The 44999-nt window shown below is 66.7% G+C and carries 40 protein-coding genes and 1 pseudogene; 17 read left to right on the top strand and 24 right to left on the bottom strand.

Annotated features, from left to right (window positions below):
* A partial coding sequence (locus tag BGP17_RS06585) for an Ig-like domain-containing protein (RefSeq protein ID WP_286711431.1) occupies window positions 1-2761 on the top strand: 2761 nt, incomplete at its 5' end.
* Window positions 2762-2837: 76 nt separating this feature from the next.
* On the opposite strand, the gene BGP17_RS06580 is transcribed toward BGP17_RS06585, so the two are convergent.
* From BGP17_RS06580 to BGP17_RS06570, 3 genes are all read right to left on the bottom strand, one after another.
* Window positions 2838-3194: a response regulator gene (locus tag BGP17_RS06580; protein ID WP_167298086.1), complete on the bottom strand. Its 357-nt coding sequence runs from the start codon at window positions 3192-3194 to the stop codon at window positions 2838-2840.
* Window positions 3191-5332, bottom strand: a complete 2142-nt coding sequence (locus tag BGP17_RS06575) for a PAS domain-containing sensor histidine kinase (protein WP_286711430.1) — start codon at window positions 5330-5332, stop codon at window positions 3191-3193. Before BGP17_RS06575 ends, BGP17_RS06580 begins: the two co-directional genes overlap by 4 nt.
* A gap of 61 nt (window positions 5333-5393) precedes the next feature.
* Window positions 5394-6263 carry an HpcH/HpaI aldolase/citrate lyase family protein gene (locus tag BGP17_RS06570; RefSeq protein ID WP_286711429.1) on the bottom strand — a complete coding sequence of 290 codons (870 nt, stop codon included), beginning with the start codon at window positions 6261-6263 and terminating at the stop codon, window positions 5394-5396.
* Window positions 6264-6430: 167 nt separating this feature from the next.
* Here BGP17_RS06570 and BGP17_RS06565 point away from each other — a divergent pair, with 167 nt between their 5' ends.
* Both BGP17_RS06565 and BGP17_RS06560 read left to right on the top strand, forming a co-directional pair.
* Window positions 6431-8302, top strand: coding sequence for an EAL domain-containing protein (locus BGP17_RS06565; RefSeq protein WP_380926169.1), 1872 nt, complete (start codon window positions 6431-6433; stop codon window positions 8300-8302).
* Window positions 8302-10152: a sensor histidine kinase gene (locus BGP17_RS06560; RefSeq protein ID WP_286711427.1), complete on the top strand. Its 1851-nt coding sequence runs from the start codon at window positions 8302-8304 to the stop codon at window positions 10150-10152. Before BGP17_RS06565 ends, BGP17_RS06560 begins: the two co-directional genes overlap by 1 nt.
* A 69-nt stretch (window positions 10153-10221) precedes the next feature.
* On the opposite strand, the gene BGP17_RS06555 is transcribed toward BGP17_RS06560, so the two are convergent.
* The 4 genes from BGP17_RS06555 to cysD form a co-directional block, all read right to left on the bottom strand.
* Window positions 10222-11373, bottom strand: a complete 1152-nt coding sequence (locus BGP17_RS06555) for an SET domain-containing protein (RefSeq protein WP_286711426.1) — start codon at window positions 11371-11373, stop codon at window positions 10222-10224.
* 155 nt (window positions 11374-11528) lie between these two features.
* The gene (locus BGP17_RS06550) at window positions 11529-12248 is read right to left on the bottom strand and encodes a 3'(2'),5'-bisphosphate nucleotidase CysQ (protein ID WP_286711425.1); all 720 of its coding nucleotides are present in this window, start codon (window positions 12246-12248) and stop codon (window positions 11529-11531) included.
* On the bottom strand, window positions 12245-14158 hold the full coding sequence (gene cysN, locus BGP17_RS06545; protein WP_286711424.1) for a sulfate adenylyltransferase subunit CysN: 1914 nt from the start codon (window positions 14156-14158) through the stop codon (window positions 12245-12247). Before cysN ends, BGP17_RS06550 begins: the two co-directional genes overlap by 4 nt.
* A 76-nt stretch (window positions 14159-14234) precedes the next feature.
* Window positions 14235-15176, bottom strand: a complete 942-nt coding sequence (gene cysD, locus BGP17_RS06540) for a sulfate adenylyltransferase subunit CysD (RefSeq protein WP_286711475.1) — start codon at window positions 15174-15176, stop codon at window positions 14235-14237.
* Between the two features lie 171 nt (window positions 15177-15347).
* Between cysD and rfbA the strand changes: the two genes are divergently transcribed.
* Both rfbA and rfbB read left to right on the top strand, forming a co-directional pair.
* Window positions 15348-16247 (top strand): glucose-1-phosphate thymidylyltransferase RfbA, encoded by a 900-nt coding sequence (gene rfbA, locus BGP17_RS06535; RefSeq protein WP_286711423.1) that lies wholly within the window; start codon window positions 15348-15350, stop codon window positions 16245-16247.
* Window positions 16244-17329 (top strand): dTDP-glucose 4,6-dehydratase, encoded by a 1086-nt coding sequence (gene rfbB, locus BGP17_RS06530; RefSeq protein ID WP_167298096.1) that lies wholly within the window; start codon window positions 16244-16246, stop codon window positions 17327-17329. The genes rfbA and rfbB overlap by 4 nt, the downstream gene beginning before the upstream one ends.
* An 8-nt stretch (window positions 17330-17337) precedes the next feature.
* Here rfbB and nagA read toward each other — a convergent pair whose 3' ends face one another.
* From nagA to BGP17_RS06510, 4 genes are all read right to left on the bottom strand, one after another.
* Entirely contained in the window at window positions 17338-18465 is a 1128-nt protein-coding gene (nagA, locus tag BGP17_RS06525) for an N-acetylglucosamine-6-phosphate deacetylase (protein ID WP_286711422.1), read from the bottom strand.
* The gene (locus BGP17_RS06520) at window positions 18462-19343 is read right to left on the bottom strand and encodes an N-acetylmuramic acid 6-phosphate etherase (RefSeq protein ID WP_286711421.1); all 882 of its coding nucleotides are present in this window, start codon (window positions 19341-19343) and stop codon (window positions 18462-18464) included. Before BGP17_RS06520 ends, nagA begins: the two co-directional genes overlap by 4 nt.
* On the bottom strand, window positions 19333-20226 hold the full coding sequence (locus BGP17_RS06515) for a glucosamine kinase nucleotide-binding domain-containing protein (RefSeq protein ID WP_286711420.1): 894 nt from the start codon (window positions 20224-20226) through the stop codon (window positions 19333-19335). Before BGP17_RS06515 ends, BGP17_RS06520 begins: the two co-directional genes overlap by 11 nt.
* Before the next feature lie 84 nt (window positions 20227-20310).
* A complete protein-coding gene (locus BGP17_RS06510) occupies window positions 20311-20991 on the bottom strand; it encodes a helix-turn-helix transcriptional regulator (RefSeq protein ID WP_286711419.1) in 681 nt (226 codons plus the stop codon).
* Window positions 20992-21190: 199 nt separating this feature from the next.
* Between BGP17_RS06510 and BGP17_RS06505 the strand changes: the two genes are divergently transcribed.
* Window positions 21191-21430: a hypothetical protein gene (locus BGP17_RS06505; protein ID WP_086128815.1), complete on the top strand. Its 240-nt coding sequence runs from the start codon at window positions 21191-21193 to the stop codon at window positions 21428-21430.
* Window positions 21431-21476: 46 nt separating this feature from the next.
* Here BGP17_RS06505 and BGP17_RS06500 read toward each other — a convergent pair whose 3' ends face one another.
* From BGP17_RS06500 to BGP17_RS06490, 3 genes are read right to left on the bottom strand one after another with little or no spacing between them, the layout of a single operon-like run.
* Window positions 21477-22850, bottom strand: a complete 1374-nt coding sequence (locus BGP17_RS06500; protein ID WP_286711418.1) for a glutamate--cysteine ligase — start codon at window positions 22848-22850, stop codon at window positions 21477-21479.
* On the bottom strand, window positions 22847-23671 hold the full coding sequence (locus tag BGP17_RS06495; RefSeq protein WP_286711417.1) for a carbon-nitrogen hydrolase family protein: 825 nt from the start codon (window positions 23669-23671) through the stop codon (window positions 22847-22849). The genes BGP17_RS06500 and BGP17_RS06495 overlap by 4 nt, the downstream gene beginning before the upstream one ends.
* Before the next feature lie 25 nt (window positions 23672-23696).
* A complete protein-coding gene (locus BGP17_RS06490; RefSeq protein ID WP_286711416.1) occupies window positions 23697-25013 on the bottom strand; it encodes a UDP-glucose dehydrogenase family protein in 1317 nt (438 codons plus the stop codon).
* Between the two features lie 69 nt (window positions 25014-25082).
* On the opposite strand from BGP17_RS06490, the gene BGP17_RS06485 reads away from it, so the two are divergent.
* The 4 genes from BGP17_RS06485 (at window position 25083) to BGP17_RS06470 (ending at window position 29795) form a co-directional block, all read left to right on the top strand.
* A complete protein-coding gene (locus BGP17_RS06485; RefSeq protein ID WP_167298103.1) occupies window positions 25083-25307 on the top strand; it encodes a hypothetical protein in 225 nt (74 codons plus the stop codon).
* Between the two features lie 263 nt (window positions 25308-25570).
* Window positions 25571-26872, top strand: a complete 1302-nt coding sequence (locus tag BGP17_RS06480; RefSeq protein WP_286711415.1) for a putative bifunctional diguanylate cyclase/phosphodiesterase — start codon at window positions 25571-25573, stop codon at window positions 26870-26872.
* A complete protein-coding gene (locus tag BGP17_RS06475) occupies window positions 26872-29331 on the top strand; it encodes an ATP-binding protein (protein ID WP_286711414.1) in 2460 nt (819 codons plus the stop codon). Before BGP17_RS06480 ends, BGP17_RS06475 begins: the two co-directional genes overlap by 1 nt.
* 74 nt (window positions 29332-29405) lie before the next feature.
* Window positions 29406-29795: a response regulator gene (locus BGP17_RS06470; protein WP_086128821.1), complete on the top strand. Its 390-nt coding sequence runs from the start codon at window positions 29406-29408 to the stop codon at window positions 29793-29795.
* 52 nt (window positions 29796-29847) lie between these two features.
* On the opposite strand, the gene BGP17_RS06465 is transcribed toward BGP17_RS06470, so the two are convergent.
* From BGP17_RS06465 to BGP17_RS06450, 4 genes are all read right to left on the bottom strand, one after another.
* Window positions 29848-30759, bottom strand: a complete 912-nt coding sequence (locus BGP17_RS06465) for a dioxygenase family protein (protein WP_286711413.1) — start codon at window positions 30757-30759, stop codon at window positions 29848-29850.
* A gap of 88 nt (window positions 30760-30847) precedes the next feature.
* The gene (locus BGP17_RS06460) at window positions 30848-32110 is read right to left on the bottom strand and encodes an ATP-binding protein (RefSeq protein ID WP_286711412.1); all 1263 of its coding nucleotides are present in this window, start codon (window positions 32108-32110) and stop codon (window positions 30848-30850) included.
* 4 nt (window positions 32111-32114) lie between these two features.
* Window positions 32115-32855 (bottom strand): response regulator, encoded by a 741-nt coding sequence (locus BGP17_RS06455; protein WP_167298106.1) that lies wholly within the window; start codon window positions 32853-32855, stop codon window positions 32115-32117.
* A gap of 179 nt (window positions 32856-33034) precedes the next feature.
* Complete coding sequence (locus tag BGP17_RS06450) at window positions 33035-34321, bottom strand: MFS transporter (protein WP_286711411.1); 1287 nt, start codon at window positions 34319-34321, stop codon at window positions 33035-33037.
* A gap of 89 nt (window positions 34322-34410) precedes the next feature.
* Between BGP17_RS06450 and BGP17_RS06445 the strand changes: the two genes are divergently transcribed.
* The 3 genes from BGP17_RS06445 to BGP17_RS06435 all read left to right on the top strand — a co-directional run bounded on the left by BGP17_RS06445 (window position 34411) and on the right by BGP17_RS06435 (window position 36020).
* Window positions 34411-34977 carry a DUF3617 domain-containing protein gene (locus BGP17_RS06445; RefSeq protein WP_286711410.1) on the top strand — a complete coding sequence of 189 codons (567 nt, stop codon included), beginning with the start codon at window positions 34411-34413 and terminating at the stop codon, window positions 34975-34977.
* A gap of 146 nt (window positions 34978-35123) precedes the next feature.
* Window positions 35124-35330, top strand: coding sequence for a 30S ribosomal protein S21 (rpsU, locus tag BGP17_RS06440; RefSeq protein ID WP_010545388.1), 207 nt, complete (start codon window positions 35124-35126; stop codon window positions 35328-35330).
* Between the two features lie 93 nt (window positions 35331-35423).
* Window positions 35424-36020, top strand: a complete 597-nt coding sequence (locus tag BGP17_RS06435; protein WP_286711409.1) for an FKBP-type peptidyl-prolyl cis-trans isomerase — start codon at window positions 35424-35426, stop codon at window positions 36018-36020.
* An 87-nt stretch (window positions 36021-36107) separates the two neighbouring features.
* Here BGP17_RS06435 and BGP17_RS06430 read toward each other — a convergent pair whose 3' ends face one another.
* Window positions 36108-36881 (bottom strand): metallophosphoesterase family protein, encoded by a 774-nt coding sequence (locus BGP17_RS06430; RefSeq protein WP_286711408.1) that lies wholly within the window; start codon window positions 36879-36881, stop codon window positions 36108-36110.
* A 110-nt stretch (window positions 36882-36991) separates the two neighbouring features.
* Window positions 36992-37186, bottom strand: a complete 195-nt coding sequence (locus BGP17_RS06425; protein ID WP_286711407.1) for a hypothetical protein — start codon at window positions 37184-37186, stop codon at window positions 36992-36994.
* A gap of 510 nt (window positions 37187-37696) precedes the next feature.
* Between BGP17_RS06425 and BGP17_RS06420 the strand changes: the two genes are divergently transcribed.
* Window positions 37697-38734 (top strand): M48 family metallopeptidase, encoded by a 1038-nt coding sequence (locus BGP17_RS06420; protein WP_286711406.1) that lies wholly within the window; start codon window positions 37697-37699, stop codon window positions 38732-38734.
* A gap of 12 nt (window positions 38735-38746) precedes the next feature.
* Here the strand turns inward: BGP17_RS06420 and wecC are convergent, their stop codons facing one another.
* From wecC to BGP17_RS06400, 4 genes and pseudogenes are all read right to left on the bottom strand, one after another.
* Entirely contained in the window at window positions 38747-40042 is a 1296-nt protein-coding gene (gene wecC / locus BGP17_RS06415; protein ID WP_286711405.1) for a UDP-N-acetyl-D-mannosamine dehydrogenase, read from the bottom strand.
* Window positions 40026-40160 (bottom strand): annotated as a pseudogene (locus BGP17_RS06410) (UDP-N-acetylglucosamine 2-epimerase (non-hydrolyzing)); the annotation flags it as partial. The gene wecC and the pseudogene BGP17_RS06410, both read right to left, overlap by 17 nt.
* Before the next feature lie 11 nt (window positions 40161-40171).
* Window positions 40172-40921 carry a glycosyltransferase family 2 protein gene (locus BGP17_RS06405; RefSeq protein WP_286711473.1) on the bottom strand — a complete coding sequence of 250 codons (750 nt, stop codon included), beginning with the start codon at window positions 40919-40921 and terminating at the stop codon, window positions 40172-40174.
* A gap of 84 nt (window positions 40922-41005) precedes the next feature.
* On the bottom strand, window positions 41006-41689 hold the full coding sequence (locus BGP17_RS06400) for a hypothetical protein (RefSeq protein WP_286711404.1): 684 nt from the start codon (window positions 41687-41689) through the stop codon (window positions 41006-41008).
* Between the two features lie 662 nt (window positions 41690-42351).
* On the opposite strand from BGP17_RS06400, the gene BGP17_RS06395 reads away from it, so the two are divergent.
* From BGP17_RS06395 to BGP17_RS06385, 3 genes are all read left to right on the top strand, one after another.
* Window positions 42352-43677, top strand: a complete 1326-nt coding sequence (locus BGP17_RS06395; RefSeq protein ID WP_286711403.1) for a sugar transferase — start codon at window positions 42352-42354, stop codon at window positions 43675-43677.
* Between the two features lie 99 nt (window positions 43678-43776).
* Entirely contained in the window at window positions 43777-44148 is a 372-nt protein-coding gene (locus BGP17_RS06390; protein ID WP_286711402.1) for an acyltransferase family protein, read from the top strand.
* A 453-nt stretch (window positions 44149-44601) separates the two neighbouring features.
* Window positions 44602-44907, top strand: a complete 306-nt coding sequence (locus BGP17_RS06385; RefSeq protein WP_286711401.1) for an acyltransferase family protein — start codon at window positions 44602-44604, stop codon at window positions 44905-44907.
* Window positions 44908-44999 lie beyond the last annotated feature (92 nt).

Below are 44999 nucleotides of genomic sequence, written 5' to 3'. Positions count from 1 at the left end.
CTATTATGGCGCGGACAGCTTCACCTTCACCGCGACCGGCCCGGGCGGCACTTCGGCGCCCGCGACGGTGAGCCTGACCGTGGCGACGCCCGCGGCACCGGTCGCAGTGAACAAGAGTGGCGTGGCGGTGCCCTATGCGAGCACCGGCACGGCGATCGACCTGTCGGGCTCGATCACCGGCGTCCATGCGAGCATCGCGATCGGCACGGCGCCGGCGCACGGCACGGTGACGATCGCGGGCGATGTCGTGACCTATACCCCGGCCGCGACCTATTATGGCGCGGACAGCTTCACCTTCACGGCGACCGGCCCTGGCGGCACCTCGGCCCCGGCGACGGTGAGCCTGACCGTGGCGACGCCGCCAGCGCCGATCGTTGCGGACAAGAGCGGCGTGGCGGTGCCCTATGCGAGCGCCGGCACCGCGATCGACCTGTCGGGATCGATCACCGGCGTGCGCGGCAGCATCGCGATCGGCACGGCGCCGGCGCACGGCACGGTGACGATCGCGGGCGAGGTCGTTACCTATACGCCGGCCGCGACCTATTATGGCGCGGACGGCTTCACCTATACCGCGACCGGCCCGGGCGGCACTTCGGCCCCCGCGACGGTGAGCCTCACCGTGGCGACGCCGGCGGCGCCGACCGCGGCCAACAAGAGCGGCGTGGCCGTCGGCTATAACAGCGGCGGCACGCCCATCGACCTGGCGCCTTCGGTCACCGGGGTGCACAGCACGCTCACGGTCGTCACGGCGCCGGCGCACGGCACCGCCACGGTCAATGGCGATGTGGTCACCTATACCCCCACCAGCGGCTATTTCGGCGCGGACAGCTTCGCCTATACCGTCACCGGCCCGGGCGGCACGTCCGCGGCGGCGACGGTGAGCCTCACCGTGGCGACGCCGCCGCCGCCGAACGCGGCGCCGGGCACCTCCACGGTCGCGGGCAGCACCACGCCGGCAGGGACGAGCGTCCAGATCAACCTCTCGGCACTGGTCACCGGCGTCTATGACTCGATCCAGATCGCCAGCCAGCCCGCGCACGGCACGGTCACGCTGAGCGGCGGCGCCGGGCCGAGCCTGACGCCGGTCGCCGTGGCGCCGGCCTCGCCGACCATCGCGACCTACACGCCGGCCGCCAATTATTCGGGCACCGACAGCTTCACTTATGTGGCGGTCGGTCCGGGCGGCACCTCGGCGCCGGGCACGGTGACGATCACCGTGGTCGGCCAGGTGCCGGTCGCCGCGCCCAAGACGGCGACGGCGGGCGACGGCCAGATGGTCTCCGTGATGCTCACCGACGGGGCGGCGCGCGGGCCGTTCACCGGTGCGAATGTCGTGAGCGTGTCGCCGGCCAGCTCGGCCACGACCGCGATCGTGGCGGCCGGCAACGGCGCCTATCGCCTAGACGTGACGCCGAACAACCGCTTCGGCGGGCAGATCGTGGTCACCTATACGCTGAGCAACGTCTTCGGCGCTTCGGCCCCGTCGACGGTCACGCTCACCGTCCAGGCGCGCCCGGATCCGCGCAACGATCCGGATATCGCCGCGATCAGCGATGCGCAGGCCGAGACGGCCCGCCGCTTCGCCCGGGCACAGGTGTCCAACTTCATGCGGCGCACCGAGCAGCTCCATAACGGCGGCGGCAGCACCGGCCTTGCGATGGGCGTGACGCTGGCCTCGCGCGACGGCTCGGCGCCGATGCAGCGGCCCGACGACAAGAACTGGGGGCTGGCCATCACCGAGCGGATGCGCGTCTCGGGCGAGGATCCGGCGATCGGCCAGTTCGCCAACAATCCGCAATCGCCGCTCTCGCGCGCCGACCAGCTCGGCTATGGCCGGACGGTCGCCGGCACGGGCGCGGCGAGCGGTGCGGCCGGCAGCCCGGGCGCACCGGGCAAGGGCGCGGTGGACGAGGACGGCAATCGCCGGGTCGGCTCGCTGGCCACCTGGGCGGGCGGCGCGATCGATATCGGCACCCGGGACAAGCGGACCGATCGCAGCAAGATCACCGCCACCACTGCGGGCCTCAGCGCCGGTGCCGACATCAAGCTCTCGGAGGGCGTGCTGGTCGGCCTGGGCGGCGGCTATGGCAATGATCTGAGCCGGATCGGCACCGCGGCGCAGGTGCGCGGCACCAGCACGATCTATGCGGCCTATGCGAGCATCCAGCCTGCCAGCGGCACCTTCATCGACGGCATGATCGGTCGCGGGCAGCTCGATTTCACCACCCGGCGCATCGCCCAGGCAGTGAACGCGACGGCGCGCGGCAGCCGTGACGGCAGCTACACCATCGCCGCGATCTCGCTGGGGATCGATCGGGCGGGCGGGCCGCTGCAATGGTCGGTCTATGGCCGCGGCGAGTATATGGACGCGGATCTCGATGCCTATGCGGAGAGCGGCGCCGGGCGCTACAATCTGCGCTTCGATGCCCGCCAGGTGCGCTCGATCACCGGCACGATCGGCGGCCGCCTGCAATATCGCCAGAAGACGGGCTTCGGTTCGATCACGCCGCGCCTGCGCGCCGAGTGGAACCATGAGTTCGCCAATGTCGATGCGCAGTGGCTCGACTATGCCGATATCCCGGGCGCGGCGATCTATGCGCTGGCGGGCAATGGCTGGAAGCGCGAGCAGTTGCAGCTGAGCTTCGGCACCCGCTTCGACATCCTGAGCAGCGGCTGGTCGTTCGACTTCGAGACCGGGTTGCGCGCGGCCCAGGGCGAGAAGGCCGGCACGCTGCAGCTCCGCCTGTCGAAGCGCTGGTAGGGGAAGGGGCCCGGACCGGTTTCGCGGGGCTTTACCGCCGCGGCGGCGGGCACCGGGGTCCGGCCCGGGGGCTCGCCTAGGGCCGCAATCGCGCGAGCGCGTCGGCCAGCTGGGCCTCGCGATAGGGTTTCTCGATCATCGGCACGTTCTTGCCGAACCCTTCCGGCGGAGCGCCATAGCCGCTGGCGAAGGCGAAGGGCAGGCCGCGCGCCCGCAACGCCTCCGCGATCGGGGTGCTGCGTTCTCCGCTCAGGTTTATGTCGAGGATCGCCACGTCGAAGCCGCCGCCTTCGGCCAGCGCCAGCCCGTCGGCCAGCCTGCTCGCCGGGCCGATCGTTTCGCAACCCAGCGCTTCGAGCAGGTCCTCGAGATACATGGCGACCACCGGCTCGTCCTCGACGACGAGCACGCGCAAGCCGCGGAGCCCGCTCACGCGGCCCCCTCGGGCAGCGGGGCGTCGACGATGCAGACCAGCCCGTCCGGGCGGAATTCGATGCGCACCGTGCCGCCCAGTTCGGCGGCGAGGCCGCGTTCGATCATGCGCGTGCCGAAGCCGCGCCGCGTCGGCGCCACGACCGGCGGGCCGCCCGCTTCCTCCCAGCGCAGCGCGAGCCTGGCGACGCCGCCGACGTGCGCGCGCCGCCAATGGACCGCGATTCGCCCCTCGGGCCGTGACAGAGCGCCATGCTTCACGGCGTTGGTCGCCAGCTCGTGGATGGCCAGCGCCAGGCTGATTGCGGTCTTGGGCTGGATCGACAGGTCCGGCCCGTCCAGCGCGAAGCGGCTCGGCTCGCCGTGCGGGCGCAGGGCATCCTCGATGATCCGGCGCATCGAGACCAGGCCCCAATGCTCGCGCGTCAGCAGATTGTGCGCCTCGGAAAGCGCGGCCAGCCGGCCTTCGAACGCGGCGCGGGCCCGGGGCGGGGGCATATCGTCCTTGAAGCTCTGCCGGGCGATGCCCTGCACGATCGCCAGCGTGTTCTTCACCCGGTGGTTCAGCTCGTCGATCAGCAGGCGGAGATGCGCTTCCGCGCGCTTCGCCTCGGTCATGTCGCGCCCGATGGCGTGCAGCGCCACCGGCCGGCCCTGCGCATCGAGGTTCAGCCGCGAATTGACTTCCCAGATCAACTCGCGGCCATCCTTGGCGCGCAGTTTCAGGGTCAGCCGGGTCGAGCCGCCATGCTGCAGCTTGCGGTTGAACGCATCCATGCCGATCGCGAACTGGTCCTCGTCCATGAAGTCGCGGATCGAGCGGCCGAGGATCTCGTCCTCGCGATAGCCTATCGCCTCCACCACTGCCGGATTCACCGAGGTGACCCGATTGTCGAGCGTCGTGGTGATCAGGAAGTCGTTGGCCTGTTCGAAGATGGTGCGGAAGCGCGCCTCGCTTTCGCGCAGTTCCTGTTCGGCGCGCTTGCGGTCGGTAACGTCGAACGAGACGCCGACGAAGCGGCTCGGCCGGCCGTCGCCATAGTCGATCCGGCTGCCATGGCTCTGCAGCCAGCGCTCGGCACCATCCTCGGCGCGCACTATGCGATAGGTGATCGCATAGGGCTCGCCCGTCGTGAAGCAGCGCATCGCCGCCTCCCGCACCATTGCCCGGTCGTCGGGATGCGCGCGCGCGATCCACTCGTCGAAGCTGCCGCGCGGATCGGGCCGGTGCGGCATGCCGAGCAGGTCGAAGCGGTTGGGCGACCAGGCGCCCTCCATCGTGTCGAGGTCCAGCTCCCAGGTGGCCATGCCGGCCGCCTCGGTGGCAAGGCGCAGCGTCTCCTCGCTCTTGCGCAGCGCATCCTCGTCCGCGCGGCGCTGGGTGACGTCCAGCGTCACCGAGAGCACGCCGAAGGGTTCGCCGGTGGGCCGGCGGATCACCGCGACCGAATTGTTCACCCAGACCACGCCGCCGTCCTTGCGGACATAGCGTTTCTCATGGGTATAGGGCGTGCCGTCCCGCACCACCTTCTCGAACAGCGGCAAGTTGCGGGCGAGATCGTCCGGATGGGTGATCTGCTGCATCGTCATGCCGCCCATCAGCGCATCGCGGCTCCAGCCGGCTATCTCGCAGAAGCGATCGTTGACCAGCGTGAAGCGGCCCTCGATGTCCACCTGGGCGAAGCCGGCCGTGGTCTGGCTGATGAACGCCGAAAGCTGCGCCTCGCGCTCGCGCAGCGCGAGTTCGGCGGTCTTGGCCTCGGTCACGTCATGGGCGACGCCGATGAAGCCGATATGATGCCCCTGCGCATCCCGGCGCGGCTGCGAGGTGGAGTGGAGCCAGCGCCACTCGCCATGGACGTTGCGATAGCGCCCCTCGAGCTCGAAGGTGCCGAGGCTCGCCTCGCCGGCCACCGATTGCGCAAGGACCTGCGCGGCATCGTCCGGATGGATGATCCGCCGCCAGTCGAAGTCGAGCGCCTCTTGATAGGAGACGCCGAGGAACGCGACATAGGCGCGATTGACGAAGCTGCGCTTGCGATCCAGCCGAGTCACCCAGACGGCGACGGGGGCGCTGTCCGCGATCATGCGGAACTCGTCCTCGCCCACCGGAAGCGGTTCGGCCGGTGCGTCGGTCATCGGGGCCCGATGGAATGCATCGTCAAGTTCCCAGCCTTGCGCCAAGGTGGATCAATGTTCGTCACCGGCGCATCGCAAGCACTGCCCGTGCGCGTTTCAGGTGCGGCATGTCGAGCATCTCGCCGTCCAGGCCGATCGTGCCGGCACCGGGTGCCGCGGCGAAGGCCGCGACGATCCGCTCGGCGCGATCGATCTCCATGGGAGAGGGAGAGAAGGCGCGGTTGATCACGGGCACCTGATCGGGATGAATGGCGAGCATCCCGCGGAAACCCGCGCGACGCGCCTTGGTTGCAACCTTCTCCAGCCCCTCGAGGTCGCGGAAGTCGCCATGGATCGTCTCGATCGGCGTCACCGCCGCGGCGGCGGCCCCGGCAAGGGCGAGGGCGCGGAAGACCTGATAGGGAAAGTCGTATTCGCCGGTCTCGTCGCGATTATGGGTGGCGCCCAGCGCGGTGGCGCTGTCCTCCGCCCCCCAGGTGAGCGCGGCGAGGCGCGGGCAGCCCGCATAATCGCCCAGGCCGAAGATGGCCGGCGCGGTTTCCGTCGCCACCACGATCGTGCGGATCCCGCCCTGGGGCAGGCCGTGCGCGGCCTCCAGCGCAGTGAGGTAATGGTGGAGCAGATCGGCCTCGGCCCGGGTCGCCTTGGGCAGCATGATGCCATCGGGCGCCCCGGGCACGATGGCGGCGAGGTCGGGCAGCGCGTGGGGCGTGTCGAGCGGGTTGATCCGCACCCATTGCGGCTGGGCGCGCGCGGCGGTCTTCAGGTGCCCGGCGACGAGCGCGCGGGCGGCGGGCTTGTTGGCCTCGGCCACGGCGTCCTCGAGGTCGAGCAGCACCAGGTCGGCTTCGCTCGCGCCTGCCTTGGCGAGCTTGCGCTCGGAATCGCCCGGCGCGAACAACAGCGATCGGGCGGCCAGCGGGTCGGTCATGCATCCTCCTATCGTGGAGGACTTGCTATCGCGCGGGGACCGGCGGGTAAACCGCGTGCCGTTCTTAACCCTGGCCGGTGGTTTTCGCTCTGTGCGGCTGCCGGATTTTACCCCTCCTTAACGCTGTCCGCTTACCTCGTTTGGGAATGAGCGAGGGGATTTCGAACGTGCGCATTCTGATCGTGGACGACGAACCGGCGATGCACGAATCATATCGCCAGGTGTTCGGGGGCCGCAGCGGAGGCAATGCCAGCGCGCTGAACGCGATGGCGGCCGAGCTGTTCGGCGACGACGACGGGGCGCCCGAGCCGGCCAATGACGCGATCGATTTCCAGTGCGCGCACTTCAATCAGGGCCTCGACGCGGTCGAGGCGATCAAGGACTCGCTCGAGACCGGTCAACGTTTCTCCGTCGCCTTTATCGACGTGCGCATGCCGCCGGGGATCGACGGCAAGGAGACCGCGCGCCGCATCCGCGCGCTCGATCCCGACATCAACCTCGTCATCGTCACCGGCTATTCGGATTTCTCGCCTCTCGACATCAGCCGCGCCGCCGGCCCGGCCGACAAGATCTTCTACATCGCCAAGCCCTTCCAGGCCGAAGAGGTGATCCAGACCGCCACGGCGCTCGCGCATCGCTGGGAGGCGGATGCCAAGCTGCGCAATGCGATCGCCCTGCTCGAGGAGCAGAAGCTCGAGCTCGCAGCCAATGAATCGCGCGCCGTGCACATGGCGAACCATGATTCGCTTACCGACGCGCCCAACCGGCTCGCCTTCCTCCACATGCTCGGCAAGGCGGTGAAGGGCGAGCAATGCTTCGCCATGGCGATGATGGACCTCGACCGGTTCAAGATCGTCAACGACACGCTGGGCCATCTCGCCGGCGACGAGCTGATCCGCATGGTCTGCGAGATCCTGCGCCAGCAGGTGCCCGACCATGGTTTCGTCGCGCGCCTGGGCGGCGACGAGTTCGCGATGCTCTATCCGGTAACCGGTGAGGATGAGGCGACGATGATCGCCGAGCGGATGCTCAAGGCCGTATCGATCAGCTTCAAGGTATTCGGGCATTCGGTCCAGGGCGGCGCCTCGGTCGGCCTGATGGTCGTCCAGCCGCGCACGATCCACGATCCGATCGACGTGATGCGCCGTGCCGATCTCGCGCTCAACGAGGCCAAGCACAATGGCCGCGGCATCGTCCGCCTGTTCGACGAAGTGATGGACGAATCGATCCGCTTCCGCCGCCAGATCGAAGGCGGGCTCTCCGAGGCGATCGCCAAGGGCGAACTCAAGCTGGTCTTCCAGCCCATCGTCGGGCGCGACGAGCTGGAGATCACCGGCTTCGAAGCGCTGATCCGCTGGTGCAGCCCGGAATATGGCATGGTCTCGCCGGGCATGTTCATCCCGATCGCCGAGGAATCGAACCTGATCCACGAACTGGGCGACTGGGTGATCGACCGGGCAGTGGAGACGCTCAAGACCTGGCCGGGCCAATATGTCTCGGTCAATTTCTCTCCGCGCCAGTTCCGCCGCCACAATTTCGTCGGCCATGTGATGGAGCGCGTGGCCAATGCCGGCGTCGAGCCCGGCCGCTTCCAGATCGAGATCACCGAGACTGCGATCTTCGACGATGTCGAGCGCGCCGCCGAGACGTTGTTCAAGCTCCGCCAGATGGGCTTCCGCATCGCGCTCGACGATTTCGGCACCGGCTATTCGAGCCTCTACAACATCCGCCGCTTCGCGCTCGACTGCCTGAAGATCGACCGCAGCTTCGTCGACGGCATGGGCCGGGAGCGCGAAAGCGCGGCGATCGTCCATTCGATCATCCACCTCGGCCGGGCGCTGGGCATGGAAGTGGTCGCCGAGGGCGTCGAGACCGAGACGCAGCTCCAGGCGCTCCGCCTCGCCGGCTGCAGCCATCTCCAGGGCTATTATCTTGCGCGCCCGATGGATGCCGAGGACGCGCTGGCGCTCGCACGGAGGGGATATATCGGCGATGCGGAGCCCGCCGAGGTCGAGCTGGGCAACGGGACGCACGGCTGATGCCTCGCGCAAGGCGCCTCAAGGCGCCGGCGTCGCTCGGCGCGAAACTGGTCCTGATCCTCACCGGCGTCGGCGTCATCGGCGCCGCCGCGCTGACGCTGATGCTCGCCACCGTCATCACGCCGAGCTTCAACCAGCTCGAACGCGACGCGGTCGACGCGCATGTCGCGCGGACCCAGGCGGTCGTCCACGACGTCTCGGCCAAGGTCGAGAATGCCGTACGCGACTATGGCGACTGGAATTCGTCCTACGACTATATGGCGCATCCGACCAAGGCGTTCGAGGACGAGAGCTTCTCGACGCTGGCCATGGTCAATCTCGACGTCAACGGCATGGCCTATGTCCGGCCCGATCGCGGGATCGTGATCGCGCGCTGGCTCGATCTCGAGAAACGGGCCGATGTGCCCGCGATGCGCGCGCGCCTCGCCGATGCCATCGCACGGTTCGATTTCGCGCGGATGCTGCACGGGCAGAGCTCGGCCGGCTTCTTCATTCGCCTGGGAGACCGGCTCGCCGCAGTCGGCATCGCGCAGGTCCGCAGGAGCGACGGCAGCGGCGAACCGCGCGGCTATGTGCTGATGGCGCGCGCCGTCACCGCCGCGCAGCTCAGCACCTTGCTCCAGCTCGAGGCGAGCCTGGCGCTCGACCATCCCGTCGCCGCGGTGACCAAGACCCCCGGCGCCACCCGTACCCGCATCGCGGTGCCGATCCCGGGCCCGGACGGCCGCCCCGTCGCCACCGCCACCTATACCGTGCCGCGCGACCTCTCGATGCTCGGCACGCGGATGCTGGTCCTCGCCGTGGTCGGATCGTCGATCCTGTTGGCGATCGTGCTGCTGGTGCTGCGCCGGATGATCGCGCGCCTGGTCCTCGCCCCCTTGAAGCGTGTCGAGCGCCACATGGGCGTGGTCCGTGCCTCGGGCACGCTCGGCCTGCTCACCGACAAGCCGCGCGACGACGAGATCGGCAGCCTTGTCACCAGCTTCAATTCGATGCTCCGGCAGCTCAAGGACCTGCGCGAGCAGCTGGAGGTGCAGAGTTTCACCCTGGGCCGCAGCGAGAGTGCCGTCGCGGTGATGCACAATGTCCGCAATGCGCTGAACCCGATCAGCACCGTGCTGAGCCAGGGGCTGGGCACCGGCGCACCGATGGACCGCATGTTGCTCGACCGCGCGCTCGGCGAGCTGGCGAGCGAGACGATTCCCGCGGTGCGCCGCCAGAAGCTCGCCGCCTTCCTTGCCGCCGCGATCGAGAGCGTCGAACAGGAACGCGCCGACCGCCGCGCGCAGATCGCGATCGGTCGCGAGGCGCTGCACCATGTGCTGGAGATCATCGGCCAGCAGCAGGAAGCCGCCCATGAGCGCCCGCCGCTCGATGCATGCGACATCACCGACATCGTGGCCCAGAACGCCACCATCGCGCGCTATTCGGGCGAGAATTCGATTGCCTTCAGCTTCCCGTCCAAACCGCATTGGGTGATGGCCAACCGGGTGATCCTCAGCCAGGTCGTCGGCAATCTCTTCGCCAACGCGGCCGAGGCGATCGCAGCGACCGGACGCGGCAGCGGCTCGATTTCGGTGACGATCCGGGACAAGGGCGACAGCACCGAGATCCATATCCGCGATGACGGCGAGGGCTTCGACCCGGCGACGGCGCCGACGCTCTTCCAGCGCGGCTACTCCACCCGGGCGCACAAGTCGGGCGGCCTGGGGCTCCATTGGTGCGCCAATTCGATGCTGACGATGGAGGGCAGGCTCGACCTCGTCAGCGACGGCAAGGGGACGGGCGCGAAGGCGATCCTGACGCTGGGCACCGCCCGGCTCGCGCAGCCGAGCGGAATGGCGGCCTGAGTTTGGGAGGAGGGAGCCTACCCGTCTTCTTCGCCGTTTCGGCCCGGACCGACTCCAATTCGGACGGGCCTATCCCCGTCCCACGGCCTTCCGCTTGTCCGCCACCTCGTCCTTGCGCCGCAGATAGGGTGCGACCAGGTTCCTCGCCCGGAACCATTCCTGCCGGTCCGGATCGAGGCTGTCGAAATTGCCGATCACCCGGCGGCATTCGGGAGCGCGGCACTGGCAGATCATGTGCCAGTTCGATTCCCTGAGCGTCGTCGAATAGTCCCAGGCGATCTCCTCGCCAGGCTGGATCGCGCGCACCGCGACCAGAAACACGCCCGCATCGGTGAAGCGCAGGCCGGCATTGGGCGCGCAGCTGTGATTGACCAGGTCGTCGATCCGGCCGGAGGGTCCCATATAGTGGTCCGGCGTCACCTGCACGAAGCGGTCGCCGCGGCCGCGCATCAGGCTGGGAATCTGGTCGGCGCGGAAACGGCGGCCGGTGAACTCGATCAGCACATCGCCCTCGGCAAAGGCGCCCGTGGCGAACACGGCCTTGCCCAGATGGTTGTCGCCCACCTTGAACAGATTGTTCGAGGGGCGGTAGCGATCGAACCAGAGCAGCCTGCCGCGGCGGGTGCCGAAGGAACGCAGCGGGTTGATCGTCGCCAGGCCGATCAGGAACCATATGCTGGCATGGCAGAGGAACTCGACGATGACATAGGCGAGCTCGGCCACGCCCGGCTGGGTCGCGCGCACCGCGACCAGCAGCGTGGCGAGGTCGCCGAAGGTCCACAGCCCCCAGGCCGGCGAGCGCTCGCGGCTGCGATCGGTCCATACGCTCGCCCAGGTCGGCCAGAAGCTTACCGGGACGGCGAGCACCACCAGCATATGTGCCCAGAATGCCTCGCGGAAGACGAGCCAGAGCATCAGCGCGCTCAGGCTGGCCGCGATGCAGAAGGTCTCGGTGGGCGAGGGCGGGGCCCAGGAGGAGCGCCGCCAGATGCCGATCGTCACCACGATGCAGGCGATCGAGGAGAGGGCGAACACCCAACCCTGCGGCGCGCCGGGGTTCACCGCGGCATAGGTCAGCGCCTCCAGCGACGTCGCCGCGCTCCAGATCAGCCATGACGCGCGGTTCGGCTCCACCAGCTCGCGGCGCAACCCGATCAGGTAGGTCGCATAGCCTGCAAAGCTGAATCCGATCGCCAGCAGGAACCAGATATCGGCGGTCAAAATACGCTCCCTCCCAAACGGAGCGTTTACCATGTCCGGGATTCGTCGTCTACGCGCGACTCGCGGTGACTCCGCGAGTCGCGGGGAGTCATAGGGAGTCGCTTACGGGGCGAATCTCACATTTCCCGTCCTCCCCGGCGGATGCCGGGACCATGCTATTGGCCGCAATCCTTGACGGCTTCGAGCACGATCGGCGCCCATTCCCGGCGGCAGATCAGCAGGTCGGGGATGCTCGTGCTGGCCTGGTTGTAGACGATCGGCGAGCCGTCGATCCGCGAAGCATGGAGCCCTGCGGCCAGCGCGACTGCCACCGGCGCGCAATTGTCCCACTGATGCTGGCCGCCCGAATGGAGATAGATCTCGGCCTCGCCGCGCACCACCGCCATCGCCTTGGCGCCGGCCGAGCCCATGCCGATATGCACCGCGCCGATCCGTTCGCCCACGCCCGCGCAGAGCTGGCTCGGTCGGCTGCGGCTCACCAGCATGCGTGGCGGCAATTCGCCCTCGGGCAACAGGGGCGGCTGGTCGCTGGAAAGCGTGCAGCCGAGCCGGGGCAGGGCGACCGCGCCCAATGCGGCACGGCCGTCGATGGCCAGGGCGACATGCACCGCCCAGTCCTCGCGCCGCTCGGCGAACTCGCGCGTGCCGTCGAGCGGATCGACGATCCATACTCGCCGCGCCGACAGCCTGGCCGGATCGTCGACGGATTCCTCCGAGAGGATCGCGTCGTCGGGCCTGGCCGCGCGCAGCCGGTCGAGGATGAGGTCGTTGGCTTCGCGGTCGCCGCGGTCGCCGCCCGCGCATTCGTCCTGAATGCGCAGCAGCAGCGCGCCCGCTTCCTCCGCGATTGCCCGGGCCAGTTGCGCGTCGGTCAAATCACCGGACTCCAGGTGCCCATGATCGCCTCCACGATCCGCTCGGCCGCGGCTTCGGGCGTCTCCCGGGTCGTGTCCACGCGGATCTCCGGATCCTGCGGCGCCTCATAGGGGCTGGAGATGCCGGTGAAGTTGGCGATCTGGCCGGCCCGCGCCTTCTTGTAGAGGCCCTTCACGTCGCGCGCCTCGGCAACCTCCAGCGGCGTATCGACGAAGATCTCGAAGAACTCGCCTTCGGGCAGCAGCTTGCGCACCAGCTCGCGCTCGGCGCGGAAGGGCGAGATGAAGGCGGTGAGCACGATCAGCCCCGCATCGGTCATCAGCCGGGCGACTTCGCCCACACGGCGGATATTCTCGATCCGGTCGGCATCGGTGAAGCCCAGATCCCTGTTGAGCCCGTGGCGGATATTGTCGCCGTCGAGCAGGAAGCTGTGCTTGCCGAGCGCATGCAGCCGCTTCTCGACCAGGTTGGCGATGGTCGACTTGCCCGAGCCCGAGAGCCCCGTGAACCAGAGCAGCCGCGGCGCCTGGTGCTTCTGCCGGGCATGCGCCTCGCGGTTGATCTCCACGGCTTGCCAATGGACGTTCTGCGCCCGGCGCAGCGCGAAGTTGAGCATGCCGGCGGCAACGGTGGCGTTGGTCGCCTTGTCGATCAGGATGAAGCCGCCCAGGTCCTTGCCGTCGGCATAGGGCTCGAAGACCACGCCGCGGTCGGTATAGACTTCGGCCACGCCGATATCGTTGAGCCCGAGCGTCTTCACGCTCAGCTCGGCCATGGTGTTGACGCACACGGCGTGGCGCGGCGGCTGCACCGTGGCGCTCACCGTCTGGGTACCGAGCTTGAGCCAATAGGCGCGGCCGGGAAGCATCTCCGCCTGGTCCATCCACACGATCGTCGCCTGGAACTGGTCGGCGACCTGGGGTGGCGCGTCGGCGGCGGCGATCACGTCGCCGCGCGAGCAATCGACTTCGTCGGCCAGCGTGATCGTCACGCTCTCCCCCGCCACTGCTTCGGCCTTGTCGCCGCCGAACGCGACGATACGCGCCACCTCGGTGGTCTGGCCCGAAGGCAGGATGCGCACTTTGTCGCCGGGCCTGATCGTGCCGGCCGCGATCAGGCCGGCGAAGCCGCGGAAATCCAGGTTGGGGCGATTCACCCATTGTACCGGAAGGCGGAAGGGGCGGACGGCATCGGCGTCCGCGTCGATCTCGACCGCCTCCAGATGCTCGAGCAGGGCCGGGCCCTCGTACCAGGGCGTGTTCGCGCTCGGCCCGGTGATGTTGTCGCCCCTGAAGCCCGAGATCGGAATCGGAGCGAAGCCCGCGATCCCGATGCTCTCGGCAAAGGCGCGATAATCGGCCACGATCGCGTCATAGGCGGCCCGATCATAGCCGATCAGGTCCATCTTGTTCACTGCCAGCACGATGTGGCGGATACCGAGCAAGTGGCAGAGATACGAGTGCCGCCGCGTCTGGGTGAGCACGCCCTTGCGCGCGTCGATCAGGATGACGGCGAGATCGGCGGTCGAGGCGCCCGTCGCCATGTTGCGGGTATATTGCTCGTGGCCGGGCGTATCGGCGACGATGAACTTGCGCTTCTCGGTCGCGAAGAAGCGATAGGCGACGTCGATGGTGATGCCCTGCTCGCGCTCGGCGGCGAGGCCGTCTACCAGCAGCGCGAAGTCGATCTCCTGCCCCTGGGTGCCCAGGCGCTTGCTGTCGGACTCGAGGCTGGCGAGCTGGTCCTCGAAGATCATCTTCGAATCATAGAGCAGCCGCCCGATCAGGGTGGACTTGCCGTCGTCCACGCTGCCGCAGGTGATGAAGCGCAGCAGCGACTTGTTCTGGTGCAGTTGGAGATAGGCGGAGATGTCGGACGCGATCAGCGCGTCGGGGCGATAGGAGGTCATGCGCTTGCCCCCACCGCGAGGAGGGCGAGGACGCTGGAAGGGGAGGCTGGAACGCCCGGGACGGAGGGGCGGGCCATCAGAAATATCCCTCCTGCTTCTTCTTCTCCATGCTCGCCGCCTGGTCGTGGTCGATCGCGCGGCCCTGGCGTTCGCTGGTGGTGGTGAGCAGCATCTCCTGGATCACCGCCTCCAGCGTATCCGCCCTGCTCTCCACCGCGCCGGTCAGCGGGTAGCAGCCGAGCGTGCGGAAGCGCACCGATCGCTCCACCGGCACTTCGCCCGGATGCAGCCGGAAGCGATCGTCGTCGACCATCAGGATCAGCCCGTCGCGCTCCACGGTCGGGCGCGGCGCGGCGAAATAGAGCGGCACGATCTCGATCCCCTCGGCGAGGATATATTGCCAGATGTCGAGTTCGGTCCAGTTGGAGAGCGGGAACACGCGGATGCTCTCGCCCTTGTGCTTGCGGGCATTGTAGAGGTGCCACAGCTCGGGACGCTGGTTCTTCGGGTCCCAGCGATGCGAGGCGGTGCGGAAGGAGAAGACGCGCTCCTTGGCCCGGCTCTTCTCCTCGTCGCGCCGCGCGCCGCCGAATGCCGCGTCGAAGCCATGTTGGTCGAGCGCCTGCTTCAGTCCTTCCGTCTTCCACATGTCGGTGTGGCGGCCGCCATGGTCGAACGGGTTGATCCCCAGCGCTTCGGCCTCGGGGTTCTTGTGGACGAGCAACGCCATCCCCGCATCGCGCGCCGCCTTGTCGCGCAGGTCGTACATCGCGCGGAACTTCCAGGTCGTATCGACATGGAGGAGCGGGAAGGGCGGCGGCGCCGGATAGAAGGCCTTGCGCGCCAGGTGCAGCATCACCGCGCTGTCCTTGCCGATCGAATAGAGCATCACCGGCCGTTCGGCCTCGGCGACGACTTCGCGCAGGATATGGATGCTCTCGGCCTCTAGCCGCTGGAGGTGCGTCAGCCGCACGGGCGAAGCCCCCCGGGTCGCGCAGATCGCCTGTGTCTCCGTCATGTTCCCGGAATGCAGCATGGCGGGGGATTTAGGAAGCCGCCCGGGAAGGCGCGATCTAGTTTATGTTTAGCCGCGCATACCCGTCGCGCCCAGGGTTAGCGGTTCTTGAACCAATTGCGGTCCATGAAGGGCCGGGGCGCATCTTGCGCCACAGGGGAGGGCTGCAAACCCATGGGCAAGGCTGGCGCTAAGGGGATCATCCTCGCGGGTGGGGCCGGTACGCGCCTCTATCCCGCGACGTTGTCGATCTCGAAGCAATTGCTGCCGGTGTTCGACAAGCCGATGATCTATTATCCGCTCTCGGTGCTGATGCTTGCCGGCATTCGCGACATCCTCATCATCTCGAGCCCGCGCGACCTGCCGATGTTCCGCCTGTTGCTTGGGGACGGATCGGCCTTCGGAATCAATTTCGAATATGCCGAGCAGCCGAGCCCGGACGGGCTGGCCCAGGCCTTCCTGATCGGTGAGCGGTTCCTCGAAGGCGGTCCGGCCGCACTGATCCTAGGCGACAACATCTTCCATGGCGACGGCCTTGCCGCCAAGGGCCGCGCGGCTGCCGAAGCGGCGGCACAGGGCCAGTCGACGGTCTTCGCCTATCAGGTCGACGATCCCGAGCGCTACGGCGTCGCCACCTTCGATCCCGAGACCGGCAAGGCGACGAGCATCGTCGAGAAGCCGGCCGAGCCCAAGTCCAACTGGGCAGTGACCGGCCTGTACTTCTTCGACGACCGGGTGGCGGACATCGCCCGCACGCTGAAGCCCAGCCCGCGGGGCGAGCTGGAGATCACCGACGTGATCTCCGCCTATCTCCACCGCGGCGAACTCAACGTGAATCGGCTCGGCCGTGGCTATGCCTGGCTGGACACCGGCACGCATGACAGCCTGCACGATGCGGCGAGCTTCGTGCGCACGATCGAGAACCGCCAGGGCATCAAGATCGCTTGCCCCGAGGAAATCGCCTTCGATCTCGGCTATCTCGACGCGGATACGGTGCTTGCCCGCGCGGCGACGCTCGGCAAGACCGACTATGCAGCCTATCTCCGCCGCTGCGTCGAGGCGGCGGCCGCATGAGCTTCCTCGAGCCGATCGGCACGCCGACGCCGCGGATCCGCCGCGTCCTCGTCACCGGCGGGGCCGGGTTCATCGGCTCGGCGGTATGTCGTTTGCTGGTGGCGAAGCGCTATCATGTCGTCTGTGTCGACAAGCTGACCTATGCCGGCAATCTGGCCTCCCTGCACGGCATGCTGGACAAGCCCAATTTCCGGTTCGTTGCCGCGGATATCGGTGATGCGGCACACCTCCATCGCCTGATGCGGGACGAGCGGATCGATGGCGTGATGCACCTCGCCGCCGAGACGCATGTCGATCGCTCGATCGACAGCCCGGCCGCCTTTGTCGAAACCAATGTCCTGGGCACCGTCCGCCTGCTCGATGCCACGCTCGAGCATTGGCGGGGGTTGCCGGAAGCGCGGCGGCGGGATTTCCGCTTCCACCACATCTCCACCGACGAGGTGTTCGGCGACCTGCCGTTCGACAGCGGCGTGTTCACCGAGGAGACGCCCTATGCGCCGTCCTCGCCCTATTCGGCGAGCAAGGCGGCGTCGGACCATTTCGTGCGCGCCTGGCACGAAACCTATGGCCTGCCGGTGGTGCTCTCCAACTGCTCGAACAATTACGGGCCGCATCACTTCCCCGAGAAGCTGATCCCGCTGGTCATCCTCAATGCGCTCGAAGGCAGGGAGCTGCCGGTCTATGGCAAGGGCGCGAACGTGCGCGACTGGCTCCATGTCGACGATCATGCCGAGGCGCTGGAACGGGTGCTGACCCGCGGCAAGGCCGGCGAAACCTATCTGATCGGGGGGCGGCAGGAGCGGACCAACCTGCAGGTGGTCGAGGCGATCTGCGATCTGCTCGATGCGCGCGTCGGGCAGCGGCGTCATCGCGATCTGATCCGTTTCGTCGCCGATCGGCCCGGGCACGACCGCCGCTATGCGATCGATCCGTCGAAGATCGAAGCCGAGCTGGGCTGGGAGCCGCGCGAGACGTTCGAGACCGGTCTGGCGAAGACGGTGGACTGGTATCTCGCCAATCGGGACTGGTGGGAGCCGATCCGCTCGGGCGCCTATCGTGGCGAGCGGCTGGGGGTTCTTTAGCCTCGCGGCTATTCGGAAACGCCGCCGATCCAGCTGCGCAGCACTTCCAGCCCGTCGTCCACCAGCACCAGGTCCGCCCGGAACCCCGGCGCAATCCGCCCAAGCTGCCCGCCCAGCCCCAGAAACGCCGCCGGCGTCGCCGAGGCCATGCGGGCGGCGACATCGAGGCCGACCCGGCCCTGCACCATCATGCCCTTCACCGCGCCCGCCATGGTGAGCGTCGAGCCCGCCAGCGTGTTGTCGGCGCCGAGCAGCCGGTCGCCGTCGCGGTGAATCTCGCGGCCGTGGATCAGGAACACGGTCTCGTCGCTCCCCACGCTCGGCATCGCGTCGGTCACCAGCATCAGCCGCTCGGGCCCCTTCGCCCGCAGCGCCACGCGGAGCGTCGCCGGATGGAGGTGATGGCCATCGGCGATGATCCCGGCATAGACGTCCGGATCCTCGAGCGCCGCGCCCACCATGCCCGGCGCGCGGTTGAGCAGGGGGGACATGGCGTTGAAGACATGGGTGAAGCCGGTCAGCCCGTTGTCGATCGCGTCGCGCACGGTCTCGTAGCGCGCATCGGAATGCCCGGCCGAGACGATCACGCCCGCGGCGACCAGCCGGGCGACCTGCTCGGGCGTCGCCGCCTCGGGCGCCAGCGTCACCAGCGTCCTGCCGTGCCTGCCCGATTCCAGCAGCCCCAGGAATTCGTCCCGCAGCGGCTGGATCTTGCTCTCGCTGTGGATGCCCCGCCGTACGGGATTGAGGAACGGCCCCTCGATATGGATGCCGAGCACGCCGGGGACGCCCGCCGCGATCGCGGCGTCCACTGCGCGGATGCCTGCCTCGACCACCGACAGATCGTCGCTGATCAAGGTCGGCAGCAGCCCGGTGGTGCCGTAGCGCCGGTGCGTCTCCGCAATCACGCGGATCGTCTCCACGCTCGGATCGTCGTTGAACAGCCGGCCGCCGCCGCCATTCACTTGCACGTCGATGAAGCCGGGGAGCAGGGCTTGCCCGGCGAGGTCGATCGTCTCGGCGCCGGTCGGCGGTTGGGGGAGGACCGCCGCGATCCGGTCTCCTTCGATCACCACACAGGCATCGTCGCGCCAGCCTTCGGCCAGCAGCATGCGCCCGTTGACCAGCGCTCTCACGACTGCATGTCCAGCGCCGCGGCCAGGCTGCCCCCCGCCGCGGCCAGCCGCGCCTCGGCCTCGGCCGGGGCCAGGCCATGCGCGATCAGCACCGCGCGCTTGATGTCGCGCCCGCCCGCATCGAGCGCCGCCTCCGCCGCGTCGCCGCCCACGCGCGCCAGCGTGCCGACCATGCGGATCGCACGGGCGCGCAGCTTGGCGTTCGAGACCTGCATGTTGACCATCAGCCCCTCATGAACGAGCCCGAGCCGCAACATGATCCCGGTGGAGAGAAGATTGAGCGTGACCTTCTGCGCGGTGCCGGCCTTCATCCGGGTGGAGCCCGCCACCACCTCGCTGCCGGTATCGGCAAGGATCGCATGCTCCGCCGCGGCCAGCACCGGCGTGCCGGCATTGTTGGCAAGGGCGATCGTCAGCGCGCCCGCGCCGCGCGCCGCCTCGATCGCGGCGATCACATAGGGGGTGCGCCCGCTCGCCGCGACGCCGATCAGCACGTCGTCCGCGCCGATCTCCTCGGCGGCCACGGCCGCCAGCGCGGCCTCGCGGCTGTCCTCCGCGCCTTCCTGCGTCCGCGTGAGCGCCGCCGGCCCGCCCGCGATCAGGAAGGCCAGCCGCTCGACCGGCCAGTTGAAGGTGGGGGTGAGCTCCACTCCGTCCTGCACGCCGATCCGGCCCGAAGTGCCCGCGCCGGCATAGGCGATGCGCCCGCCGCGCCGCAGCCGCTCCGCCGCCGCGTCGATCGCCGCCGCCATCGCGCCGGTCTGGCTCTTCAGCGCCGCGATCGCCGCGAGCTGGGCTTCGAGCATCGCTTCCACTGCCACTTCGGTGGGCCAGCGGTCGATCGCGCGGTAGCGGGGGTCTGCGGCTTCAGTCGGCATCGGGCTTCCGGGTCGGGAGGGCAGTGGCCGGCAGGCCGGCGAGCAGCAACGCCCCGTCGAGCGGATCGGAGACCGCATCGACGAGCCGTGCGACGGTGCGCGCGCGCAGCCAGGGCCTTATCCGCATGGCCAGGCCTCCGGCGAGCGCGCAGCGAACGGCGCCGCGCGCGAAGATCGTCTCGATGAACCGCTCGATGTGCTGCGCCGCATCCTCCACGATCGAGCGGGCGATCGCATCGTTGTTCTCGGCATAGTCCATCACCAGCGGCGCGAAGGCGGCATAGTCCTTGGGGGTCGCGGCATCCATCCAGGCGACCGCGCGGGCCGTGTCGTGCCCGAAGCCGGCGGTGACGGCGTGGCTGAGCGGCGTCACTTCGCTGCGCCCGTCGAGCGCGCGGAGCGCATGGCGCATCGCGCTGAGGCCCAGCGCCGCGCCGCTGCCTTCGTCCGAGATCGGAAAGCCATAGCCGCCGATCGTGAAGCTGTTGGTGCCCACCCGCACCTCGGCCACGCTGCCGGTGCCGATGATCAGGGTCGCGCCCTCGACGCCCGCATGCGCACCGAGATTGGCGATCGCCGCGTCGGTCACGAATTCGATCGCGGCGAAGGGGAAGGGAAGCGCGGCGAGCTGTTCGCGCATCCCGGGGCGCGATATGCCCGCGATGCCCATGCCGGCCCGGATCGTCGCCACCTCCGCGTCGTCGAGCCCCGCGGCCGAGACCGCCTGGCCGGCGACGTCGCGCAACACGGCGTGAAGCCGCTCGATGCCGATCCGCGTATTGGCCGGGCCGCTCTCCCCGGTGCCGAGGATCGTTCCGAGCTCGTCCGTCAGCCGGCTGCGGCAATGGCTGCCGCCCGCATCTATACCGAGGAAATAGGCCATGCTCGCTCCCTACAGCAGCCGGCGCGCATTTTGCCATGCCGAACCGCCCGGAGGGCCATAATCCGCGGATATGGCCGTTGTCGGTCAGATCAGGCCCTTGCGCACCGCGATCACCGCCGCATGGATCTTGTTCGATGCGGAGAGCTTGCGCGTGGCATTGACCAGGTGGAACTCCACCGTCCGCTGGCTGCGGCCCATGATCGTCGCGGTTTCCCAGGCGGTCTTGCCCAGGCTCACCCAGCGCAGGCATTCGATCTCGCGCTCGCTCAGCGCCGCGCCCGCCGCCCCGATCGTCGCGGCGGGATCGGGAATGTCCGGGTCGCTGCGCGTCGCGGGGCGGGTAAAGGCGCGCGCGGCGGCGATCAGCGCGAAATCGGTATTGTCGGTGATGCATCCCACCGCCTTGTGGTGGCCCGATCCGGCATCGAGCAGCAGGCAGGCGACCGAGCGGATCCAGCGCGTCTGCCCGTCGGGCCGGATCAATCGGAAATCGACATGATAGCGCAGGTCGCGTGCGATCAGTTCCACCACCATGGCCAGATCTATCGTCGTGGCCAGTTCTTCGTCTTCGGGATGAATGAAGGGCCGGAAATCGGCAAGGCTGCGCACCATGTTGGGCTGCAGCCCGGTGATCTGATACCAGCGCGCGTCGCAGACGAGCAGGTCGGCATCGATGTCATAGTCCCATAGCCCTACCTCAAGGGCCCTCAGGCGCAGTTCAAAGTCTTCGTCGGGGCGGGGCTCGGCGCTTTCCCCAGATGTCATAACCCTCCAACCACAATCTTGTCGTGTTCCGCCAGAGAACGTTTCCCAGACGTCACGGTTCCTGTGTGGCCCTCGGTTAACCCGGGGGCAAGGGTGATGGGAGCCCCTCCGGGGCTCGCCGGAAACACGTAAATTTACGAGTTTTCCCCCCTGCTCGCGGGGCGCAGGCTTCGCCCGAGACCAGTGAGACGAAACGACCATGCCAGCGAATGCGAAGCGCAAGGACCCCGATCTCGAACAGGATGCCGTTCCGGGCGGGCGCGTGGCGCTCCGGGACGTGGCGATGTTTTCCGGCGAGGAACTGGTCCTGCGCTTCGGCGCTTCCGCGGCGCAACAGCTGGTCGACCTGATCGTCGCCGCGATCCGCAAGGGCGACGACGACGAAGTGGCCGCGATCGACGGACGGCTCCAGGAAGTGGAGCGGGCGTTGCGGGGATAGGCGGGGGCGCTGGCCTTCCCGGTGGCGCTCCCCCGGGCCGGGAAGGCTAGAAGCGCGCTTCCTCATAGACGCGGCGGATGTCGCCCTGCCAATCGCCGTTGAAGCGGTCGAGCAGCACCTGCGCCGGCACCTTGCCGGTGCGCACCACTTCGCGCAGCGGATCGAGGAAGCCGGACTCGTTGTCGCCCGAGGCATTGAGCTGCGCCCGTGCATTGAGCCCCGCTGCGGCGATGTCGAGCACCTCGCCGGCAATGTCCTTGAGCTTGCCGCCGCCCGGCAGCGGCGCGTCGAGGGCGAGCTTCGGCACCGAGCTGCGCAGTGCCTCGCGCCCTTCCATCGACCAGCCCTTCACCAGGTCCCAGGCGGCATCGAGCGCGCCCTGGTCGTAGAGCAGGCCCACCCACAGCGCCGGCAGCGCGCAGATCCGCCCCCAGCGCCCGCCATCGGCGCCGCGCATCTCGAGGAAGGTCTTGAGCCGCACTTCGGGGAAGGCGGTGGAGAGATGATCCGCCCAGTCGTCCATCGTCGGCTTGTGGCCGGGATAGGCGGGCAGCTCGCCCTTCAGGAAATCGCGGAAGCTCTGCCCCGCCGCGTCGATATATTTGCCGTCGCGATAGACGAAGTACATCGGCACATCGAGCGCATATTCGGCGTAGCGCTCATAGCCGAAACCTTCCTCGAACACGAAGGGCAGCATGCCCGTCCGCGCCGGATCGGTGTCCGACCAGATATGGCTGCGGTAGCTCAGATAGCCATTGGGCCTGCCCTCGGTGAAGGGCGAGTTGGCGAACAGCGCCGTCGCCAGCGGCTGCAGCGCCAGGCCGACGCGGAACTTCTGCGCCATGTCGGATTCGGAGGCATAGTCGAGGTTCACCTGGATCGTGCAGGTGCGCAGCATCATGTCGAGGCCGAGATTGCCCACGCGCGGCATGTGCCGGAGCATGATCCCGTAGCGGCCCTTGGGCATGATCGGCAGCTCGGCGCGGGTCTTGTCGGGCCACATGCCCAGGCCGAGGAAATTCAGGCCGAGCTTGTCGCCGACCTGCTTCACCTGCTCCAGGTGCCGCCCGGTCTCGCCGCAGGTCTCGTGGAGATTCTCCAGCGGCGCGCCCGACAGCTCCAGCTGGCCCGCCGGCTCGAGGCTCACCGTACCGTCGGGGCCCGAGAGCGCGATGACGTTGCCGCCTTCCAGCACCGGTTTCCAGCCGAACTGGGTCAGCTCGCCCAGCAGGTCGCGGATGCCGCCCTGCTCGTCATAGGCGGGAGCGTGAAAATCCCTGGTCGCGAACACGAACTTCTCGTGCTCGGTGCCGATGCGCCAGCGATCCTTCGGCTTCTCGCCCTTGGCGAAATACTCGATCAGCTGGGCCCGGTCCTCGATCGGGGCCGACACCTTGTTGCTTTCGGTCTTGGTGCTCATGCGAAGGTCTCGACGGGAGGGATGGGGCGGCGGTGGCGCAGCACCGGCACGCGGGAACGGATATCCTCGACACGCGCCAGGTCGATCTCCGCGGAACCGAGACCGGCTTCCTCGCCCATGTCGAGCAGCACTTCGCCCCAGGGATCGACCACCAGCGAGTGGCCATAGGTGGCGCGTCCGTCCGCGTGCAGCCCGGTCTGCGCCGCGGCTATGACATAGGCGCCGGCCTCGATCGCGCGGGCGCGCAGCAGGACGTGCCAATGCGCCTGGCCGGTGGGACGGGTAAAGGCGGCGGGGACGGCAAGGGCGGTGGCGCCGGCATCGCTGAGCGCGCGGAACAGGTCCGGGAAGCGCATGTCGTAGCAGATGGCAAGGCCGAGCTTGCCGATGGGCGTATCGACCAGGATCGCGCGCTCGCCTCGGCAATAGGTGTTTGATTCGCGCCAGCTCTCGCCGGTGGCCAGGTCGACGTCGAACAGATGCAGCTTGTCGTAATGCGCCCGGATCGCACCGGTGCCGTCGATCACGAAGCCGCGGTTCAGGAACTTCTCGCCCTCGCCCTGGAGTGCCAGCGAGCCCAGATGCACCCAGACGCCGTGCTTCGCCGCGGCCTCGCGCGTCGCGGCGAGGACGGGATCCTCCGCCTCCGCCACCACGTGGCGGCGCGCGCGTGCGCGATCGCCGTCGAGCAGGCCGGACATCTCGGGCGTGAACAGCATCGCGCTGCCCGCCGCCGCCGTCCGCGCGATACCGTCGGTGACGGTGCGGGCATTGGCGGCCGGATCGATCCCGCTCGTCATTTGCAGCAGGCTGGCCTTCATCGCTTCCTCCCCCTCAGGGCCGGGATCAGCCGTGCTTCGGCTTGCCGACACCGACCAGCTTCAGGCCGGCGCGCTCCGCCTCGGCCGGCGGATAGATGTTGCGCAGGTCGACCAGCAGCGGCGTCTTGAGCATCGCCTTGATCCGGCCGAGATCGAGCGCGCGGAACGCGTCCCACTCCGTCACGATCACCAGCGCATCGGCCCCGTGCGCCGCGGCATAGGCGCTCTCGCTGAACTCGACGTTCGGCAGCAACGGGCGCGCCTGCTCGAAACCCTCCGGATCATAGGCCTTCACCGTGGCGCCGGCATCCTCCAGCGCCGCGACGATCGAAAGACTGGGCGCGTCGCGCATGTCATCGGTATTCGGCTTGAAGGTAAGGCCCAGGATGCCGATGGTCTTGCCGCGGACATCGCCGCCCATCGCCTTGATCACCTTGCGGCCCATGGCGCGCTTGCGGGCGTCGTTCACCTGCACGGTGGCCTCGACGATGCGCAGCGGCGTCTCGTTGTCGCCCGCCGTCTTGAGCAGCGCCAGCGTGTCCTTGGGGAAGCAGGAGCCGCCATAGCCGGGGCCGGCATGGAGGAACTTGCTGCCGATCCGATTGTCGAGCCCGATGCCGCGCGCCACTTCCTGCACGTCGGCACCCACTTCCTCGCACAGGTCGGCGATCTCGTTGATGAAGGTGATCTTCACCGCCAGGAATGCGTTGGCGGCATATTTGATCAGCTCGCTGGTGCGGCGGCCGGTGAACAGGATCGGCGCGCTCTGGTTGAGCGAGAGCGGGCGATAGATCGCGCGCATCACGTCGCGCGCTTCCTCGTCATCGGTGCCGACGACCACGCGGTCTGGCCGCTTGAAATCCTCGATCGCTGCGCCTTCGCGCAGGAATTCGGGGTTGGAGACGACCTTGGCGCCGGCGCCGGAGGCGACTTCGCGCATGATCCGCTCCACTTCGTCGCCGGTGCCGACGGGCACGGTCGACTTGGTGACGATCACTGCCGGCCCGGTCAGGTTCTCGGCGATCTCGCGCGCGGCGGCGAAGACATAGCTGAGATCGGCATGGCCGTCGCCGCGGCGGCTGGGCGTGCCGACCGCGATGAACACCGCGTCGGCACCCTTCACGCCTTCGGCCAGGTCGGTGGTGAAGGAAAGCCGGCCGGCCTTCACGTTCGAGGCGACCAGCGCTTCGAGCCCCGGCTCGTAGATCGGCATCATGCCCTGGTGGAGCAGCTCGATCTTGCGTGCATCCTTGTCGACGCAGACCACTTCATGGCCGAAGTCCGAGAAACAGGCACCGGAAACCAGGCCGACATAGCCCGTGCCGATCATCGCTATGCGCAACGTGGATCCCCTTGGGAAGAAAGTGATGTCGCGCAGATAGCGACGCCAGCGCCGGGGGCAAGGGGCGGCATGACGACGCTCTCCGGCGCGGTCGGCAAGAAAAGCGCCGACAGGGAAACGGGCAATAAAAAAGGCGGCTCGCGGCCGCCTTTAGCAGTTGTCGTCCGGGCCGGTCAGCACGGCCTCACTCGAGGTCGCTCCACCGCCGGCCCGGATGAACGTTCCTCAGAACGGGCGGATTTCGTTACCGCCGCCGTCACGGAACATCAGGCTGAAAAACGCGAACATTCATAGTCTCCCATCGGTGCGCACTTGTGCGCGATTCAGATGGTTAAAGGCTTCTTAACAATGAATCAATCCGGATTTCTGCGGAGTTGGCTTCGCAAAAAGCGCTTCGAACGCGTGATTTAACCGTTCCTTCAAGGGTCGGGGACTAGGCCTAGGGGGCATGTCGGCACGCAGAGAGCCCTTGGCGACCTTGGTCGGTGCTTCCACGAGCGCCGTCGCGATCACCGCGGAACACGCGGGAATCGCGAGGGAATTCGTGCAGGTGCACAGTGCGCGGGCGTGGCGGCAAGCGAGAACTGCACCGGGCAAGTAACGATCGCCATGTCGAGGGGCGCCTGTGGAGCGTCCTGGGCCTGTGCGAGATCGCGAATTTCGCGTCGCTGCGCCGGCATCTGGGCCGGGCCCGCGCCGATTCGCTGGTGCTGGACGTGGCGCGGCGAATCTCCGGCCTGGTGCCCGACATCCGCATCGCCGCAGCCGGCCGGTCGCTGATCGAGATCTGCTTCGAGCGGGAAACGCCCGAAGCCGCCGCCGACGATATCGACCGGATCCGCAAGAGCTTCCAGCGCACGCTCGATCTCGACGGCGAGCCGTACCATCTCCAGATGCATTTCGGCGTCGCCGCCGCGCCATCGGTCGAGGATGACGAGGTATTGCTCGCCGAAGCCGCCGAATCCGCGCTCGAGCAGGCGCGGGCCGACGGACGGGTGGTGATGCTCGATCTGTCGCGCGCGGATCTGGCCTTCGACAAGCTTACCTTGATGCGCGAACTGCCCCGCGCGATCGCCAATGGCGAGATGTTCCTGCAATATCAGCCCAAGGTCCATGTCCGCCGGCAGGAGATTGCCAGCGCCGAGGCACTGGTCCGCTGGCAGCATCCCACCCGCGGCCTGATCCTGCCGGGCGATTTCATCTCGGTCGCCGAGCAGGCGGGCGAGATTTCGACGCTCACGCTCTGGACGCTGCGCCAGGTGATCGAGGACCAGCGCAAGCTGCGCGCCGACGGCTTCGACATGCTGCTCTTCGTCAACATCTCGGGCCAGCTCCTCGCCGACCCGGCCTTCGTCAACGAAGTGTGCGAGATGCTGGCGAACACCGATGCGAAGCTCGGCTTCGAGATCACCGAGACTGCGGTGATCCGCGATCCGGAGAGCGCGATCCGCCACCTCCAGTTCTTCGCCGACAGCGGCGTGACGCTCGCGATCGACGACTATGGCGCCGGGCTCTCCTCGCTCGCCTATCTGAAGAAGCTGCCCGCGCGCGAGCTCAAGATCGACAAGATGTTCGTGATGCAGCTCACCAGCAGCAATCGCGATCCGCTGATCGTGCGCTCGACGATCGATCTTGCCCATGCGCTCGAGATGGAAGTCACGGCCGAGGGCGTGGAGACGCCGTCCGCGCTCGCCCTGCTCAGCGTGATGGGCTGCGACATGGTGCAGGGCTTCCTGATCTCGCGCCCGCTCGGGCTCGATGCGTTCCGCAAGTTCCTGGCGGACGATGGCCATCTCGACAATGCGAACGGCCATCCGGCATCGTTCGTCCGTCCCGAGAGCTTCTGGAAGCGCGCCTGATGCGCGCGCTGCTGGGCTCTCTCCTTGCCGTTGCCGCGCTGTTCGCCGGCGCGCCCGCATTCGCCCAGGCGCAGCAGCGTTCCGATTTCCCGCCGGCGATCGAAGCCGAGATCCGGGGCGCCAAGGAAAGCATGATGTCCGATCAGGCGGAGGCGCTTCGCCACGCCGCCGCGATCGACGGGCTGGCGCTCGGCCTGCGGGACGCGCGGCGCCGGGCGCTGGCGCTGGCCACCGCGCGCTGGCTGGCTGCCGAGGCGCATATCCGCAACGAGGAACCCGCCAAGGCCGCGCCGCTGCTCACCGACGGCCTGAACCTGATCCGTTCGATCCCGGAGCCGATCAAGCTGCGCGGCGACCTGCTGATGTCGCAGGGCGCCTTCTTCATGGCGCGCGACCAGGCGGTGCAGGCGCTGGAGAGCTACCAGAACGCCTTCCGCATCTTCGGCGAGGTGAAGGAGCCGCGCAGCCAGGCGATCGCGCTGCAGAATATCGGCGGGCTCTACAGCGTCGCCAACGACGATGCGCGCGCCGAGGAATATTTCCACCAGGCCGCCGTGCTGTTCACCGACGACCCGGTGCTTTCGCTTTCGCTCCACAACAGCCGCGGCAATGTGCTCGCCAAGCTTGGCCGGGATGCGGAGGCGGGCAAGGAATATGAGACGGCGATCGTCATCGCGCGCGGCATGAACAAGCCGCTGCTCGAAGCGCGCCTGCTCAGCAACCTCGCGCGCAGCCAGGTGGCGCTGAAGCGCTATGACGATGCCAACCGGACGATCACCCGGGGGTTCGAGCTCATCCGCGGCGCCGACGCCGATGTGCTGCGGCGGCACCTCCTCGCAACTGCGGCCGCCCTGGCCTCCGAGCGGGGGAATATCGGGGAGGCGTTGCGGTTCATCCACGGCACTTTCGACGGCATGGACCTGGCAAAGACCACGGTCGAGTTCCGCAGCGACCATTTCTACGCCTACCAGATATTCAACAAGGCGGAGAACACGCGGGAGGCGCTGAAGCACCTTCAGGCGATGAAGCGCCTCGACGATGAATCCACCAAGGTGGCCGCAACCGCCGGCGCGGCGCTGATGGCGGCGAAGTTCGACTGGGCGAAGCAGCAGAACCAGATCCTGCTGCTCCAGACGCAGGAAGCCGAGCGCAGGGTCCGCTACCAGCAGACCCTGTTCCTGCTCATCGGCGCGGCGACGGTGATCGTCATGGCCGCGCTCGGCTGGGGCCTCATCACCGTTCGCCGCAGCCGCAACAAGGTGCGCGCCGCGAACGTCGTGCTGGGCGAGACCAATGTGGCGCTGGAAAAGGCGCTCAAGGCCAAGACCGAGTTCCTCGCGACCACCAGCCACGAGATCCGCACGCCGCTGAACGGCATCCTGGGCATGACCCAGGTCATGCTCTCGGATCAGAAGCTCGAGGCGCAGACGCGCGAGCGGATCGGCATCGTCCACGGCGCCGGCGTCACCATGCGCGCGCTGGTCGACGACATTCTCGACGTCGCCAAGATGGAGACGGGCAATCTGAGCGTCGAGGCCGCGCCGATGGACCTGTGCGCCATGCTGAAGGACGTCACGCGCCTCTGGGAGGAGCAGGCGCGCGACAAGGGCCTCGCCTTCCGGCGCGAGCTCGGCGATGCGCCGCACTGGATCGTCAGCGATGCCGCCCGCCTGCGCCAGCTGGTGTTCAACCTGCTCTCCAACGCGATCAAGTTCACCGAGAAGGGCGGCGTCACGCTGCGCGCGGCGGCCAAGGGCGAGGGCGACGCCCGCCGGCTCAGGCTGGCCATCGAGGATACCGGTATCGGCATCCCCCGCGAGAAGTTCGAGGAGATCTTCGAGAGCTTCCGCCAGGTCGACACCAGCACCACGCGTCGCTTCGGCGGCACCGGCCTCGGCCTGGCCATCTGCCGCAACCTGGCGCGCGCGCTGGGTGGCGACATCATGGTGGAAAGCGAGGACGGCAGGGGCTCGCGCTTCATCGTCGATCTGCCGCTCGTCCTTGCCGAGGCCCCCCAGGCCGTCGTGGCGGACGAAAGCGCGGCAGGGCTCGACCTAGTCGTGCTCGACAGGAATCCGATCGCCCGCTCGATGCTGCGCACGTTGCTGGAGCCGCGCGTCGCCCGGCTGCGCTTCGCCGGTTCCGTCGCGGAAGCCCTGCCGATGCTCGAGGCCGGCGGTGTCAGCCATCTCCTTGCCGACGAAGCGACACTCAAGGTCGAGGCGGAGGGCCCCGCCCGGGCGCTCGCCGGTTTGCGCGCGGCGGCGGAGGGCGTGGCACTTGCCGTCCTCTGGCTCAAGCCCGATGCGGAGACCGCTGCTGAGCTGATCGCAGCAAGTAACTGCAAGATAATCGAAAAACCTATTACCGGCGTCGGCCTGATCGATGCTATCATTCCGTCAGCGGAAGAAAATTCCGGCAAGAGGGAGGGGGACCCGCTTGTATCTCGGGCGGCTTAGGACGATAGCACACCGGACATGAAAAAAACGGTCGCGCGCATCTCGGGGAAACCGGTCGCCACGGGCGGACGGGCATGAATATCCTCTTCATCGAGGACGATCCGATGAACCGTCGGGTCGTGAAGGACATGCTCGACGTCGCGGGAGCCACGATGGCGGAGGCGAGCTGGGCCGAAGAGGGTCTGGCGATGCTCGACGCGGAATCGTTCGACGTCGTGCTGGTCGATCTGCGCATGCCCGGCATGGACGGGTTCGAGACGATCCGCCGCATTCGCGCGCGCGGCGACGCGAAGGGGGAATTGCCGATCATCGTCGTCACCGCCGATACTGCGGTGGACCTGCGCGAGCGCTGCCTCGCGATCGGTGCCGATGACGTGCTGTTCAAGCCGGTGGCGATGGACGCGCTGTTCGATTCGATCGGCCGGGTCCTCGCGATCCGCGGCGGCGGGGGCATGATCCTCTGATTCCGGGCGGGGCGGCGGGAGCGGGTTGGTCCGTTCCCGCCGCCCGCGGGCCTCAGCGCGCGATGCCGATCATCGCGGTCGCGGTGTATCCGTCGGCGACGCTTCCGCGCATCGCCGGCGTCTGCTGGGCGATCTGGGCGCTGCTATTGTCGCCGAACACATTGTCCCCGCTCAGGTTCACGCCCGCGAAATTGCGGATGCTCGCCGCATAGCCGCTCGCGCCGTCATAGACCGTGCTGCACGCCGCGCTCGGCATCGCCAGTTGCGAGACGAGGGTCGCATAGCGGCCGCTCGTGGCGTTCGCCAGGCTCGAGAAGACTTCGAAATGGATGTGCGGCCAGCGCCCGGCATAGCAGCCGGGGAAGATGGTGGTGAACGTCGCCATGCCATTGGCATCGGTCACGCCGACGCCGCGCAGATAACTCTCCGCCGGCAGGTCGTAGAGCGAATATTTCCCGTCGCGGTCGCAATGCCAGAGGTAGATGGCATAGCCGGCGAGCGGCGCGCATGCGGCGTTCACGTCGACCAAAGTGAGCGTCAGCGCTACCTGCACCCCGGCCGCCACGGCAGTCGAGCTGCCGAGGAAGCTCGGGCGGATGTCGCTGCGCACCACGTTCGCGGCGGTGAGCACATTCGACGTGATTCCGCTCGAGACGTTGGTGCCGTCGGCCGGATAGGGGCCGTTGGTCTCGGCAGGGTCGGCGACGCAACTGGCGCCGGTGCCGGTCGCGCCGGGAGTCGGCGTGGCGGTGGCCGATGGCGAAGGGGTTGCCGTCGCGCCGCTCGATCCGGTGTTGCCGGTGCTCGCCGGCATGGCCGTCGACGAGCCGCCGTCGCAGGCCGCGAGCATCGCGGCCCCGCTCGCCCCTGCGAACCAGCCGAGCGCCCGCCGACGGCTGGCGAGCTGCGTCATTGTCTTCAGGTCATGGGCGAGGCCCAGGTCGTGCGCGTCTCGATGGTCCATTGTGCCTCCTTGGTTGGAAGGCTCTGGTCACATGCCGGACACATGGCGGAATTTCGCGCGGTCGCCGAACATTTCACTGCGTTGCGGCTCAGGCCGGCAGCCGTACGCGCACCCGCCCGCCGCCGCCCGGCCGATTCTCCAGCGTCACGGTGCCGCCATGCGCCTCGGCGATCGAGCGGACGATCGCCAGGCCCAGCCCGGTCCCACCGGTTTCCCGGCTCCGGGAAGCCTCGCCGCGTACGAAGGGCGCGAACAGCGCTTCGGCGCGCGCCAGGTCGAAACCGCGTCCGTCGTCTTCCACCAGCACGTCCACGGTGTTTTCGCCCAGGTTCCAGCGGAGCCGGGCGCGCTCGCCATAGCGCACCGCATTCTCGATGAGGTTGGCGAACAGCCGCCGCAGCGCCGCGGAATCGCCGCGCACCACCGCGCGCGGGCCCGGCTCGACGACAACCGGTTTGCCCGCGGCCGCGAGATCGTCGACCAGGCTCTCGATCAGGCTGCCCAGGTCGAGCCTCTGATGGGGTGCCCCGTCCCGGCCGTCGCGCGTGAAGCTTAGCGCGGCCTTGATCATTCCCCGCATCTCCTCGATGTCCGCCTCGGCGCGCAGGCGGGCATCGTCGGGCAGCCGCTCCACCCAGAAGGCGATGCGCGAGAGCGGCGTGCCGAGGTCGTGCGCGATCGCACCGAGCATTGCGCTGCGGTTCTCGGCTTCGAGCAGGATGCGCTCCTGCATGCTGTCGAGCGCGCGGGCGAGCTCGTGCACCTCGCGCGGGCCGTTTTGCGGGATCGGCTGAGGTGCTCCCAGCCGCACGCGCGTCGCCGCCCGGGCCAGTTCGCGGATCGGCCGCGAGATTCGCCGCGCCACGCCCCAGGCGAGCAACGAGAGCACGAGCAGCGTGCCGAGCATCCCCAGCAGCCTGGCCAGGTGCCAGGGCGTGAACGCCGGCTTCGGCAGGCTGGAGGCGACGATCCAGCCATTCTGCTGCTCCAGCGCCACGGTGAAGCTGCCGCGCATGTCCTGTTCGGGGTCGCGTGCGGGAATCTGATACAGCCCGTGCACACGCTCGGCGGGCACGTCCATCAGCCGGGCGATCGCGGCATCGCGTTCGGGAGAAGGATGCTCGTCCTGGCGACCGAACTTGTCCTCGTTGGTGCGGGTCACGGTCATCCGCCGCTGCGCGGTGGGCGGGACGATGCCCGTGCGCAGCGCCTCGGCGACGCGTGCCAGCGGCAGCGGCCCCGGCCCGGGCGGCGGGCCGTTGAACATGATGGTGAACTGCGTCGTCGTCGCGATCAGCACGGCGGCGATGACGAGCAGCACGATGGGAACAGTGATCGAACGCCGAGTCACGGGATCACTTGGCCGCGACTTCGGCGACGAACATATAGCCTTCGTTGCGGATGGTGCGGATCAGGTCCTCGGAGCCGGGCCGGGCTAGCTTCTTGCGCAGGCGGCTCATCTGCACGTCGATGGCCCGGTCGAAATGCTCGGCATTGGGGCCGCGCGAGAAGTCGAGCAGCATGTCGCGGGTCAGCACCCGGCGCGGCCGCTCGACCAGGGAGAGCAGCAGCCGGAATTCGCCGTCGGACAGATTGATGATCACGTCGTCCGGATCCCAGAGCTGGCGGGCCACCGGATCGAGCCGCCAGCCGGCGAAGCGCAGGAAGGCACGGGCGGGTGCCGCCGCCGGCGCGGCCCGGTCGCCCTGGCTGCGGCGCAGCACGGAACGGATCCGCGCCAGCAGCTCGCGCGGGTTGGCGGGCTTGGGCACATAGTCGTCCGCGCCCATCTCCAGACCGACAATCCGATCGATATCCTCGCCGATCACGGAATGGAGGATCACCGCGGGACCGGTCTCGCGGTCCATCGAGCGCAGGATGGCGAGCCCGTCCTCGCCCGGCATCATCACGTCGAGGACGATCAGCGCATAATCGTGGCGCGCCGCGAGCGTGCGCATCTCGGTCGCGCCCGCAGCCGTGTCGACCACATAGCCGTGCTGCGACAGGAAAGCCGCGGTCAGTTCGCGGATACCGGGATCGTCGTCGACGATAAGCAGGCGGGTTTCGAGGTCCAAGGCCAATGCGTCTTGCAGCATCCACTGGTGATCGGGCGCGAGCCTAACGCTGGTATTGCAGGGCTGCAATGCACCGAAACATATGGACGGAGCGGGATGGGGAAAGCCGTAATCCCCCTTGTCGCATCCAGCGGGTCGCCCCCGCCTCGCGCCGGGGCCCGCCATGCCGCCCGATAGGTGCTAATGATTAGCGATAACCCTCAATCCTCGAGGATCCGCGAGTGTTTCGCGGTGTCGCGCATGCTCAGATACGTCACCAGCGATACGCCGATCATTGCGGTGACGTACCAGTAGAAGCCACTTTCCCAGCCCGCGTCCTTAAACCACAGCGCGACATATTCCGCCGTCCCGCCGAACAGCGCATTGGCGACGGCATAGGGCAGGGCGACGCCCAGGGTGCGGATGTGCGCGGGGAAGAGCTCCGCCTTCACCACTGCGTTGATCGAGGTGTAGCCGGTCACGATCACGAGCGCGCCCAGCATGATCAGAAAGGCGAGCATGGGGCTGCGCACGCTCTCCAGCGCGGTGAAGATCGGCCAGGTGAGCAACACGCCGAGCACGCCGAAGCCGATCATCAGCGGCTTGCGCCCGATCCGGTCGGAAAGCGCGCCGGCCAGCGGCTGGATCAGCATGAAGCCGAACAGGGCGGCGGCATTGATCTCGGAGGCGGTGGCCCGGTCGAAGCCGGAAGTGTTGACCAGGAACTTCTGCAGGTAGATCGAATAGGCATAGAAGGCGAGCGTGCCGCCCGCGGTGAGCAGCATCACCAGCGCAGCCTCCCGCGGATGGTGCCGGAACAGCGCGAAGATGCTCGACTGGCCGCCGCCGCGCTTCTCGAAGCTTTCCGTCTCGGCCAGCCGGCGCCGCAGCCAGAACACGATCACCGCCAGCACGCCGCCGATCAGGAAGGGGATGCGCCAGCCCCAGGCGTCGAGATCGGCTTCGCTCAGCGCGGATTGCAGCACCAGCAGCACGAGCAGCGCCACCAGCTGGCCGGAGATCAGGGTGACGTACTGAAAGCTCGACCAGAAGCCGCGATGCCGCTTGCCGGCCATTTCGGAGAGGTAGGTGGCGCTCGCGCCATATTCGCCGCCCACCGAAATGCCCTGCATCAGCCGGGCGAGCACCAGCAGCGCGGGTGCGGCGACGCCGATCGTCGCATAGCCGGGAGTGACCGCGATCAGCAGCGATCCGGCGCACATCAGCGTCACCGACAGCGTCAGCCCGGCCTTGCGGCCATAGCGGTCGCCATAGATGCCCATCAGCCAGCCGCCCACCGGCCGCATCAGGAAGCCCACGGCGAACACCGCCGCGGCATTGAGCAGCTGCGCGGTCTGGTCGCCCTTGGGGAAGAAGTGCGGCGCGAAATAGAGCGTGAAGGCCGAATAGGCGTACCAGTCGTACCATTCGACCAGATTGCCGGCCGACCCTCCCAGGATCGAGCGCAGGCGGTGTCGAGGTGGCGTGGCGGTATCGGCTGCTGTCATCGCGCCACTATGCCGTCAGGAATCGCGCTTGTCTTTGGCTGCGATATCGGCTGTGTGGCGCCACGAATTTGGAGAGGGACTTCCGGAATATGCGTGCCATCCTGCTCGTCGGCGCCCTTGCGCTCGCCGGTTGCCAGTCCGCCGCGGAGCGGGAAGCCGCCGCCACGGGCGAGTTCGAGGTGCACAATGCCTCGATGAAGGAAGTCGCGGGACTGTCCAAGGCGGCGCATTCCAAGATGCTGATGCAGCCGGGCACCTGGGATTCGGGCATGCAGGTCGTTTCCGCCGAGTTCGCCGATGGGCCGGACAAGGCGGAGCAGCTGGCGGCGGTGAAGAAGCAGGAGCGCCATGCCGTGAAGTGCCAGACGGCGAGCGACCTCAAGCCGCTCGACATCGAGAATCTCGAAAAGGTCGCCGGCACCTGCACGTTCCCGCGCTTCGTGCAGAAGGGAGGCAGGCTCGATGTCGAGATCCAGTGCACCCAGGCGAACGGCGCGAAGACCACGCTTCTCTATGCCGGCACCATGGGCAAGCAGGCCTATGACGTGACGGTCGATCAGAAGAGCGGCGTGAAGGGCCAGCCCGGCTATGCCGCGATCCGGCTGCGGGTCTATGGCAGGCGGCTCGGGCTCTGCCAGGGTCAGCCGGCCGCCTGATCGGCTCGCCGCATCATTGCGGGGCCGGGACCTGTTCGTGCTTGAAAAATCGGAATTGCGCTGTTAGGTGGCCGCCACGACGCCGCAACTCCGCGTTCCGGCGAACCCTTTTCTATTGAATTGAAGATCGGAGCACTGACGGGTTTATGCAGATCATCGTTCGCGACAACAACGTCGACCAGGCGCTGCGCGCGCTCAAGAAGAAGCTGCAGCGTGAGGGCGTCTATCGCGAGATGAAGCTTCGCCGTCACTACGAGAAGCCCAGCGAGAAGCGTGCCCGCGAGCGTGCCGCCGCGGTCCGCCGCGCGCGCAAGCTCGAGCGCAAGCGTATGGAGCGCGACAGCGCCCGTTGATTTCGCGACCCGGCATTGCGCGCCCCGCGCGCGATGCCGTCGTGACTTTTCTGACTTTCGGGTAGCTGGCTGCCCGCGCCTGGAGCTCATCGCATGTCCGTGACCGCCGTTCCGCTCCAGCCCATCAAGCGCAGCTACAAGGTCTGGCTCTGGGCCGGGCTGGTGTTGGCGATCGCCATTGCGGTGGCGCTGGCCTGGACCGGCACGCGCGCGCCCGTCGCCGCCAAGGGCAACGATGCGCAGTTCCTTGCCTGGAACAAGGGCCAGCTTGGCGTGCGGACCACGGACTCGGGGCTCCAGTATCAGGTCATCAAGGAAGGCACGGGCCCCAAGGCGCAGGAGGGCGACGGGGTTTCGGTATGGACCGTCGGCACGCTGCGCGACGGCACCGTCTTCCAGCCGGCCGGCGAGATCCGCCTGCCGGTCGGCGGCGCGATCCCCGGCTTCGACGAAGCGCTCAAGATGATGAGCAAGGATTCGAAGCTGCGCATCTGGATCCCGGCCAACATCGCCTATGAGAAGGCCGGCCCGCAGCATCCGCTCTACGGCAAGCTTCTGCAGTTCGATCTCGAGATCAAGCAGATCATTCCGGCCGCCGAGTTGCGCCAGATGATGCTCCAGCAGCAGATGATGCAGCAGCAGGGCGGCGCTCCGGGTGGCCCGGGTGGTGGCTCGCCTGAAGGGCGCTGAGGGTCGCTGAACCTCGCTACTGAATGCAAGAACGCCGGCGGATCACTCCGCCGGCGTTCTCGTTGGTACCTCGAGGGTTTGGACGACTCAGGGCGCGGTATCGATCACCCAGCGCCGATCGCCTTCGAACCCCATCGCGGTGAGCTTGCCGGAAGCATAGGCGCCGGTGTCGAGGCCGATGCGGTGTGCGGTCATCTCCACTGCCTCGGTGATCGTGTGGCCGTGGATCACGATCTTCTCGAACGGTCCCTTGTGTTCGATGAACTCGCCTCGAATCCAGCGCAGGTCCTTGCGCTGCTGGTTTGACAGCGGCTCCTCCGGCCGCACGCCGGCGTGAACGAAGACATAGTCGCCAATGATGATCATGTCCTCGAAGCCAGCCAGGAACGCGCGATGCTCTGCCGGCACGCGTGCCTGCAGTTCGGCGGAGAGTTCCGGGTAATCGAGCGAATCATATTCGGCTTCCGAGAAGCCATAGCTGAGGATGGTCTCGCGCCCACCGATCCTGGTGAAGAAGCGCAGGGCCTTCTCGCTGCCGTCGAGGCCGGAGAGGAAGACCTCCTCGTGGTTGCCGGTGAGGAAGCGCGTGCGGCCTGTGGTGCGCTCGAGCGCGAGCAGCCGCAAGAACTCCACCGTCTGGGCGGATTCGGGGCCGCGATCGATCAGGTCGCCCAGGAAGATCAGCTGAGTCTCTGCCGGTGCGCGATCCATTTCGTCCGCGGCAATGCGTGCAAGCAAGTCCTTGAGCAGGTCCAGGCGGCCATGGATGTCGCCGATGGCATAGATGCGCTGGCCATTCGGAATGCTACCACTTGGTTCGGATTGAACCGATGGGCGTGATCGGAAGAGCTTGGCGAACATGATTGTCAAAACGACCCGTGATTACGCCCGATTTCGCTGTCGGTATCAGGCAATAAAAAAGTGGCGGCCGTTAGGCCGCCACTTCGAAATTCTGCCTTGGCAGCCAGCTACTACGGGCTGTCGGGCTTGTCGTCGCTGTCGGCGAGAATGACAGCGCCGCCGATGATCGCGACAGTCGCGAGGACGCCGATCAGAACGGCCGGAGCCAGCTCGCTCTTCTTGCTGGTTGCGGTCGAAGCGCGAACGCCCGACAGCGACAGCTTCGAAGCGCTCGTCGGAGCGGCCAGAACAGGGGCAGTCGCCATCGACGCGATAGCGGCAGCCGTAAGAAGCTTAGTGAACACTCTTTTTTCTCCCTCTTTCGAGCTCTGGTGCTCTCGTCACGCGATCCTATGGCACAGGACCCGCGCAGTCGCAACACCTCAAACTTTGGCTACGGCGAGAAACCTCTCGTCGTGACCCTTTCGCAACACTGGGTCCGGTTTGTCCGCACTCCATTTAGCACCCGGTCGACCCGTACCAAGTGGTTACGGAGCCGTCCTTAACGCGCCGCACCAATATAGCCAAGGGGGTTAATGAAGTCTCTCGGCCAAAATGGGCTTGTTTCGTGATGGTTAGAGCGGATTTCTTGTGACGTTTTTGTTGCTGGGCCCGCCTTCCCGTTCAAGTTGCACTGCGAAATCAAGCGGAAAGCCGCCGAATCGAGGCAAGCGCCAATCGGAGCCCGCATGCCGCGAAGTGTCCGATTGGCGATGCGGTCCGTCCGGCGTACTAGGGTCGCCATGATACCGCCGTTTCGCGAGTTCCGCATTGGCATGCCTAGCCGCCGCGAGGGGGCGCTCGCCGGCGTTCTGCTCTTTCTGGCGGCTTCTTCCGTTCCGGCCGGGGCGCAGGACGCGAACCTGTTTGAGGCCGTGCGCGCGGCCGATATGCGCGTTGCCGGGATCGGCTGGAGGCTGGCCACCGCTAACGTCGCGCTGTGCGACCGAATCGAGGCAGCCACCGGCCTTCAGCTGCACACGCTTGATCAGTTCGATCCCGGCGCGCGCGAAGCAGCCGGGAGGCATTTTCATTTCGCAACGCCGGTGGCGGTGGAGGGTGTGGTTCCGGATAGTCCGGCCGATAGCGCCGGGTTGCGGGCCGACGATTCGCTGGTGCGAGTCGGCACGGTGGACATCGCCGCGTTGCCGGGCAGACCGGGTAGCACCGACAGGCTGGTGGCCGTGCAGCTTGCGATCGCTGAGCTTCCCATCGACGCCCCCATCGCCATTCAGGCGATTCGGGCGGGCACGCCCATTCGGACGACGATCCAGCCGGTGCGCGCGTGCAAATCGCGTTTCGAGCTCATGCTCGACGGCGGCTTCGGGGCCTCGGCGGACGGGACGATGGTACAGATCGGATCGGCCTTTCTCGACGACTATCCCGACGACCAGCTCGCGGCGGTGATGGCGCACGAATTCTCCCATAACATCCTGCACCATCGCGATCGGCTGGAGGCTCGCGGTGTCGACTATGGGCTGCTGGCGGGCTTCGGCGCCAATGTGAAGTATTTCCGGCAGACCGAAGTGCAGGCCGATCTCCTGTCGGTCTACCTGCTCGCCAACGCCAGTTATCCGGTGCGCGCGAGCGTCGCCTTCTGGCGGCATTTCGGGCCGAGCAAGGCGGGCGGCATCCTACGCAGCCGCTCGCATCCCGCCTGGCGCGATCGCGTGGCGACGCTGGAAGCGGAGGCCGCGAAGGTGGAGCCGCTGTCCGCCCGTCCGCTGGTGCCCGCGTTGATCGCCGGGCGCGACAAGCCGCTGGATGGCGACTGGCAGTCGATCCTGGTCCGCCATCAGGGCGGCAGGGATTAGGACGGCGGGGGCTCAGCTCGCCAGCCGCAGCGCCTCATTCGCCGCGCCGCGCGGCTGATCGGGCCAGATGCCGCGTGTGTCGTAGACCTGCTTCTCGGCGCGCTCGTCGAGCGGCACCGATTTGAATACGTCGTGATCGACCAGCACCACGAAGATGCCGCAGCTCTCGATCGCGCTGTCGACGTCGATCAGTTCGGCGCCCGTGCCGTCGAACCCGGCGGGCAGCGCGCGCGCATAGGGCTCGACGACCTGGATGCGCTCGCCGAAGCGCTCCGCCAGTGCCATTGCCACCTTGAGCGCCGGGCTCTCGCGGAAATCGTCGATATTCGCTTTGAAGGCCAGGCCCAGGCAGGCGACGCGCGCCGCCGGATTGGCTTCGATCATCGCGGCGGCATGCGCGATGACGTAATCGGTCTTGCCGTCGTTCACTTCGCGGGCGGTGCGAATCAGCGGCGTCTGCTCGGGGGCGGCGCTGACCAGGAACCAGGGATCGACGGCGATGCAATGGCCGCCCACGCCCGGGCCCGGCGACAGGATGTTGACGCGCGGATGGCGGTTGGCGAGACGGATCACTTCCCACACGTCGACGCCCATCTTCCCGGCGACGAGGCTCAGCTCGTTGGCAAAGGCGATGTTGACGTCGCGAAAGGCATTCTCGGTGAGCTTGGTCATCTCCGCGGCCTTGGCCGTGGTGGTGACGCAGGCGCCGCGCACGAAGCGGCGATAGAATTGCAGCGCCTTGCGGGCGCAGCGCGGCGTGATACCGCCGATCACGCGATCATTGTCGATCAACTCGACGAGGATGCGGCCAGGCAGCACGCGCTCCGGGCAATAGGCAATGGCGACATCGGCGCTGCCGGCGCAATGGCCGGGAATCTTGAGATCGGGGCGCAGCTGGGCGAGCAACTCGGCGACCTTCTCGGTGGTGCCGACCGGCGAAGTCGATTCGAGGATCACTACGTCGCCGGCCTTGAGCGTGATCGCGACATTGGTCGCGGCCTTGAGCACGTGGCCGATATCGGGCGCATGGCCTTCGCCGAACGGCGTGGGGACGGCGATGACGAACACCTCGGCCGGCTCGACCTGGAGCGAGGCACGCAGATTGCCACGGGCGACGACGCCCGAGACCAGGCCGTCCAGGTCGATCTCCTCGATATGGACCTTGCCCGAATTGACCGTGTCGACCACCGACTGGTGAACGTCGACGCCGAGTACCTTGGCGCCGGTGCGCGCGATCACCGCCGCCGTGGGAAGGCCGATATAGCCCAGGCCGAGAACACAGACCTTGAGCTCAGAATCCGAAACCATATGCGAAGATCCCCGCAATCCGCTCGGAAGCATGGCCGTCGCCGAACGGATTGTGGGCGCAGGCCATGGCCGAATAGGCGGAAGGTACGTCGAGGAGGGTTGAGATTTCGGAAACGATAAGACGCAACCTTAGCCGGTCTTGCGGCCCAGCTTCTCGCCAATACGGCGAAGCACGCCGGTTGCGGCGTACCAGCTGAAATAATAGAGCGTTGTCGGCAGGTTCAAATGCATAACTTCGCGATAGATTTTCCATACCCAAGTCGAGGATTCCAACTTATTCGAAGATATGGAGAATTCGCGTACGCGGTAGCGACCAAGCACTTTATCAATGCCATGTGCCTGTCCAGTGCGCTTGAGTAATATCAACCACAATCCATAATCCTGACCCTTGCGGATCATCGGCATAAAGACTTTGCCGAGTTGCTTGGTATCATAGACTGCCGTCAGGCACGCGATGATGTTGTTCTTCAGGAGCTGATGGTAGCTCACCTTCGAGGAGACATGGACGGTGCTGATGAATGTCCCCGCTTCGGTAATCCGCTCGTACGAAGCGTAGCTGAAGGCGGACCCGGTCGCTTCCATGAAAGCGATCTGCTTCTCAAGCTTGTCGGGCGTCCAGAGGTCGTCGCTATCGAGGAAGGCGATCCAGCGCCCCTGCGCGGCTTCGATCGCCGTGTTGCGCGCGACCGCGGCGCCGCCGTTCTCCTGAAGTGCGATCGAGCGAATCCGCGGCTCCTGCGCGGCAAGCGCGCGCGTTATGCTGAGCGTGTCATCTCTGGAGCAGTCGTCGACGACGATCAACTCCCAATGGGGATAGGTTTGCGCGATCACGGATCGGATTGTGTCGTCTATGAAAGATGCCGAATTGTGCGATGGCATGATTACCGAGACGAGGTCGTGCGAGGAGGGAGCGGAGTTTGCGGCCATGGCGTGCACCGGAAAAGAGGGTCGGATGGGCGGCGTTTAGGCCTTGCTTGCGGCAATAACCCAGGTGTCGGCATTATACCGGCCTTTGTGCTCGGCCATTATGGTGTAGCCATTGGCAAGCAGGTATTCCCTTTCCACCGGATCGACATAGATCAGCATGTGTGGAATGCTGGCCAGTTCTGATATGAACTCGTGAAAGAGCGAGCCGAAGAACGGGTTGTAGAGAAATAATACCAATCCCTCCGTATCCACATGGGCGCGGATGTTGCGGGCGTCATCGACCTGCACTTTCGCGCCGACACGGTCAAAGCCCAGCTTGGCGATATTCGCGTTCGCTATCGCAGCAAGTTTGGCATCATATTCGATCCCGATCGGCGGATGACGGGCCTCGGTACCGTAGCGCTGGGCGTAGACGAGTACGACTTTGCCCTTGCCGGAGCCGATATCGACAAACTGCCAATGTGCGAACTTTCCGCCTAGCGCTTGGCGGGCATGGTCGATTGTTTCCGCCGCAACCGAAGTGAAGGAAGCAACATAATAGATATTCTCATCGCTCATATTGTTGTTGGTCTTGCGGCCGCGCGTATCGGTACGATTAAGCAAATCAAAGAGGACAATCTCTTTGAAATAGGCCGCTGCGAAGCGGGGGCCTCTCCTTGAGATCTTGATAGCAACTTCGAAGAGTCTGTTGATCGACGATTTTTTATTGAGCGGCGGCATTCGAAATTGGTATCCCTCTGGATATAGATGCTGCGCCGGCTCGCCTAGCATTTCGCGGGGGCGAGGATAAGAGGCATTGTTCTGTTGAATCGAGCCGCGTCGGGCCTGCCGGAGACTCTAGCTTCAGAGTTTGGGGAGCCGATACGAGCAAAGCGACGGGCAAGCTTGCGTCCGAGGTTCGTGCAGGGGCGGTGTCGATGGTGCCGGACGCGAAGCCGATCATCTATCCTGTTGGACAGTGATTGTGTTGATATCAGATTGGACGCGTTCCGCGGAACTTTTTGCGTGCGCGAAGAGGGGGCGACTAGGGCAAGTGCGCTGGCATGCCGGCCGAGATCGCTTGACGCCTCAAGGCGCTGGAACGCGAGAGCTGCGAGCTTGGTCTTGTGCGAACAGGCGCATTCTTGTCCCGGCGGAGATTCGCGCGATGCCCCTTCATTGATGAACATCGGGCTCCTCAGGAGCCGAATCGGAGCGAAGAATCGCGGAGATCAACTCCTTCGCCCCGGATTGTCTGATTCAATCGCGGGGTGAATGCCACGAAGAGCTCGACTTGGCGAGCCTTGCACAGTAGGGGCGCTAACAGAGTTCCGGAACGGTATTCGGATCGCGGCGCATATTGGGGTGGCAACGCGAGGTCGGTTGCGGCCATCCTGGGTGCTATGGGCGAAGAGCGTTGGTTGGGGAATCATATGCTTATGCTTCGCGAGGGCCAGGTCAAGGCACCCCGCACCACCAGGTTCAACTCGTTGCGCGCTCAGGCTCTCGTGGCCTTGGCGGTGGCCGTACTGCTCCCTGCTTTGGTGCGCTTCCCCGAGTTCTCGCTGACCGAGAGTGCCGGTGGCCCATTGACCAACAGCATCGTCGGCTCGGCGATTGGTGCGCTTGGGGGGCTCTATCTCTTCCGGCGCGTGACTGCCTTCCCCGGAACCCGTGCATTCGGATACATACTGCCTTCCTACACGGCGTCCTATGGCGCGGTGATGCTGGGCATGTTCCTGTTGCGCCTTGATTATAGTCGTCTCCATCTGGGAGCGAGTTTCGTGCTGGGGCTCGCGGTCAGCTATGTGCTGAGCTTTGTCATTGAGCACTATGTAACGCCCTGTTTCTGGATGGTGCCGGCGGGCAAGGTCGATCTGTTGCTCGAGATACCCGATGTCGACTGGATCGTGATGCGCACGCCCGAGCTTCCGGAGCCACGGCGGGCCGCCATCGTGGCGGATCTGCGCTTCGATCATGAGCCAGATTGGGAGCGGATGCTGGCCGAGGCGGCAGTTAGCGGAAGGCCGGTCTATCATACCAAGCAGTTGCGCGAATCGCTTACCGGCCGGGTTTCGATCGAGCACCTGTCGGAGAACAGCTTCGGGTCGCTCCTGCCCAATCTTGCCTATGCAAAGGTCAAACGCGGGGTGGACGTTTTCGTATGTCTCGCGCTGCTGCCCTTCGTCGCGCTTCCCATGCTGCTGATCGCGATGCTGGTGCATCTCGATTCTCCGGGTGGCGTGATCTACCGCCAGCAGCGGATGGGCTATCGGGGCCGCGCTTTCTCCATGTACAAGTTCCGGACCATGCGACCGCGCGAAGTGAGCGCGGACGAGGTATCGGTGCGCGAGGATGCGATGACCAAGTCGGATGATGCGCGCATCACGCCGATCGGCGGTTTTCTGCGAAGGGTCCGCCTCGATGAACTGCCGCAGATCTTCAACGTACTGCGTGGGGAAATGAGCCTTATCGGGCCCCGTCCTGAGGCGGTCCCGCTATCTCGATGGTATGAGTCCGAGCTGCCCTTCTATTTCTATCGCCATATCGTGCGGCCCGGGATCAGCGGCTGGGCGCAGGTCCATCAGGGCCACGTGACGGACCTCGACGCCGTACATCAGAAGCTGACCTACGATTTCTATTATATCAAGAACTTCTCGGCGTGGCTCGATATTCTGATAGCGCTCCGGACCATTCCCACCATGCTTTCCGGTTTTGGCTCCAAATAGCGTGCCATCACCTCCGGCGGATTTTCTGCTTGCTGCGGCAAAGGGCCTGCCACGCAAGCTTGCGCCATAGATACCCGTCCGGCATTTCGGGGGCCTCACGTGTACAAAAGTGAGGAATATCAACCGGCTTACCGTGCCGATATCGATGGCTTGCGCACCGTCGCCGTGGTGTCGGTGGTGGCATTCCACTTGTTCGGTAGCCTCCTTGGTCGCGGCTTCCTCGGTGTGGACGTCTTCTTCGTGATCTCGGGGTTTCTGATTACGACTATCCTGGTCCGGGAATGCGAGCGCGGCGACTATTCCATACTGGGATTTTACGGGAGGCGCGTGCGGCGCATCATGCCTGTGCTGACCCTGGTGATCGCTGTTACCACCCTGGCGGTGACCCTGACGTTCCTGCCCACCGAGCTGATGGGCTACGGGAAAAGTGCTCTCGCCACTTTCGCCTTTATTTCAAATATATATTTCTAGCGCGATACCGATTATTCTGCCGCCGAGGCTACAACGAAGCCGCTATTGCATACTTGGTCGCTCGGAATAGAAGGGCAGTTCCATATTCTTCCCCCATATTGCTGTATTTCTTGATGAAGCTGCGTCGCCCGACGCTGGTGCTCTCGATGATTGTCGTGCTGACGCTGGGTTCGTTCGCCGTCACTGTCATGCCCTGTATCTCAACAAGGCATTCGTGGCCTTCTATCTGCTTCCGATGCGAGCCTGGGAACTGGGGTGCGGTGCCATCGTGGCGATGATCCGTACACCGCCTCCCGGCAATCCACGCGTGTCCGCGGCTATCGGCGCGTTGGGCCTGGCTCTGGTCGCGGTATCCCTGTCCGCTCTCCAATAGCTCCCGCGTGGATTCCCGACGCCACTCTGTGCTGTCTGGGCGCCGGGCTATTGATCTGGAGTGGTCGTCAACCCAACCCGTTGGCGGACTTGATCGGATCTCGGCCTTTGGTCGCTATCGGGCTGATCACTTATTCGCTCTATCTTTGGCACTGGCCCATCTATGTAGTGGCCCATTATGTCTTGATTCGTATGCCCTATGTTTGGGAAAGCGTGCTGCTGGCGTTCTTCAGCTTCGCGGCCGCCTATTTCTCCTATCGCTATGTTGAGGTGCCCTTTCGTTCCAGGCGCAGCATGGGGGTGCGGCGTGTCTTGTGGCTCACCGGCAGCGGTGCCGCCATCCTGATCGGAATTGCTGGCGCACTCATCCTTTTGAAGGGGCTGTGACGTGCTCCCCTGAAACTCCTCCAGTTTGAGCTAGAGTCCTTCATTGAGGAGGACGGAGATGAAGCGCAGCAGGTTTAGCGAGGAGCAGATCA

Source organism: Sphingomonas sp. 67-41 (genome assembly GCF_001899725.1).
GTDB lineage: Bacteria > Pseudomonadota > Alphaproteobacteria > Sphingomonadales > Sphingomonadaceae > Sphingomonas > Sphingomonas leidyi.
Note: the sequence above shows the minus strand (reverse complement) of the source record. Positions and strands in the feature narration are given on the sequence as shown.

Excerpts from the sequence above, each read along its gene's own strand:
- BGP17_RS06505 (WP_086128815.1), top strand. The coding sequence starts at position 21,191 with ATGCCAGCGAATGCGAAGCGCAAGGACCCCGATCTCGAACAGGATGCC.
- BGP17_RS06520 (WP_286711421.1), bottom strand. The coding sequence starts at position 19,343 with ATGCCGACTGAAGCCGCAGACCCCCGCTACCGCGCGATCGACCGCTGG.
- BGP17_RS06575 (WP_286711430.1), bottom strand. The coding sequence starts at position 5,332 with ATGACCGACGCACCGGCCGAACCGCTTCCGGTGGGCGAGGACGAGTTC.
- BGP17_RS06395 (WP_286711403.1), top strand. The coding sequence starts at position 42,352 with ATGGGCGAAGAGCGTTGGTTGGGGAATCATATGCTTATGCTTCGCGAG.
- BGP17_RS06405 (WP_286711473.1), bottom strand. The coding sequence starts at position 40,921 with ATGCCATCGCACAATTCGGCATCTTTCATAGACGACACAATCCGATCC.
- BGP17_RS06515 (WP_286711420.1), bottom strand. The coding sequence starts at position 20,226 with ATGGCCTATTTCCTCGGTATAGATGCGGGCGGCAGCCATTGCCGCAGC.
- BGP17_RS06570 (WP_286711429.1), bottom strand. The coding sequence starts at position 6,263 with ATGACCGACCCGCTGGCCGCCCGATCGCTGTTGTTCGCGCCGGGCGAT.
- BGP17_RS06420 (WP_286711406.1), top strand. The coding sequence starts at position 37,697 with ATGCCTAGCCGCCGCGAGGGGGCGCTCGCCGGCGTTCTGCTCTTTCTG.
- rfbB (WP_167298096.1), top strand. The coding sequence starts at position 16,244 with ATGAGCTTCCTCGAGCCGATCGGCACGCCGACGCCGCGGATCCGCCGC.
- BGP17_RS06560 (WP_286711427.1), top strand. The coding sequence starts at position 8,302 with ATGCCTCGCGCAAGGCGCCTCAAGGCGCCGGCGTCGCTCGGCGCGAAA.
- BGP17_RS06475 (WP_286711414.1), top strand. The coding sequence starts at position 26,872 with ATGCGCGCGCTGCTGGGCTCTCTCCTTGCCGTTGCCGCGCTGTTCGCC.
- wecC (WP_286711405.1), bottom strand. The coding sequence starts at position 40,042 with ATGGTTTCGGATTCTGAGCTCAAGGTCTGTGTTCTCGGCCTGGGCTAT.
- cysD (WP_286711475.1), bottom strand. The coding sequence starts at position 15,176 with ATGACGGAGACACAGGCGATCTGCGCGACCCGGGGGGCTTCGCCCGTG.
- rpsU (WP_010545388.1), top strand. The coding sequence starts at position 35,124 with ATGCAGATCATCGTTCGCGACAACAACGTCGACCAGGCGCTGCGCGCG.
- BGP17_RS06485 (WP_167298103.1), top strand. The coding sequence starts at position 25,083 with ATGACGACGCTCTCCGGCGCGGTCGGCAAGAAAAGCGCCGACAGGGAA.
- BGP17_RS06495 (WP_286711417.1), bottom strand. The coding sequence starts at position 23,671 with ATGAAGGCCAGCCTGCTGCAAATGACGAGCGGGATCGATCCGGCCGCC.
- rfbA (WP_286711423.1), top strand. The coding sequence starts at position 15,348 with ATGGGCAAGGCTGGCGCTAAGGGGATCATCCTCGCGGGTGGGGCCGGT.
- BGP17_RS06425 (WP_286711407.1), bottom strand. The coding sequence starts at position 37,186 with ATGGCGACTGCCCCTGTTCTGGCCGCTCCGACGAGCGCTTCGAAGCTG.
- BGP17_RS06430 (WP_286711408.1), bottom strand. The coding sequence starts at position 36,881 with ATGTTCGCCAAGCTCTTCCGATCACGCCCATCGGTTCAATCCGAACCA.
- BGP17_RS06510 (WP_286711419.1), bottom strand. The coding sequence starts at position 20,991 with ATGACATCTGGGGAAAGCGCCGAGCCCCGCCCCGACGAAGACTTTGAA.
- BGP17_RS06455 (WP_167298106.1), bottom strand. The coding sequence starts at position 32,855 with ATGCTGCAAGACGCATTGGCCTTGGACCTCGAAACCCGCCTGCTTATC.
- BGP17_RS06500 (WP_286711418.1), bottom strand. The coding sequence starts at position 22,850 with ATGAGCACCAAGACCGAAAGCAACAAGGTGTCGGCCCCGATCGAGGAC.
- BGP17_RS06465 (WP_286711413.1), bottom strand. The coding sequence starts at position 30,759 with ATGGACCATCGAGACGCGCACGACCTGGGCCTCGCCCATGACCTGAAG.
- BGP17_RS06400 (WP_286711404.1), bottom strand. The coding sequence starts at position 41,689 with ATGCCGCCGCTCAATAAAAAATCGTCGATCAACAGACTCTTCGAAGTT.
- BGP17_RS06470 (WP_086128821.1), top strand. The coding sequence starts at position 29,406 with ATGAATATCCTCTTCATCGAGGACGATCCGATGAACCGTCGGGTCGTG.
- BGP17_RS06450 (WP_286711411.1), bottom strand. The coding sequence starts at position 34,321 with ATGACAGCAGCCGATACCGCCACGCCACCTCGACACCGCCTGCGCTCG.
- cysN (WP_286711424.1), bottom strand. The coding sequence starts at position 14,158 with ATGACCTCCTATCGCCCCGACGCGCTGATCGCGTCCGACATCTCCGCC.
- BGP17_RS06435 (WP_286711409.1), top strand. The coding sequence starts at position 35,424 with ATGTCCGTGACCGCCGTTCCGCTCCAGCCCATCAAGCGCAGCTACAAG.
- BGP17_RS06445 (WP_286711410.1), top strand. The coding sequence starts at position 34,411 with ATGCGTGCCATCCTGCTCGTCGGCGCCCTTGCGCTCGCCGGTTGCCAG.